Below are 57,671 nucleotides of genomic sequence, written 5' to 3'. Positions count from 1 at the left end.
CCTCAACAGTCCACCCCCGACGGCGGTAGTGACGCCGAGCAGTACTGCCGCGACCGGATTCCATCCGGTGTTGATGGCCTTCAGGGCCCCGACAATGCAGAAGAGCGCCAATCCGCCGGCGTCGAAGAGCATCAGAAGGCTGGTCACCTTCTCGAAGCGTGAGTAGAGAAAATGAACCAGAAAGGTGGCCAGGAGAGGCGGCGCCAGATACAGCGGGTTCGTGAATGCCACGGGATCGACACCGATTATTACGTCCCGGGCCACGCCGCCGCCGAGCGCGGCGAGGGAAGCCAGCAGGAGCGAGCCGATGAGGTCGAAGCCTTTCCGCGCCGCCAGCAAAGACCCGGACACAGCGAAAAAGAAAACGCCGAACAGGTCAAGGATCAGCGGGGCGTTCATGGGGTCAATTCGTTACGGGACACAACTGTCAATAGTCGCAGGCGGGTGCTTCAATGGCCAACATGCCTTCGTCTAACCAACCCGTCCTGATCGCGTGTTCACACGGCACCAGCAGCGCCGAGGGGCAGGCTGCCGTCAACCGGTTGCGTGACGAGATGCGTGCGCTTCGCCCGGAACTCGACATCCGGGAAGCTTACGTCGATGTCCAGCAGCCGGACCTCCCTGAGGTGGTCGCCGCGCTCCCGGAGGGGTCGGCCGTAATCGTGCCGCTGCTCCTGTCTGTGGGTTACCACGTGAAGGTGGACATTGCCGAGGCGGTGCAGAGCCGGCCCGGCACGTACGCCGCCGCTCCGCTGGGACCTGACCCGAGGCTGGCCGAGTTGCTGCAGCAACGGCTGGAAGAAGCCCGGGTGGAGCCGGATGACGCCGTCGTACTTGCTGCGGCAGGGTCCTCGGACGCGTGCGCCGGCGTGGATGTCGCGGAGCTCGCGGCGCAACTCGCGGAGGTGCGCCCCGGCCGGATCGTCGTTGGGTACGGCGCAAGCGCACGTCCCTCCGTGCCGGAAGCGGTTGCAGATGCGCAGGAAGGGGCCACCAATCCGGCCATCGCTTCCTACCTGCTGGCCCCGGGCTACTTCCATGACCAGCTGGCCAAGGCAGGGGCAAGCGTAGTGAGTGCTCCGCTGCTCCCATCCAGGACCGTCGCTGAGATTGCGCTCGCCCGTTACGACGACGCCGTCAGCCGTCTTGAGGCGCCGGACCCCGGCAGGGACTGCGGCAGGCCCTGCAGGCAGCTCGTGAAGGTGTGCGCCCGCCCGTGATCGGGCAGATTCCGGGAACACCGCCAGTCCTGTCAATACCCTGACGCCTTTGTGACGTGCTGTGTCGTCACGTGAACGGGTGTTGCCAAACCTTTGAAGGGCCTCTCGCCCCGGTCCTACTGTCTTTACATGACGAGTTCAGTCGCGACCACAGACACCACAGACACTGCGCGGAAGCCCCGCGCAAGCAGGCCTGCCGCCAAGCCGCACGGCCAGTGGAAGGTTGACGGCACCACGCCCCTCAACGCCAACGAAACGTGGAAGCAGGAGGACAACGGGCTCAACGTCCGCGAGCGGATCGAGACGATCTACGCGAAAAACGGTTTCGACTCCATCGACGGCACGGACCTCCACGGACGCTTCCGCTGGTGGGGCCTCTACACGCAGCGTCGGCAGGGTATCGACGGCGGCAAGACGGCCACGCTTGAACCGCACGAACTCGAAGACAAGTACTTCATGCTCCGGGTGCGCATCGACGGCGGTGCTTTGACCACCGAGCAGCTGCGGGTCATCGGCAACATTTCCACCGAGTTTGCCCGTGACTCCGCTGACATCACAGACCGTCAGAACATCCAGCTGCACTGGATCCGGGTCGAGGACGTTCCGGAAATCTGGAACCGCCTCGAGGCAGTCGGTCTCTCCACAACGGAGGCATGCGGTGACGTTCCCCGCGTCATCCTCGGTTCGCCCGTGGCCGGCATCGCCAAGGACGAAATCCTCGACCCCACCCCGCTGATTCATGAACTGAGCGAGCGGTTCATCGGCGATCCTGAACTGGCCAACCTCCCGCGCAAGTACAAAACCGCGATCACAGGCCACCCGAGCCAGGACGTCGTACACGAGATCAACGACTTCGCCCTGGTGGGCGTGGTCCACCCCGAGCTGGGCGCCGGCTACGACCTCTGGGTCGGGGGAGGGCTTTCGACCAACCCCCGGCTCGCCGAGCGGCTGGGTGTCTTCGTTTCACCCGATGTCGCCGCCGAAGTGTGGCTGGGTGTCACCAGCATCTTCCGTGACTACGGCTACCGCCGCATGCGTACCAAGGCCCGCCTGAAGTTCCTCCTGAACGACTGGGGAACCGAGAAATTCCGCCAGGTCCTCCAGGACGAGTACCTCGGCTTTGAGCTCCCTGACGGCCCCGCCGCACCCAAGCCCGACACCCCGGGCGACCACGTAGGCATTCATGAGCAGAAGGACGGCAAGTTCTTCATCGGTGTCGCACCGACCGTGGGCAGGGTTTCCGGGACAATCCTCACCTCCCTCGCTGACACCCTCGAGGCACACGGCTCCACCCGCCTGCGCACCACGCCCCACCAGAAGCTTGTTGTCCTTGACGTCGAGAAGGACCAGGTGGAACCACTCGTTACGGAACTCGATGCGCTTGGGCTGTCCGCCCGTCCGTCGCTGTTCCGCCGGTCAACCATCGCGTGCACCGGCATCGAGTACTGCAAGCTCGCGATCGTTGAAACCAAGGTCACCGCGGCCACGGCCATCGCGGAACTCGAGCGACGCCTCGCAGACCTCGTCGACGACGGTACGCTCACCCAGCCGATCGCGATGCACATCAACGGCTGCCCCAACTCCTGCGCCCGTATCCAGACGGCGGACATCGGGCTGAAGGGCATGATGCTTCCCACGCCCGACGGCGACCCCACGCCGGGCTTCCAGGTTCACCTCGGTGGTGGGCTGGCTGCCGTGGACCGGGGCGAAGCGGGTCTTGGCCGCACCATCCGCGGGCTCAAGGTGACCGTCGACAACCTGCCCGACTACGTTGAGCGCGTGGTACGCCGATACGCGGCGGACCGGCATGAGAACGAGACCTTCGCCCAGTGGTCACACCGCGTCGACGAAGGAGTACTGCAGTGAGTCTGTCACCGGAGAACGTTGACGTTGACGCCGCTAAGCGGTCCCGGCGTTCGGACGAAGAACTGAAGGCGCTCGCCGCCAAGGGCGCCGAAGAGCTCGGCTGGGATTCGTCCGCCGATCAGATAATCGCCTGGGTGGCCCGCAACTTCAACCTGTCCCAGGCCGCCGTGGCGTGCTCCATGGCCGACGCCGTCCTTCCGCACCTGGTCTCGCAGCAGTTCCCCGGCGTGGACGTACTCTTCCTTGAGACCGGCTACCACTTCACCGAAACGCATATCACCCGCGACGAGGTAGCCGACCAGCTCAACATCACGATCGTCGACGTCATGCCTGAACTGACCGTCGCTGAACAGGATGCAACCTACGGGAAGGACCTGTTCAACAGGGATCCCGCCCAGTGCTGCGCCCTGCGCAAGATGGACCCCCTCAAGAAGGCGCTCTCCGGCTACGAGGTGTGGTTCACCGGAGTACGTCGCGACGAAGCACCCACGAGGACCAACACGCCCCTGGTCACCTGGGACCGGGTGCACAACCTGGTCAAGATCAACCCGCTGGCAGCGTGGAGCTTCGATGAACTCCTCGACTACGCCGGTGAGCACCAGGTCCCGGTGAACATGCTCCTGTCCAACGGGTACCCCTCGATCGGTTGCATGCCGTGCACCCGTCCGGTAGCACCAGGAGAAGACCCGAGAGCCGGCCGCTGGGCTGGCCTAGCGAAGACAGAGTGCGGAATCCACCAATGAGCCATTCAACTCAGATCATTGAGGACGCGAGCGTGAAGACTGTGAATAGTGAAGCCGTAGCTTCGGAAGCAGCGCATCGCGGCGCCGAGGAACGAGGCGACGTGTCTAAGCTGCGTGAAGCTACGGCGAAGCGACTCTCAAGCCTCGACGCCCTCGAATCCGAAGCCATCCACATCATCCGCGAGGTGGTTGCCGAGTTCGAACGTCCCGCCCTGCTGTTCTCCGGCGGCAAGGACTCCGTGGTCATGCTGCACCTGGCGACGAAGGCTTTCTGGCCCGGTAAGGTGCCGTTCCCGGTGCTGCACGTCGATACGGGCCACAACTTCCCCGAGGTCATCGAGTTCCGCGACCGCACCGTTGAGCGGCTCGGTGTCCGCCTGGTGGTCGGTTCCGTTCAGGAGTACATCGACCGCGGCGAGCTGAGCGACCGCGCTGACGGCACACGCAACCCGCTGCAGACTGTCCCGTTGCTGGACACCATCAACACGAACCGGTTCGACGCTGTCTTCGGCGGAGGCCGCCGTGACGAGGACAAGGCGCGGGCCAAGGAGCGGATCCTGAGCCTGCGGGACGAATTCGGGCAGTGGGATCCGCGCAACCAGCGGCCCGAGCTGTGGAACCTGTACAACGGGCGGCACACTGTGGGCCAGCACGTGCGGGCCTTCCCGATCAGCAACTGGACCGAGCTGGACGTCTGGCGCTACATCGAGCGGGAGAACATTGAGCTCCCGGGCCTGTATTACGCCCACGAGCGCGAGGTTTTTCGTCGTGACGGCATGTGGCGTGCGGTCGGCGAGGTTTCCCAGCCGACCGAGAAGGAGGCCGTGGAAACGCGTACGGTCCGCTACCGCACCGTCGGTGACATGTCCTGCACCGGGGCAGTCGAATCAGACGCAGCGACCGTCGCGGAAGTTGTACGCGAAGTCGCCCTCAGCACACTCACCGAACGCGGCGCCACCCGCGCGGACGACCGGATCTCGGAAGCCGCGATGGAAGACCGCAAGAAGGACGGCTACTTCTAATGGCTACCCCCACCGCTGTTGAGACAGCACTTGAGCACTCCACCCTGTTTCGGTTCGCTACGGCGGGCTCCGTCGATGACGGCAAGTCCACCCTCGTGGGTCGCCTCCTGCATGACAGCAAGTCGGTCCTCGCAGACCAGCTCGACGCCGTTGCCCGCACCTCCGCTGAGCGCGGTTTCGGCGGGGAGCGCGGTGGACTGGACCTGGCGCTGCTGACCGACGGTCTCCGGGCTGAGCGCGAGCAGGGCATCACCATCGACGTCGCCTACCGCTACTTCGCCACCGCGAACCGCACCTTCATCCTCGCGGACACTCCGGGTCACGTGCAATACACGAAGAACACGGTGACGGGCGCTTCCACGGCCGACGCCGTCGTCGTGCTCATTGACGCACGCAAGGGCGTGCTGGAGCAGACCCGCCGTCACCTCGCGGTGGCGCGGCTGCTCCGCGTGGCGCACATCATCGTGGCGGTGAACAAGATCGACCTCGTGGACTACAGCGAGGCCGTTTTCCGTGACGTCGAAGCGCAACTCAAGCAGGCTGCCCACGAGCTGAAGGTCGATGAGCCGGCCATCATTCCGGTGTCCGCCCTCGAGGGCGACAACGTGGTGGACCGCTCGGAGAAGACACCCTGGTACGGCGGGCCGTCGCTGCTGGAGACCCTTGAGCAGCTTCCGGCGCTGGCCGATCTCGAGACGGACATCGAAGCGTTCCGGTTCCCGGTCCAGACCGTCATCCGGCCGCAGGGCGCGGTGGCTCCCGGGCTCGACGCTGAAACCTACCGGGACTACCGGGGGTACGCCGGACAGGTGGCGGCCGGGTCCATCCGGGTTGGCGACGCCGTGACGGTGCAGCCGTCCGGACGCGAAACGACCGTAACCGGCATTGACTTCGCCGGACAGGAACTGGTGGAAGCTTTCGCTCCACAGTCCGTGGTGCTGCGGCTCGCCGATGACATCGACATTGCCCGCGGCGACCTCCTTGCGGAAGCCGGTTCGCCTGATTCGATCTCCCAACTCCCGCAACCCACCCAGGACCTGTATGCAGCACTCTGCTGGCTGTCGCCGAAGCCGCTGAAAGAGGGTTCGCGGCTCCTCATCAAGCACGGCAGCAAGACGGTCCAGGGACTGGTTCGACAGGTCATCAACAAGCTGGATCTGTCGACGTTCGCCGATCAGCCGGCGTCGGGTCTGGAGCTCAACGACATCGGGACCGTCCACATCAGGCTCGCGGCGGCGCTGCCCGTGGACAACTACGTGAACTTCCGCCGCACCGGAGCTTTCCTGGTCATCGATCCCTCGGACGGCAACACCCTGGCCGCAGGCCTGGTGGAATCCGACCATCTTGAACTGGCGGCCCGCGAGGACGAACGCTATGACATCTAGCACGCCCGGTGCGCCGTGAACGGCGAACCGACCGTCGAAATTGCGAACCTCACGAAGAACTTCGGGAACACGCCGGTCTTCGAGGGGCTCAACCTGTCCATCTCCAAGGGCGAGTTCCTTTGCCTGGTCGGCGGATCAGGCTCCGGCAAGTCCACCCTGCTCAACATCGTTGCCGGCCTGGACCACGCCGACGGCGGTACCGTCCTGGCCCCGCCTGCGGCGGTCATGTTCCAGGAGTCGGCGCTGCTGCCTTGGCTCAGCGCAGCGGGCAACATCTCGCTCGCGCTGAAGTTCGCCGGCGTTTCGCGGAACCAACGTTCCGAGCGGACACAGGAACTGCTGAACATCGTCCGTCTTCCCGACGCCGGCAACCGTCTAGTCCACCAGCTCTCAGGCGGAATGCAGCAGCGGGTAGCTCTTGCCCGCGCGCTTGCGCAGAACCGCAGCCTGCTCCTCATGGACGAGCCGTTCAGCGCACTGGACTCCATCACGCGCGATTTCCTGCACGATGAGCTGGAAGACATCTGGCACGCCACGGGCCGGACCATCGTCCTCGTTACCCACAACGTGCGCGAGGCTATCCGGTTGGGCCAGCGCGTCATTCTCCTGGCCTCGGACGAAGGAGCCATCGCCGGGGAGTGGCAGGTCTCCGATACCCAGCGCCATGATGCCGTCGCGGGGGCAGCCCTGGCCGAAACCATCAAGAACGTACTCCATCGGGAGGTGCACGGTCTTGCCGCAGTTAGCTGAACCACTCAAGCTTGCCCGTCCCGCCCGGGTAGTGTCGGCGGGCCCTGGCGCCTCCCGTTCCCGCGGCGTCCTGCTGACGCTGGCACCCGTAGCCACTCTCGTGGTGGTGCTCGGCCTGTGGGCCGCAGCCTCCTCGGCCAGCGGTGGAACAGGTCCGGCGGAGCTCTTTGCCGCTCTGGGGCGACTCTGGGCAACCGGTGAGCTTGTCCAGGGTGTCGCCACAAGCCTGGGCCGGGGCGTGCCAGGATTCCTCCTGTCCGTCATTGTAGGCACCGTGCTGGCGCTCGTGCTGTCCGCCTCGGTGTGGCTGCGCGCCGCCGTCGCGCCCTACATGACGTTCCTGCTCACGCTGCCCACCGTGGCCTGGGTTCCGGTGGCAATCCTCTTCTTCGGGGTTACCGACGCCACGGTGTACTTCGTGGTTCTTACCGGCGCAGTTCCGGCCATCGTCAACGGCTTGCTCGCCGGCGTGGACCAGATCCAGCCGCTGCACCGCAAGGTGGGGCGCGTACTTGGGGCGGGGACCTGGGACACCGCGCTGCACATTGTTCTCCCGGCCGCCCTCCCGTCCTACATTTCGGGCCTTCGACAGGGCTGGGCATTCTGCTGGCGCGCACTGATGGCGTCGGAAATCATCGCCGGCGGGCAGGAGCTCGGCCTGGGTCTGGGCACCTTGCTGCAGCGCGGACGCGAAATCGATGACATCGGCGGCGTGATGGCGACCATCCTGCTGATCCTGGTAGTCGGCGTGGTGATCGAGGTGCTGGTCTTCGGCCCGCTCGAACGACGACTGCTGCGCCGCCGCGGCCTGCTCACCGGAGGTTCACGATGACTTACCCCCTCGGACTGCAATTGCGCGGCCGCCGCGTGCTCGTGGTCGGCGGCGGGCCCGTGGCCGCGCGTCGGCTGCAGGCGCTGCTCGACGACGGCGCCCTGGTCACGGTCGTAGCGCCCTACGCCTGTGAGGACATCGCTGATGCCGCTACTGCCGGCCGGGTGGACTGGCAGCAGCGCGAATACCGCACTGCTGATCTCGACGGCGCCTGGCTGGTCCTCGCCCACTCCGGTTCCGCCGAGGTGCAGGACCGGATCGCTGCCGAGGCGGACGCTGTCCGCATCTGGTGCGTCAAGGGCGGTGACTCCGGAGCCTCTGCAGCCTGGGTTCCCGCCGTCGCACGCATTGATGACGTGACGGTGGCCGTCAACACCCACGGTGACCCGAAGCGTGCCGCAGCCCTGCGCGACGGCGTCGCTGCCGCCCTCGAATCCGGTGAGCTGCCGTTGAGGCGGCACCGCCGCGAGGACGGGTTGGGTTCGGTTGCCCTGGTGGGTGGAGGACCCGCTGATGCGGGTCTGCTGACCACCCGCGGCCGGAGGCTCCTGGCGCAGGCCGACGTCGTGGTCGCTGACAGACTTGGGCCGCGCTCGCTGCTCGCCGGCCTATCGCCGGACGTTCAGGTGATTGAGGTGGGCAAGCTCCCCGGCCACCATCCTGTGCCGCAGGACGAGATCAACCGGATTCTGGTGGAGCAGGCGCTGCTCGGCCATCGTGTGGTCCGGCTGAAGGGCGGAGACCCGTACGTGCTGGGACGCGGTGGTGAGGAGGGAGCCTACTGCCGTGAGCACGGTATCCCCGTCGAGGTTGTTCCGGGTGTCACGTCCGCCATCTCGGTGCCGGCCGCCGCGGGAATCCCTGTCACCCACAGGGGAGTGGCGAAGGGCTTCAGCGTCATCACGGGGCACGAAGACATCCGCCAGCAGACCGGGCTCATCCCGCAGGGAAGCGACCACACCCTGATCCTCCTGATGGGGGTATCGCTGCTGCGGTCCTCCGCGGCATCGCTTATCAGCGGTGGTCGGGCGGCATCCACACCCGTCGCTATCATCGAGGACGGGTGGATGGAATCGCAGCGCGTGACCACCGGCACCCTCGCCACGATCGCCGACCTCGCCGAAGAGCGCGGGGTGAAGTCTCCCGCTGTGATCGTGGTGGGTGACGTCGTCGCGCTCTCTCCACACTGGCAACCCACGAACTTCCCGCTGGGTGCGCAGATAACAAGCCAATAGCGCTCCCATAACGTCCTTATCTGCGCACCCAGCGCATCGAATCACTAGCCCGAAGCAACCCAGCAAAGGAACACAGCCGTGTCGCAACCCACAACTTTCTCCCACGGTGCCTCCCAGCGTCCACTGCGCGTCGCCGTCGTCGGATCCGGTCCGGCCGGCGTCTACGCTGCGGACATCCTGACGAAGTCTGCACCGGTCGCCTCCGGGGAACTTACGGTCAGCATTGACCTTTACGACCGCTACCCAGCGCCGTACGGCCTCATTCGCTACGGTGTTGCACCCGACCATCCCCGCATCAAGGGCATCGTCAACGCACTGCACAAGGTCCTTGACCGCGGCGACATCCGTTTCTTCGGCAACGTTGAGTACGGCACGGACCTCACCATGGAGGACCTGCAGACCCATTACGACGCCGTCATCTTCGCCACCGGCGCGATCAAGGACGCCGACCTCAACATCCCCGGCATCGAGCTCGAGGGGTCCTTCGGCGGAGCGGACTTTGTCTCCTGGTACGACGGCCACCCGGACGTCCCGCGCGACTGGCCGCTTGAGGCCAAAGAGGTTGCCGTCATCGGGAACGGCAACGTGGCACTCGACGTGGCGCGTGTGCTTTCCAAACACGCCGAAGACCTGCTGGTCACCGAGATCCCCGACAACGTCTACCAGGGGCTGAAGAACTCGCCCGTGACGGACGTCCACGTGTTCGGCCGGCGCGGTCCTGCGCAGGTGAAGTTCACGCCGCTGGAACTGCGTGAACTCTCGCACTCACGTGACGTCGACATCGTGCTCTACCCCGAGGACTTCGAGTTCGACGCGGAGTCCGACCGCCAGATCCAGACCAACAACCAGACCAAGACCATGGTTGGAACGCTCACCAACTGGATCGCCGAGCAGCCGGAGGATCCCGCCGAGTTCACGGCGTCCCGGCGGCTCCACCTGCACTTCCTCCACAACCCCGTGGAAGTTATCGGCGAGGACGGGAAGGTCACCGGCATCAAGTTCGAGCGCACCGCCCTGGACGGCACGGGCAACGCCGTGGGCACGGGCGAGTACATCGACTACCCGGTTCAGGCCGTCTACCGCGCGGTCGGCTACTTCGGGTCCGCCCTGCCGGAGGTGGAATTCGATCACCGCCGCGGCGTCATCCCGAACGACGGCGGCCGCGTGCTCGATGCCGCCGGCACCCACGTGCCGGGCATTTACGCGACCGGCTGGATCAAGCGCGGACCGGTGGGCCTCATCGGACACACCAAGGGCGATGCACTCGAGACCGTCACCTACCTGCTGGAGGATCTTGAGAACCTTCCGGCGGCAGGCGCGCCCGACGACGGCGCCGTCGTCGAGCTCCTGACCTCCCGCGGCGTACAGTTCACCACCTGGGAGGGCTGGCTGGCGCTGGATGCGCACGAGCGCGCGCTGGGCGACGCCGCAACAGAGATCGACGGCGTCGTTCGTGAGCGGATCAAGGTTGTGCCCCGGGAAGACATGGTGTCCGTGTCCCGCAGCGTCCACATCGAGGCTCAGGCCGACGCATAACCGTCTCCCGCAGGACCAGCACCGCGCCCCGGCAGATTTACTGCCGGGGCGCGGATTCTTTCGGGCGCTGCAGCGCGGCCCGGCTCTATAGAGTGGGCACTGTCGGAACCGCACGGGAGCGTTAGGAGCAGCAGACACCATGGACAATGCTCTGTCCTACCTGACGTTGAACACCCGGCAGTTCCACGAGCTGTCGATGCGGACCCGGGTGCTTCTCAGCCAGGCACCGCTGTCCATCACCACGGCACTTCTGGCAATCGGCAGCATCTTCTTCCACCCGGTGGTGTGGTCCAGCGCTTCCTTCCAGTGGGGGATCGCCGTGAGCGCCATCATCCTCCTGGGCTGTGCGGTTACGCCGTGGGACCGCGTGCCCTATGGCGTCTTCCTCATCATCCCGGTGCTCGACTTCATCCCGGTGGGTCTGCTTCGTTTCGGCGCAGGCACGGACGTTCTGGGAGTGGGGCTACTGGCGGTATTTCCGGTGGTCTGGCTGTGTGCCTCCGGTCTGTATCCGAAGGTCTGCCTTGCGCTCAGCCTGCTGGGGCCTCTCGCGATGATCTGGGTGCCGCTCTTCATCACTGACGCTGAGGTGACCGCCGCCAGCCTGACCCAATCGGCTCTGCTGCCCGTCATCATTTTCGGAATTGCCGTCTCGGTCCGCGTGATGACCGCCAGCATGATGGACCAGCAACTGGCCATGGAGGAGAAGGACCACGCACTGCAACAGTTGCTTCAACGCAGCGCCCAGCGTGAACGGCTGCTGAACGCAACGGTCAACACGGTCGACGTCGGATTGCTCGCCGTAGACGGGGACGGCCACGACATCCTGTTCAACCGGCGTCAGCACGAGATACACCGCGCAGGATTGCCGGAGGGAGTTGACGACGCATCCGAGAGAGACCTCCTGCTGTTCAAGGCCGACGGCGTCACTCTCATCCCGATGGAGCAGCGCCCGGCGTACCGGGCGGTTGCCGGGGAGACGTTCTCCGACTACCTCATCCGGGTGGGCGCCGGTGACAAACAACGTGTCCTGTCTGCCTCTGCCCGCATGCTGCTGGACGAGGGCGGGAAGCGGGAGGGCGCCGTCGTGGCCTTCAACGATGTCACCGACCTCGTGAACGCGCTGAACGCCAAGGAGGAGTTCGTCGCGATGGTCTCGCACGAGCTGCGCACACCGCTGACGGTGATCGTCGGCTACCTGGAGCTCATACTCGATGACGACCTGCCGCCGGAGACCGAGGCCGGGCTCAAGGTCGTCGGCCGGAACGTGGTGCGTCTTCGCAGGCTTGTTGACGATCTGCTCACCGCAGCCTCAGGACCGCCGGACGTGTCCCCGGTGCGTACAGACCTCGCCGAGATCGCGAAGGAATCAGTGGCCGCCATTTCTGCACGCGGCAAAGAGGCAGGCGTCGAAATCCTCAACGAGGTCCCCGACGGCACGATTGCGCGGAGCGATCCCGCCCGGATTGGTCAGGTGCTCGACAACCTGCTGTCCAACGCCGTCAAGTACTCGCCCGCGGGAGGCACGGTCACGGTGCGGGCGCAGAAGATGCCCGGGTCCGTGGTCTGCGAAGTCGAGGACCACGGCATGGGCATGAGCCCGGAGGACAGCGCCGAAGTCTTCTCGAAATTCTTCCGGACCTCGGCTGTGCGCCAGGCGGCGATTCCCGGAGTAGGGCTCGGCCTCGCCATCGTCCGGTCAATTGTTGAAGAACACGGCGGCCGGATCCACTGCCGCAGTGAGCTGGGCCGGGGCACCACCTTCACATTCGAGCTGCCCGACAATCCGCGGGGGAGTGAATCCGACAGCGGCCGACCGTGAGGGAGGTTGCCCGAACTTACCGAATTCGGGTGGCCAGACCGGGATAGTCCACCACAATGCCTTCACGGTCGATCTGCAGTTCAGCGGTGAACCCGTGATTGTCCGAGCTGTAAAGCACCACGCCGTTGCGGTCTTCGTTCGCAGCGCGCAGCTGGCTGTACATCTGGCTGCTGCGCATCACGCGGAGGCTCGGCACGTCCACCCACGCCATGACCATCGAGGTCTCGTCCACGGGAGCAAGTTCCGCTGAATGAAGGTTCAGCCGCAGGATCGGCATGGTGTTGGTGACCGGGCACAGGCCAAGGTCGCAATCCAGGGCACCCGTCAGCAGGGACGGGTCGTCGATACCGGGAGCGGGAAGGCTGCACTCGCCGGCGCTGGAAGCGGTACTTGACCACACGCCGTCGTCATCGCGTTCCAGCTCAAGGTGGCGGCTCCAGCCGTAACCGTGAACCGTTGCGGTCAGCCGGCGCGTTACCCAGCCGTCCGTGGTGGTAAGCGCCCAGCTCAAGGCATACGAGTCCGTTCGGGAAGTGCCGTGTGCGCTCAACCGACCCGGCTCGAGGTTGATGGTGGCGGAATCCAGGCGGGCCGGATCCTCAATGCCCTGCCAGGTGTGCAGCAGGCTCGTATGCAGTTCATTTCCCATTCGTTCACCTTATGGATCGGCGGGGCCGCCACGCTAGAGGGTGCCGCGAGTAGGATCCTTGCAAGACTGACGTCGGGGAGGCCACATGAGCGATGAAAAGCGGTTTCGGACCCTGCTTCAGCGCGAGCTTGCCGCATCGCGTAAGACACAAGCGGCCCTGAACGGGGACATCGTGTCCACCAGCGACCTGCGTCGCGATTCCAATGTGGACGATGAACATGATCCCGAGGGCTCCACCATTGCTTTTGAACTCTCGCAGTCTGCGACGCTGCTGCGTGATGCCGACGCCCGCATCGCCGAAGTGGAGGCGGCACTGCGTCGATTGGACGAGGGACGTTACGGGACCTGCGAGGTGTGCGGTTGCCGCATCGCTGAAGGCCGGCTGGAGGCGCGTCCCTGGACGCGGTTCTGCATCGACCACGCAGGAGGCCGGTGAGGCTACCGCAGGCCGCGAACGTTCAACGCGAGGTACAGGTGCACCCGGTCAGCCGTAACAGCCGGGTCATAGCCCGTCAGGTCAACGATCTGCTGCAGCCGGTACCGCACCGTATTGCGGTGCAGCTGCAGGACGTCCGCGACCGCGGCCACCGACCCGTTGTGGGCGAGGTACTTCTCGAGCGTGAGCATCAGCTCGGCGCCGTGCCGTTCGTCGAACGCCACCACGGGGTCGAGCGCTTCAGCAGCCAGGTCCGCCAGAGGCACATCCTCGCTCGCCATCAGGAGCGAGGTGAGGCTGAGCCGGTCGGGGCGGTTGACCGGCTCCCCCCGGGTCAGCGACTCCCTTGCTTCAAAGTAGCTCCAGCGCAGCCCGCTCACCTGCGCATAGCCGCCGCCGAAGCCCACCCTCGCGGTGAAGCCGGCGCCGTGCAGGTAGGTGCTCAGCGCCCTGCCGACGGATTCGCCGTCGCTTTCCGGCACCGCGATGACCAGGCGATCATCCAGGACCGCGGTCACGACGTCGTCGTACTTTCCGGGTAAGGGAAGCGTCCGCAAGGCGCGGCGCTGACCGGTTGCCACATCTGCGAGCACAATGCACTGCCGGCGGACAGTGTCGATTCCTGCGCTGCCCAGGCGGGCCGCGGCGTCGCTTCCCGCCAGCGTGCCGCGCACCACGTCCTGCAGCAGCTGCCCGACGACGGCGCGGTCACTCGCCCTGCGCCTCGCCTGGTTGCTCAGCTCGACGCTGATCAGGCTCTGGGCGTAGTCGGTGATGGCGTCACGTTCGTAGGGTTCAGCGATGGCCAGGGTACAGCGGTCCTTCAGCCCGGTTGCCACAGGGACCCGGTGCCATGCACGGTCTCTCTCGCCGAGTGAGGATACCGCAGCGCTTCCGCCGGTCGCGAAGAGCTGCGTTCCGTATTGGGAAAGTGCGACGTCGGTGCGCAGCATCGCGGCCAGCTCGCGCAGGAGTTGGGGCAGGCCGCCACCGCTCAGCAGAGCCGCGGCCAACACCTGGTGGCCCTTCAGCAGGTTCTCGAGACGCGCGTAATGCTCCGCGGACAGGGAATCGGCAACCATCTTCCCGATTGCGATGAAGGGCGTCTCATACGGGACCCGGAACACCGGGAGGCCGAGCTCGTCGGCCTGGTCCAGAAAGGCAGCGGGCACCTTCTCGTGGCTGAGGCCGGTGGCGAAACCGATGGCGAGCGCACCCGTTGCGTGGACGTGCCGGACGAAGTTTCGTTGCGACGTCGCTGACTTCTGCCGCAGGCCGGTGGTGAGCACGATCTCGCCCCCGCTGAGGAACGGTTGAGGGTCCTCAAGTTCGGTCACGGCGACCCACTGAACGGGAACGTCGGTGACTTCGCTGGTGCCAACCTGCTGCAGCTTCAGCGCGGGCGTCGCCAAGAGCGCCGACAATGTGATCGCCATAACTCCACTATAGGCGGGGGAGCTTGTGCGGATGCATGACGGTTCTTGTGAAGCGTTGTGCGGATAAACCTAGGCGGAGTGGCGTGGACCACGTAGGGTCGGCAATGAATTTGGGCAGTACTGTCCCGGAACGAAAGGAAAAATGCCGTGGTAACCACCCTGCAGAACTTCATCAACGGGCAATTCGTCACCCCGAGCGGCACCGAGATGATCGACATCGTCAACCCCACCAACGGGGAAGTTGTCGCGAAAGCTCCGGTTTCCGTGCAGGCTGACATTGACGCCGCCATGGGCGCAGCCAAAACGGCCTTCGCCTCCTGGAAGAAGGTCACGCCCGGCCAGCGCCAGCTCATGCTGCTCAAGCTCGCCGACGCGATCGAAGCCAACAGCGACGAACTCGTCGAGGCCCAGCACCGTAACACCGGCCAGGTCCGCGCCATGATCGCTTCGGAGGAAATCGCTGCGGGCGCCGACCAGCTGCGATTCTTCGCGGGCGCCGCACGCCTGCTCGAAGGAAAGTCCGCCGGTGAGTACTTCGAGGGTCATACCTCGTACGTCCGCCGCGAGCCGGTGGGCGTCGTCGCGCAGGTTGCTCCATGGAACTACCCGTTCCTGATGGCCATCTGGAAGATCGGGCCGGCGCTCGCCGCCGGCAACTCGATTGTGCTGAAGCCCAGCGACACCACTCCCGAGTCCACACTCGTCCTTGCCCGGCTGACCCAGGGGATCCTGCCCGACGGCGTCCTCAACGTGCTGCTCGGCACCGGTGAAACAGGCGCGGCCATGGTTGAGCACAAGACACCGGCCATGGTATCGATCACCGGTTCGGTGCGCGCCGGCATCGCTGTCGCCACCGGCGCCGCCAAGGGCCTGAAGCGTGCCCACCTGGAGCTGGGAGGCAAGGCTCCCGCCATCGTCTTCGCCGATGCTGACGTGAAGAAGACGGCAGCTGCCCTCGCCGAGTTCGCATTCTTCAATGCAGGCCAGGACTGCACCGCCATCACCCGAGTGCTGGTGCAGGATTCGGCTCACGACGATCTCGTGGCCGCCATGGTTGACCACACCAAGACCCTCACCACGGGTGACGCCGACGACTCAAAGAACTACTTCGGGCCCCTGAACAACATCAACCACTTCAACGCCGTCAACGCGGTCATGGATGCGCTGCCCTCGCACTGCTCCGTGGCGACCGGCGGCAAGCGCTCCGGTGACCAGGGCTACTTCTTCGAAGCAACCATCATCACCGGTGCCCAGCAAACCGACGACATTGTGCAGAAGGAAACCTTCGGCCCGATCATCACCGTGCAAAAGTTCTCCACCGAGGATGAAGCGATCGAAATGGCCAACGACGTCGACTACGCCCTCGCCTCCAGCGTATGGACCACCGACCACGGCACCGCCATGCGCCTCTCCCGCGACCTGGACTTCGGCGCAGTCTGGATCAACACCCACATCCTCCTCACCGCCGAAATGCCCCACGGCGGGTTCAAGAGCTCCGGCTACGGCAAGGACCTCTCCATGTACGGCGTTGAGGACTACACCCGTATCAAGCACGTCATGAGCGCGCTGGACGCCTAAGCAAGCGCTACACGGCCCAGAAAGGACCTTCCTATGACCACCCAGGCACTCCAGCCACAATTCCGGCTCGAGCAGAAGCGCCGCATCATCGGTGATTTCCCCGGCCCCAAGTCCACCGCGCTCAACGCACGCCGCTCCGCCGTCGTCGCCAAGGGTGTTGCCTCCGGCGTCCCCGTGTACGTTGCGGACGCTGACGGCGGCATCGTGCACGACGTCGACGGCAACTCCTTCATCGACTTCGGCTCCGGCATCGCGGTGACGAGCGTCGGCGCGTCGGATCCCGCCGTCGTCGGAGCCGTGAAGGAGCAGGTTGAGCACTTCACGCACACCTGTTTCATGGTGACCCCCTATGAGGGGTACATCGCGGTGGCGGAGAAGCTGGCGGAGTTGACCCCCGGTGACTTCGAGAAGCGCACCGTACTCTTCAACTCGGGCGCGGAAGCGGTGGAGAACGCCGTCAAGGTCGCACGCCTGGCCACGGGCCGGTCGGCTGTCGCCGCATTCGATCACGCCTACCACGGGCGCACCAACCTGACCATGGCGCTGACCGCGAAGTCGCTGCCCTACAAGGCCGGACCGGACGGCACTTTCGGCCCATTTGCGCCCGAGGTGTACCGCCTGCCCATGAGCTACCCGTTCCGTGAGGAGAACCCGGCCATCACCGGCGAGGAGGCTGCGAAGCGCGCCATCACCATGATGGAGAAGCAGATCGGCGCCGAATCCCTGGCCGCGATCATCATCGAACCGGTCCAGGGCGAGGGCGGCTTCATTGTCCCTGCCGACGGATTCCTGCCGACCCTCGCCGCATGGGCAAAGGAAAAGGGGGTCGTGTTCATCGCCGACGAGGTCCAGTCGGGCTTCTGCCGCACCGGCGAGTGGTTCGCGGTGAACCATGAGGGCGTTGTGCCGGACATCATCACCATGGCCAAAGGTATTGCCGGCGGCATGCCGCTGTCGGCTGTGACCGGTCGGGCCGACCTGCTCGACGCCGTCCACCCGGGCGGCCTCGGCGGCACCTACGGCGGCAACCCCGTTGCGTGTGCTGCGGCGCTCGCAGCGATCGACACCATGACGGATTTGGACCTGTCAGCGCGTGCGCGGCGGATCGAGGAAATCGTGGTGCCCCGTCTGAAGGCACTGCAGGAGGAGACGGGCATCATCGGCGAGGTGCGCGGCCGCGGGGCGATGCTCGCCGTCGAGTTCGTGATGCCCGGCTCCAGGGAGCCAAACCCCGTTGCAACGAAGGCCATTGCAGCCGCATGCCTCGAGGAAGGCGTCATCATCCTTACCTGCGGCACCTACGGCAACATCATCCGCCTGCTGCCTCCGCTGGTCATCGGCGAGGAGCTTCTCAAGGACGGCCTTGACGTCCTGGAGGCGGCGATCCGCTCGGTGAAGTAGCGCCCTTCCGCAAGGGAATACGACGGCGGTCGGCTGGACAGTTCTTCGGGGCTGAACCGGCCGGCCGCCGTTGTTGTGACCGGACAGCAACAATGTGTCCTTGCGCACAGGAGCATCAACCGGCATACTAAACGAACGTAATTCGTTTATGGAATCTCCGGTGACAGTGGATACCCCGCTTCCCACACGGCGGTCCTCACACCATTTCCTAACAAAGAGGTAAGGAACCCATGAGCACTACGCAAGTGCGCACCGGCGCTCCAGACAACACGCCCAAATTCTCCAGCAAGGGACTCAAGACGGGGCAGCTCGGCCTGCTCGCCGTCGTCGTCATCGGTATCTCCACGATCGCCCCGGCCTACGTCCTGACCAGCACGCTCGGCCCCACCGTGCAGAGCATCGGTGAGCACCTCCCGGCGATCTTCATTGTCGGGTTCATCCCGATGTTCCTGGTGGCGCTCGGCTACCGCGAACTGAACGCGGACACCCCCGACAGCGGAACCACGTTCACCTGGGTGACCAAAGCCTTCGGCCCCTACATCGGCTGGATCGGCGGGTGGGGTCTGCTGGCTGCGAACATCATCGTGCTCTCCAACCTGGCCGGCGTCGCCGTGGATTTCTTCTACCTGTTCCTCTCCCAGCTCACCGGCCAGGAGGCGATCGCCGACCTCGCCGGCATCCGGTGGCTGAACATCCTGACCTGCCTGGGGTTCGTCGCGGCGGCGGTATGGGTTTCCTGCCGCGGCGTGAAGACCACGAAGGCCGTCCAGTACGCGCTCGTCGGACTTCAGGTGGGAGTGCTTGCCTGGTTCGTCATCGCTGCGTTCAGCCGCATCCAGCAGGGCGCGGCGGTCGGCGCCATCTCGTTCAGCTGGGACTGGTTCAATCCGTTCGCCATCGAGAGCTTCTCCGCCTTCGCGCTGGGTCTCTCCCTGTCCATCTTCGCGTTCTGGGGCTGGGACGTCTGCCTCACGGTGAGCGAGGAATCCCGGAACGGCAAGCGGACCGCAGGTCTGGCAGCGGCGGTGACAGCCGTCGTCGTACTGGGAATCTACCTGCTCGGCGCTATTGCAACCGTGATGTTCGCCGGCGTCGGTACCGAGGGGCTCGGCCTCAACAACGCCGACATCTCGGAGAACGTCTTCGCTGCGCTGGCCGCTCCGATCATGGGCCCGTTCGCGATCCTGCTTTCCCTCGCGGTCCTGTCGAGCTGCGCTGCGTCCCTCCAGTCGACATTCCTTTCGCCGGCCCGCAGCCTGCTCGCCATGGGGTACTACAAGGCCCTTCCGGAGAAGTTCGCCACAGTTCACCCGACCTACCGCTCACCCGTGTTTGCGACAGTGGTTGCCGGCGTCATCTCCGCAGGGTTCTACTCGCTCATGCGGGTGATCAGCGACAACGTCCTGAACGACACCATTATGGCCCTCGGCCTCATGATCTGCTTCTACTACGGACTCACCGCGCTGGCCTGCGTCTGGTACTTCCGCCAGAGCGCATTCATCTCGGCACGGCACTTCGTCTTCCGTTTCCTCGCCCCGCTGCTCGGAGGACTCGGTCTGGTGGTTGTGTTCCTGCAGACCGCAGTGGACAGCTGGGACCCCGCATTCGGCAGCGGCTCGGAGATCTTCGGAGTGGGCCTGGTGTTCGTCATCGGCGTGGGGATCATCGCGCTAGGCGTGCTCGTAATGTTCGCCGTCCGGCGCACCCACCCCGGGTTCTTCCGCGGCGAAACACTGCGGCAGGACACCCCGGCGCTTGAGGTGGCCGAGTAGCCCCCTGCTAGGCGCCCGCGGGCTGCTCCAGCGGTGCGCTATCGCGGGGCCTCGCGCTCTTCCGGACCGTACGGATCATGTCCACGGTGAGGAGCGCGAGGCCCACCCACACCAGTCCAAAGCCGATCCACCGCTCCAGCGGCATTTCTTCACCGAAGACCGTCAAGGCCAGAATGAACTGCAGCACAGGTGCAAGGTACTGCAGCAGACCGATGGTGGTCAGGGGGAGTCGGCGGGCGGCAGCTCCGAAGAAGATCAACGGCACCGCTGTGATGACCCCGGACGCCGCCATAATCCAGAAGTGCCCCGGTCCTTCCGTGGTGAGCGTCGCTCCGCCGGAAAGCGTCAGCCAGATCATCACTGCCGCGGCAATCGGCGTCAGCACCGCCGTCTCGACGCTGAGGCTGGTCACGGCGTCGACACTCGGTCCCACGCGCTTCTTCACGAACCCGTAGAAGCCGAAGGAAAACGCGAGCGCCAGCGCGATCCAGGGCACGTTGCCGTAGCCCACCGCCAGAACGACGACGGCGACAACCCCCATTCCCACGGCTGTCCACTGCAACCGCCGGAGTTTCTCCCGGAGCACCAGGACGCCCAGGAGCACCGACACGATCGGGTTGATGAAGTAGCCCAGTGACGCTTCGATGGCGTGACCGTTGGTGACGCCGTAGGTGTAAACGAGCCAGTTGACGGCGATGAGAAACCCTGCAACGGCGAGGGTCCCGAGTACCTTCGGGTTGCTGACAGCCACACGGAGGGTACCCCATGACCGGAGGATGGTGAGCAGCAGGGCGCAGAAAATGAGTGACCACAGCACCCGGTTCGCAACGATTTCCACGGCGGTGGCCGGCAGCAGGATGAGGAAGTACAGGGGAAGAAGCCCCCACAGCCCGTATGCGCCGATGCCGAAAAGGATGCCCGTCGCGTTGTCGCTGCGGGCGGGGCGCTCGGTGGTGCGGGTGCGGCTCACATGGGTGCCAACCGCCGTCGTGCCGTTCCTATTCCGGCTATACGCAGGTGAGCCTCGCCACTGGTTTCGACGCCGACTGAATTGGGGATTTAGAATAGGGAATTGTGCGCTAATGCGCGCGGTCGTCCCTTCGGGAAGCCCAGGTAATCCACCAGGAAGAAGGCATCAGTGTCCAGCACGACGTCGGCCCGTCCGCTTCGGGTCGCCATCATCGGCGCAGGCCCGGCCGGTGTCTATGCCGCAGATATCCTGACGAAATCGCAGGAGGTCAAGGGCGGAGACTTTGCAGTTTCCATTGACCTCTTCGACCAGTACCCGGCGCCGTATGGCCTCATCCGCTACGGTGTGGCACCCGATCACCCGCGCATCAAGGGCATTGTCAACGCCCTCCATAAGGTTCTTGACCGCGGGGACATCCGCTTCCTCGGCAACGTCAACTACGGCCGCGACCTTACGCTCTCTGACTTCCGCACCTTCTACGATGCCGTCATCTTCGCCACGGGCGCAGTGAAGGACGCAGACCTCAACGTTTCCGGCGTGGAACTTGAGGGATCCTTCGGCGGGGCCGACTTCGTGTCCTGGTATGACGGGCACCCGGACGTCGACCGGGACTGGACGCTCGATGCCAGGGAGGTCGCCGTCATCGGCAACGGCAACGTGGCTCTCGACATTGCCCGCGTCCTGTCCAAGCACGCTGATGACCTGCTGGTCACCGAAATCCCCTCAAACGTGTATGCCGCGCTGAAGAAGTCGCAGGTAACGGATGTGCATGTGTTCGGCCGACGCGGTCCGGCGCAGGTGAAGTTCACGCCGCTGGAACTGCGCGAGCTTTCCCACTCGCGCGACGTCGACATTGTGCTCTACCCCGAGGATTTCGACTTCGATGAAGCCTCCGAACAGCAGATTGCCGGCAACAACCAGACCAAGACCATGGTCAAGACGCTGACCAACTGGCTGGTCGAGCAGCCCGATGACCTGGCCGAACTCACCGCATCACGCCGGCTGCACCTCCACTTCCTGCACAGCCCCGTCGAAATCTCCGATTCCCCCGAGACCCCGGGGAAGGTAGCCAACATCCGCTTCGAGCGCACGCGTCTCAATGGCTCCGGCTCGGTCGAGGGCACCGGTGAATACATCGACTACCCGGTGCAGGCCGTCTACCGCGCCATCGGTTACTTCGGATCGGAGTTGCCGGAGGTCGGCTACGACGAGCAGAACGGGGTCATCCCCAACGAGGGCGGCAGGGTTATCGACGAATCCGGCAACCCGGTTCCGGGCATCTACTGCACCGGCTGGATCAAGCGTGGGCCGGTCGGCCTGATCGGCCACACCAAGGGCGATGCCCTCGAGACCATCGGCTTCCTCCTGGAGGACCGACTGAACCTGCCGCCGGCCGAGCATCCGTCTGAGGACGCCATCATCAACCTCCTTGAGGAGCGCGGCGTCCGTTACACCACGTGGGAAGGCTGGTTGCGGCTCGATGCCCACGAGATGAAGCTGGGCGCCAACTACCTGCACGACGACGCGGGCCTCGCCGAGCTCGTCCGGGAGCGCGTAAAGCTGGTTCCCCGTGAGGACATGATCGCAATCTCCCGCGGGGAGTAGTCTCTGCACTGTTGGGCGTGCCGGATTCCCCACCTCTCGGCGGCGGCTCGGTTAGATGAGCGGCGTGTCGTAGGGCGACACGCCCTTCCGCGCCCAGCAGTTGGGGGAACCGGTACGCGCTCACAGGAAGGACCGACCGTGAAGGCGATCATCATCGGTGCGGGAATTGCCGGTCTCGCCACGGCGAAGAACCTTGCGGACATCGGCTGGCAGGTGGAGATTCTTGAGATTTCCCGTGGCCCGAGAACCGAGGGCTACATGATGGATTTCTTCGGTCCAGGCTACGACGCTGCCGAGAAGATGGGCGTCCTGCCCGCTCTGAAGGCCCGCGCATACGCAGTTGAAGAGTTGTCCTATTTCGACGCGAAGGGGCGCATAACCGGGCGGCTCAGCTTCAAGCGCTTCGCGGACGCGGTCAACGGTCGGCTGCTGAGCATCATGCGGCCGGATCTGGAGGAGGCGCTGCGGGAAAGCCTCCCCGAGCCCGTCCGGCTCCGCTACGGCGTAACGTTCGCTCGAATCGAGAACAACGACGACGGCGTGCGCGTCCATACCTCCGACGGTGGGGTTGTCGAGGGCGATCTGCTGGTGGGTGCTGACGGGATCCACTCGGCCGTGCGGGAAGCCGTCTTCGGTCCGGAAGACCGGTTCATCAAGTACCTCGGATTCCACACCGCAGCCTTCATCTTCGACGATGACGAGGTCAACGAACAGGTCAGCGGCAAGTTTGCCCTCAGCGATACGAGGAACAGGCAAATCGGGTTGTATGGGCTGCGGGGCACCAGGGTAGCGGCCTTCCTGATCCACCGGGATGCTTCACCTTCCCTGCCGGCGAATCGGAGGGAAGCGCTGCGCTGCGAATTCGCCGGCGCCGGTTGGCTCGCGCCGCATGCCCTCGGTCAGACGCCCGCTGACCCCTATTACGACGTCGTCGCGCAGATCCACATGGACCGCTGGCACTACGGCCGGGTGGTCCTGGTGGGCGATGCGTGCCAGGCAGTGTCGCTGCTCGCCGGCCAGGGATCCTCACTGGCGATTGCGGGAGCCCGTGTGCTGGTGAATCATCTGGCCGAGTCCGCGTCGATCGCAGACGGTCTCGCCGCCTATCAGAACCACTGGATGTCCGTTGCGCGGGAGAGGCAGGAAACGGGCAGGCGTGCAGCGCGCTGGTTCCTGCCGTCATCGGGCGCGGAACTGGTGCTGCGCCGCCTGATGCTGAGGCTTTCCGGTCTTCCGTTCATCAGCCGGTTCATCGGCAATTCACTGGCGGGTAAGTCCGTGTCTGTGCGCTAACGTGTTACGCCCCCTTCAAAACTTGCACGGTGTGCAAACTTGCACCTAGTGTAAGTATGTGACAGAACAGCAGATCAGCCGCCGCGAGCAGAACAAGCTTGAGACCCGGCGGGCTATCGCCCATGCGGCCCTCGACCTGGCGCGAACGCACGGCATGGGCGGCTTCACGGCAGAGCAGATCGCCGACCAGGCAAATGTCTCCCGCCGGACCTTCTTCAACTACTTCCACAGCCCCGAAGAGGCGCTGATCGTATCCACGGAGTCCTTCCTGGACCGTGCGGAAGCCGAGTTGGCGGCACGCCCCAAGGATGAGCCCATCCTGGACGCCATGATCGCCGCTCTCGCCGCCACCACGAAGGTGGAAAACCTGAAGGACTGCGGTGACCTCTTCCGCATGTCCGCCGGTAGCCCGGACCTCCTCGGCACCCATCTGCTCGCCTGGGAGCGCGCCGAAGCCCGCATCATCAGCGCGGTGGAGCACCGGCTGCAGGGCCAGGCCTCGACCCTCTATATCCACGCGCTCGTCGGTTCACTGCTGTCCTGCGCCAAGGCGGCAATGCGCGAGTGGGCATCGGGTGAAGATCCGGATTTCGACGCCGCGCAAACCCTCGAAAACTTCATCGTCGCAACGCTGAACATGCTGCGCGACGGCTTCTCCCACCCAACGCTCTAATCCAGGACGCACAATCATGGCATTCCTCCTGTACCGACTCGGTTCCTTCGCCTATCGCCGCCGCTGGTGGGTGGTTTCCGCCTGGCTGGCCATCATGGTCGCTGTGGGCGGCTCCGCCGTCGCCTTCTCCGGCACCCTGAGCAACAACTTCACCATCCCCGGCACTGAATCCCAGCGCGTCCTCAACCAGCTCAAACAGGAGATGCCCGAGGCCGTCGGCGGCATGGGAACCATCGTTTTCCAGAGCCCGGACGACGAGTTCACCGGCGAACAGAAGGAGGCAGTCAGCACGGCCCTCACCGATGTTGCCGACGTCGAGGGCGTCGAAGCGGTCATCGATCCGTTCGTGACCGCCCAGCAGCTTGCCGACAGCCGCGACGAGATCGAGAACGGCCGGGCGAAACTCGAGACCGGAGCGCAGCAGCTGGCCGACGGCGCCGCCCAACTCGACGCCGGACAGGCGCAGCTTGATGAGCAGCGTGCGCAGTTCGAGGCCGGGAAATCTTTCCTTCCCGCTGAGCAGATCGACGCGACCGTGGCGCAACTCGACGCGGCCCAGGCCGAGATCGACGCCCAGCGCGGGCAGCTCGACGAGGGCCAGGCAGAGCTCGACGCCGCGCGCGTTGAGCTCGAGCGCGGTGAGCGCCTCCTCGAGGCCTCCTCCGGTGTGCAGTTCGTGTCCGACGACGAAACCACAGCGGTTGCGAGCGTCCAGTTCACTACGGCGGTCGACGCCGTCACGCCGAAGACCCGCGAAGCGGTGCAGGAAGCTGCAGACGCCGCCGCCGACGCAGGTGTGAATGTCGAGTACAGCAAGGAGATCGTCCAGGACATCTCTGAAATCTTCGGGCCGGCGGAGGTCATCGGCCTCCTCGTCGCCGCCGTCGTCCTGATTGTCATGCTCGGAACGCTGGTAGCTGCCGGGCTGCCGCTCCTCATGGCGATTGTCGGCGTCGGTGTCGGCGTCGGAGTCACCTTCGCCCTCACCGGGGTCATCCAAATGAGCTCGATTTCACCCGTGCTCGCGCTGATGCTGGGCCTCGCCGTCGGAATCGACTACTCACTTTTCATTGTCAACCGCCACCGCACCCAACTGCTCCGTGGCATGCCGCTGCAGGAGTCCATCGCCCGCGCCACCGGTACCGCCGGAAACGCCGTCCTGTTCGCGGGCATCACGGTCATCATCGCGCTGGCTGCGCTCGCGGTCCCCGGCCTGCCGTTCCTGACGATCCTCGGTCTCTCCGCTGCCGGAACTGTTGCCGTTGCCGTGCTCGTTGCCCTGACCCTGACCCCCGCGCTGCTCGGCTTCATGGGCCGCAAGGTGATCTCCAGTCGCCGCTGGAAGACGGCGCACCCAGCGAGCGAAGCGGAGGCGGACGAACACTCCGTGGATGATTCATATGCCGCCGGTCGGGGTTGGGGCGGCATCGTCACCCGCAAGCCGATCCTGACGGTGCTGGCCGGCGTCGTCGCGCTCGGTGTTCTGGCGCTCCCGGCGCTTGAACTGCGTGTAGGGCTGCCCGACGGCGGATCCGAGCCCGCCGATTCCACCGCTTACCAGGCCTACACACTGGTGGGGGAGAAGTTCGGTGAGGGCACCAACGGTCCGTTGCTGGTTGTCGGTGAGCTGCCGGCGATCGAGGAAGAAGGCGAACGCACGGACCTTCGGCTCGACGTCGCCGACCGCCTCGCTGGAATCGACGACATCGTGGCCGCCGTCCCGGCCGGCATCAGCGACGACGGGCGGACCGCCATTTACCAGGTCATCCCCGAGGCAGGCCCCGCGAGTGAAAGCACCGAGCAACTGGTCCGCGACCTGCGCGCCGAGGCCGACAGCATCGAGGACGCTACCGGCGTGACCGTATCCGTCACCGGGCAGACCGCCGCGAACATCGACGTGTCCGCCAAGCTCATGGAAGCGATGCCGCTGTATCTGGGCATCGTCGTCGGGCTGTCACTGATCCTGCTGCTCCTGGTATTCCGCTCCATCCTGGTGCCGCTCATTGCCACGGCAGGGTTCCTGCTCTCACTGATGGCAAGCTTCGGCGCAACGGTCGCAATCTACCAGTGGGGCTGGCTGGGGGACATTTTCGGCGTGACCAACCCCGGTCCGATCCTGAGCTTCCTGCCCATCATCCTCATCGGCGTGCTCTTCGGGCTAGCCATGGACTACCAGATGTTCCTCGTGTCCGGCATGCGCGAGTCCTTCGTGCACGGCCGGCCCGCTAGGGAAGCCGTCCGGGTCGGGTTCAGCCACGGTGCGCGGGTGGTGACAGCCGCCGCGATCATCATGGTGGCGGTGTTTGCGGGCTTCGTGTTCTCGCACCTGACAATGGTCCGGCCGATCGGTTTCGGGCTGGCGTTCGGCGTGCTGCTCGACGCGTTCATTGTCCGTATGACGCTGATTCCGGCGGCCATGCACCTGCTTGGCCGTTCGGCTTGGTGGCTGCCCCGGTGGCTGGACCGCATCCTTCCGGATGTCGATGTCGAGGGCGCGCGCCTGGTGGAGAAAACGGACGACGACGGCGCACGCCGGCTCCCGGCGTCGGAGCCGGTTCCGACGAGACACTGACAATTAGGTGCGTCCATAACGGAATCACTACGATTGTCCGGTCACATTTCCCCAGCAAGGACATACAGCCGTGAATCTTCTCCGTACCAAGTCGGTCGAACAATCGATCGCAGACTCAGGTGAGAAGGGCCGCACACTCAAGCGGTCGCTGAACACCTGGGACCTCATGATCATGGGAGTCGCCGTTGCGGTCGGCGCAGGCATCTTTTCGGTCGGCGCTCAGGCAGCGGCCTTCAACGCCGGCCCGGCAGTGACCCTCTCGTTTGTCCTGGCCGCCGTCACCTGTGCTCTGGCCATCATGTGCTACGCCGAGTTCGCCACGGCCATCCCCGTGGCAGGCAGCGCCTACGTCTTCACGTACGCCACGATGGGAGAGATGCTTGCCTGGATCATCGGCTGGAACCTGATCCTTGAGCTGCTCATGGCCGGTGCTGTCATCGCGAAGTTCTGGGGCGTGTATCTCAGTGACCTGTTCGCGGTGCTCAACCTCGATGTGCCGTCACAGATCAGCTTCCTGGGTGTCCCGATGTACTGGGGGCCGCTGATCATCGTCGCGGTCTTCACGGTGATTCTGGTGCTCGGAACGAAGCTTTCCGCCCGGGTGAACAACATCTTCACGATCATCAAGATCGCCATCGTCCTGTTCGTCATTGTGGTCGGCTTCTTCTATGTCAACGGCGAGAACTACACACCGTTTGTCCCGGCAGCGGAACCGCCGGCTGAGGTAGAGGGCAGCTGGACAACGCAGCCGTTTCTTTCCTTCCTCAGCGGCGCGACGCCCGCGATGTACGGCTTCACCGGCATCATTTCCGGTGCGGCGCTGGTGTTCTTCGCGTTCATCGGATTCGACGTCGTCGCCACGTCCGCTGAGGAAGTGAAGGATCCGCAGAAGACCCTCCCGCGCGGAATCTTCGGCGGCCTTGCGCTGGTGACCGTGCTCTACATCCTCGTCACCCTCGCGGTGACCGGCATGGTCTCCTACCGCGACCTTGCAGCAACGGAATCGCCGTCATTGGCCACCGCATTCCAGCTCGTGGGCGCGGACTGGGCCGCCGGAATCATCTCCGTAGGAAGCCTCATCGGGCTGACTACGGTGATCATGGTCCTGCTCATGGGCCTGGCACGTGTGATTTTTGCGATGAGCCGCGACGGACTGATGCCGCGTGCACTGAGCCGAACCTCGGAGAAGCGCAGCACTCCCGCTCGTACGCAGATCCTCTGCGGCGTCGTTGTGGCCCTCCTGGCCGGCTTCACCGAGGTTGAGCTGCTCGCCGAGATGATCAACATCGGGACTCTCTCAGCGTTCGTCACCGTCAGCCTGGGCATCCTGATTCTCCGGAAGAAGCGCCCGGACCTCAAGCCGTCCTTCCGTGTGCCGTTCGGCAAGGTCATCCCGATCATGTCAGCGCTGCTCTGCTTCTACCTCATGCTGAATCTGGCCACCGTAACCTGGGTGTTCTTCGGTATCTGGCTCGTTGTCGGGTTCGCGATCTACTTCGCCTACGGGCAGCGCCATTCAAGGCTGGCAACGGAAGCTGCGGGCCACCCGGAACGGGACGAAGTGCGCACCGGCGCCTAGGAAGCGGCCAGCGGGGGCGGGCCCTGCGCCTGTACTATGCAGCCATGGCCCGCCCCCCGAACCCGGAACGCAAGAACGAGCTCCTCGATCAGATTGTCGAGTACCTTCTCGACAAGACCTTCGCGAGCCTGAGCTTCCGCACCCTGGCCGATGGCCTCGGCATCAGCAGCTACGTGCTTGTGTACCATTTCGGCAACCGCGAGGAACTCGTCAACGAGATCGTCCGGCACATTGAAGGCCGTCACGATGTCCTTAAACAGGAAAAGTCCGAGGACCTGACCCCGGACGGCTTCCGCAAGTGGCTGGTGGGCGGCTGGAATTCCCTGCTGATGGAGCGCAACCGCCACCTGCAGCGGCTGGAAATCGAGGCCGCCGTGCAGGATCCGGTGAGCCCGGCTCCGCGGGGTAGCGCGACGGAAAAGTTCGCGTACTGGCACTCGTTCATTACGGACTGGCTGATCGCCCAGGGACTTCCCCGCGAGCGGGCCAATCCCGCGGCTCGTGTCTTCACCTCGGGCCTGTACGGGCTCCAGTATGACTACGTCCTGAACAACGACCGGCCGGCTGTGGAGGAAGCACTCAATGTTCTGCTTGATCAGTTGATTCAAACCCTCGACACAGTGCTGGGCGGCGAGGTCAATGCTTCAAGCGGATAAAAATGAGCGGGTGGGCCATCCGGCCCACCCGCTCATTTCTGGTTCTGCCTAGAACTTGTTGGCGGCCTCAGCCTCGGAGTTCTGAGCTGCACCTGATCCGTTGCCGAGGTTGGCGCGGAGCTTCGCGCCGAGGTCAGCATCGACATTGGTCCAGTACTGGATAGCGCGCTCGCGGATGTGTGCGATGGTCACGCCGCCAACCGCTCCGGTGATGGTCTCCAGGAAGCGGGCCTTCTCGCCGTCGTCGAACACCTCCCGGTAAAGGGTGCCTGCCTGGCCGAAGTCATCATCCTCGGCGTGGAGGCTATGCGCAGTGCGTACCAGGTCGCCGTCGTTCTCCCAGCCGCCGTGCGCACCGTACTGTGCCGGGTCGGCCGCGGGGCCGCCCACCGAGTTGGGAGCGTAGACGGGAGTCTGCGGGGAGTTGAAGGCGTAGCGGGCAGCGCCGTCCTTCGAGTAGTTGCGTACCTCGTTCTTCGGTGCGTTCACCGGCAGCTGCGCGTGGTTGGTGCCCACGCGGTAACGGTGCGCATCTGCGTAGGAGAAGATGCGGGCCTGCAGCATGCGGTCCGGAGAAGCGGCGATACCCGGCACGAAGTTCGACGGCGCGAAGGTTGCCTGCTCGATCTGCGCAAAGTAGTTCTCGGGGTTGCGGTTCAGGGTCAGCTTGCCGACCGGGATCAGCGGGTAGTCAGCGTGCGGCCACACCTTGGTGAGGTCGAACGGGTTGAACCGGTAGTCCTTGGCGTCACTGTAGGGCATGACCTGGACCTTGAGGTCCCAGCTGGGGAAGTTGCCCTCCTGGATGTTCTCGTAAAGGTCGCGGATGTGGTGGTCGGCGTCCGAGCCGGCCAGTGCCTCAGCCTCGTCGGTGGTGAGGACCTCGTGGCCCTGGTTGGACTTGAAGTGGTACTTGACCCAGAACTTCTCGCCGCCCTCGTTGATCCACTGGTAGGTGTGCGAACCGTAGCCGTTCATGGTGCGCCAGGAGGCGGGAAGGCCGCGGTCGCCCATCAGCCAGGTCACCTGGTGTGCAGACTCGGGAGAGAGGGTCCAGAAGTCCCACTGCATGTCTGCATCGCGCAGGTTGGAGCCGGGGAGGCGCTTCTGGGAGTGGATGAAGTCCGGGAACTTGATGCCGTCGCGGATGAAGAACACCGGAGTGTTGTTACCGACGAGGTCGTAGTTGCCTTCGGAGGTGTAGAACTTCAGGGCGAAGCCACGGGGGTCGCGCCAGGTGTCAGGGGAGCCCTGCTCGCCTGCAACGGAGGAGAAGCGCAGCAGAGTCTCGGTCTTCGCGCCCGGCTGGAAGAGTGCGGCCTTGGTGTACTTGCTCACGTCTTCGGTGGCTTCGAAGACACCGAACGCGCCGCCGCCCTTGGCGTGCACTACGCGCTCGGGAACGCGCTCGCGGTTGAACTGAGCGAGCTTCTCGATCAGGTAGTGGTCAGTCAGCGGGATGGCGCCGTCGCGGCCCAGTGCTGAGGAATTGCTGTCGTCAACAACCGGGGCACCCGATTGGGTCGTGCTGAAGTTGGCAGTCATGGATTCTCCTTCTTTCAATGATTAATTACTAGTTCGGGAAGTTCGAGATTCTTTTCACGGCAGTCAGCGCAGAGGCCCTGATAGACCACGTCGGCGATCTGGATAGTCATCTGACTGGATCCGGGAGACCAGTGCGGCGTGAGGCAGGGTGCGTGTCCAACGGCGCAGTCCACGTCCTCGATCCGGCCGCACCCCGTGCACACGGCGTGGTGGTGGTTGTCGTTGACCCTTGTCTCATAGCGCGCGGGGGAGTGTGGCGGTTCAATCCTCCGCAGCAGCCCGCTCGTAGTGAGGTCGGAGAGCACGACGTATACCGACTGCACGGTGATGTCGGCGAGTTCGGCGCGGGCCGCTGTGACGACGTCGTCGGCGGTTGAATGCGGCGACCGCTCGACGGCGGTAAGGACCGCCAGACGCTGCTTGGTTACCCTGCGTCCCACTGAACGCAGGGACGCAGCCCAGGTGTCAGCGGAGACGGTTTGCTCGGTCATGGGAACAGTCAACCACTTATTTTGACCAATTCATAATAGGGCGCGCACGTACCGTAGTCTGGGGGAAGACATCACTATGAAGGGTTGTGGAATGGGCCGTACGCCCTGGGAAGAAGTGCGCCAGGAGCGCATTGGAGACTGCGTTGTGACCGTGCGAAGCGTTGGGCACGGGGAGGCGGTTGTTCTCGTTCACGGAATCGGTGTTTCCGCCCGCTACTTCCAGAGACTCGCCACCGAGCTTGCAGTCACCAATACTGTGTACGCGATCGAGTTGCCTGGGTTCGGCGCGTCTCCCGGGCCTGGGCGGCCCTTGTCCGTGCCCGAGCTCGGCGACATCGTGCTAGCGGCGCTACGCAGGCTGGACCTCAGCAGCGTCGTGCTCGTGGGCCACTCGATGGGCTGCCAGGTGGCGACGGAAACCGCTGCCCGCGCGCCGGAACTGGTCCACAAGCTGGTGCTGCTCGGTCCCACCGTGAACGATCGCGAGCGCTCGATCCGCATGCAGGCGCTGCGTCTGGCACAGGACACGCTGCGTGAATCACCCGCGGCGAACTGGATTGTGTTCACCGACTACCTGCGCGCGATCGTCCCCTATATGCGGACGCTTCCCGCAATGGTGAACCACAGGCTCGAGGAGGCGCTTCCGCAGGTTGCCTGCCCGATAGTTCTGGTACGCGGGGAGCGTGACCCTATTGTGCCCTCTGACTGGCTGGAGCGCCTGGCCGCTGTGAACCCGAACAGCACAATCGTGGAGGTCCCCGGGGTGCCCCACGTCCTGATGCACAGCCGACCTGAAGAGACCGCCCGCGGGGTCCTCACTGGAGACCCGCGTGCTGCTGCTTAGGCGCGGGTGGGCCTGGGCGCTCGATTATGCCTACGTCGCCTTCTGGCAGGTCCGCGGTTTCATCTTCAGGGGTGATGCCCGCCGTCAGTTGTCCGGAGACGCGGCGCCTGTTGTCCTGCTCCCCGGCATCTATGAGCCCTGGCAGTTCATGCATCCCGTGGCCTCCCACCTTCACGGCAACGGGCACCCTGTCCATGCGGTCACGGCGCTGGGATACAACCGCGGAAGCGTTCCTGCGATGGCGGAGCTGGTGGCGCAGTATCTTCGTGAACGTGACCTCAACGACGTCGTTCTCGTGGCCCACAGCAAGGGCGGGCTGATCGGCAAATACGTCATGACCCTTCCCGACTCGGCGCCGCGCATCCGTCAGCTGGTTGCCGTGAACTCGCCGTTCTCAGGCTCGGTCTATGCCATGTTCGCGCTGTTGCCCAGCCTGCGCGCCTTTTCCCCGCGGAACCGGACATTGAACGCCCTGCGGGCCAACCTGGACGTCAATTCACACATCACGTCCATCTATGGGACGTTCGATCCGCACATTCCGGGCGGCAGCGAACTGGTGGGCGCTGCGAACGTGCAACTGGATGTGATGGGGCATTTCCGGATACTGGGGAACAAGCGGCTGCTGGAAGCCGTCGACGCCGCGATCGCGGCACATGCGCCGGATCCGGCGGTGTAGTGCTCTAGGAAGGGCCGATGCGCTTGGCGATTGCGACGGCGTCGGCCGGGCTTGAAAGCCACGGCTCACCGTGTCCGGTGAGCACCTTGTCAGCAGGCAGCGCCGCAAGCCGGTCGAGCGAGTCAAGCGCCAGCGGCGAGTTGGCAGTTGCTGCTCCGGAAACGATCTGCGGTCCCTTCACCCCGGTGTAGGGGTTCAGCGTGACGAAGGCATCCCCGCAGATGAGTACCCGCCGGTCGGGGAAGTGGAGGGCGATGTGACCGTCGGTATGCCCGGGTACGTGGAGCACCTCCGGTGTTCCGGGCAGGTTGTTCGCTATTCCGGGCGTCAGGGGGAGGGTGTCGGTAACGCCGCGAACGTTCACTGCTCCGGCAAGTGTCATCCGCCCAAGGATGGGCAGGCTGCCGGGGTTGTGCAGCGGGACTGTCAAACGGTTCAGCTCGTGCTTGTAGCGGTAGGGGTGAGCGGCGATATAGGCGTCGTCCGGATGGACGAGAATCGGCAGCCGGTACGTGCTCCGCAGTTTGGCGGCGACCCCCACGTGGTCGAAGTGCCCGTGCGTGAGGACCAGCGCCACCACGGCGTCCTCAAATCCCAGTTCACGCAGCGCTGCGCGGATACGCGGCCAGATCCCGGGCAGGCCGGCGTCGACAATCATGACGCGTCCGTCCTGCTCGATGAAGTAGACATTCACGTGGGCGTGTTCGAGCCAGTGGATGCCTTCGGCGACCTCGCTGGTGAGCATGGCGATTCCCTCCCGTTATCAATCCCGCTGTGGGAGCAACCATAGCCATCGGAGCAGGGAAAGTCAGCAGGCTGATGAACCGTTCGGGCGTACGCGAGTCGTTGCTGGAGGTAACCGCTTTGCCGGTAGACTTGCCCGGTGCCCAGACTCCTCGCCGACATTACGCCGCTGAGGGAAAGTCCGGCCTTCCGCCGGATGTATTTCGGAACCGCACTCTCTGCGATCGGCACCAACCTCACCCTTGTGGCGGTCAGCCTGCAGGTTTACGACATCACCGGCTCCAGTCTCAACGTGGGCCTGATCGGGTTGTTTGCCCTGGTGCCGCTCATTTTCGCCGGGTTGTATGGCGGCGCCGTCGCGGATGCCCACGACCGCCGCAAGGTGGCGCTGCTGTCCGGATTCGGATTGTGGGGCTCGACAATCGGCATCGCGGTGCAGGCATGGAGCGGTGCCGACAATGTCTGGCTGCTGTACATTCTGATCGCCGTGCACAGCGGGTTTGCCGGTATCAACCAGCCGACGCGGACCGCCATCATTCCAAGATTGGTGCGCCCGGAACTGCTGCCGGCCGCCAATGCCCTTTCGATGATCACCTTCGGGCTCGCCTTCACAGTGGGTCCCATGCTTGCCGGACTGCTCATCGCGCAGGTGGGCTACGGCTGGACCTACACGATCGACGTCGTTACCTTCACTGCCGCGCTGTGGGCGCTGTTTCGGCTCCCCGCGATGCCGCCGGAGGGCCCGGTGCGCCGCGCCGGTCTCAGCACCGTCATCGAAGGCTTCCAGTATCTCGGCACGCGTCCCAACATCCGGATGACTTTCCTCATCGACCTCGCCGCAATGGTCATGGCGCAGCCACGGGTTCTCCTGCCGGCGGTGGGTGCTGTGTTTATCGGGGGCGGCGAGCTGACGGTCGGAATCCTACTCGCGGCGACCGCATTCGGGGCAGTTCTCTCGGGCCTGTTTTCCGGCCCACTGGGACTGGTCCACCGCCAGGGCCGGGCTGTCCAGTGGGCAGTGGTCGGCTGGGGTGCATCAATCAGCGGGTTCGGACTCGTGGTCATTCTGGCCGGACGCTCTCCCGACGGCGGGATGACGCCGTGGATCATTCCCGCCGCCGTCTGCCTCCTACTGGCCGGTGTCTCTGATTCGGTCAGCGGCGTGTTCCGGAGCACCATCCTGCAGTCAGCCACTCCTGATGCGATGCGCGGGCGGCTGCAGGGCGTGTTCATCGTCGTCGTTGCAGGCGGCCCCAGGCTGGGCGAGCTGGTCGGCGGAGGGTTCGCCGAGTGGATCGGCGAGGGCTGGACAGCCCTGTGGGGCGGGATCGTCTGCATGCTGCTCGTGCTGCTGCTGGCCCGTCTTCAGCCGCGCTTCGGCCAGTACGATTCGCGCAACCCCGAGCCCTGACCTGTTACCGGCCCAGCCGGTCGTTCAGATCCTGCGCCCGCCGGTAGTAGTCGGTGAGCTGCAGCTCAGAGGCGGCCTCCGCATCAAGAATGACGACGGCGCGCGGATGCAGCTGGAGGACTGATGCGGGGCAGAAAGCACTCAACGGGCCCTCTATCATCGCCCGGACGGCGGAAGCCTTTCTGGCACCGAGTGCCACGAGCACAGCCTGCCTCGCCTCACCGATTGTGCCGAGCCCCTGGGTCAGGCAAAGCTGTGGGACTTCACCTCCGGGGAAGAACCGCGCGTTATCCTTCAGGGTGGCACGGGCCAGCGTTTTGACCCTTGTGCGCGAGTTCAGGGAAGAGGTCGGCTCATTGAATCCGATGTGTCCGTTCGCGCCGATGCCCAGGATCTGGACATCGACCCCTCCGTTATCGCGAATCGCCGCGTCGTACCGGGCGGCTTCAGCAACCAGGTCTTCGGCATCCCCATGTGGACTGAGCAGCCGGGAGAGCGGAAGATCCACGTGGTCGACGAATTCCCGCCGGATAGTGGAGTGGTACGACTGCTCATGGTCCAGGGGTAACCCCGCATACTCATCGAGAGTGAACGCAGTGGTGTCCCGGAAGCTCAGCTCTTCTTGACGGTGGCGCCGGATGAGTTCCCGGTAGGTTCCTGCGGGTGAACTGCCGGTTGCCAGTCCCAGCACCGCCGGTCCGCGCCGCACACGCGCTTCGATGATGTCCGCGGCTCGCGAGCCAACCCGCTCCGGTGAGTCACAGATGATGACCTGCACGGTTACGTCCTTCCACTTGTCGGCTGCTTCAGGAGGGCGCCGGCGCGGTACACGTGCTGAACCTCGAGCTCGTTCGAGGTGACCAGCACGTCCGCCCTGCGTCCCGGCGCGAGGGTGCCGACGTCGTCGTAGCCGATCAGGCGCGCCGGAGTGGAGGACGCGGCGGCGACCGCGTCTACGAGCGGGATGCCCCAGTCGCGGCACCGGCGGACGTTCTCCAGCAACCGGCTTGTGCTGCCGGCGATCGCGCCTTGACCCTCAGGGGAGGCAAGTCGCGCCGTGCCGCCTTGCACCTCGACGTCCAATCCGCCGAGAGTGTACGTTCCGTCCGTCATTCCGGCGGCGGCCATGGCGTCCGTGATGAGCGCGATGCCGTCCGGGCCGACCAGCCCGAAGACCATCCGGACAGTGTCCGGGTCCAGGTGAGCGCCGTCGGCGATGAGTTCGAGCACCATGGATCCCGGCGCACGCCGGGCGGTCTCCAACAGCACGGCAATAGGGCCCGGGTGGCGATGATCAAGCGGCGGCATCCGGTTGAAGAGATGGGTGGCTGACCACGGTCCCTGTGGGCCGGACTCGAGGGCCCCGCGCACCCGGGTGGATGTCGCGGCGGTATGCCCGATCGACGGTACGACGCCGTGCTCCCGGCACAGCGCGACGAGCTCGTCGAAGGAGGCTGTCTCGGGGGCGAGCGTGATGGACCGGATGGTCCCCCGCCCGGCCTCCAGCCACGAACGGAGCAGGTCCGGGTCACCGTCGATGATCGCTGCCGGGTTCTGCGCCCCGCACATCTCGGCGGCGATGAACGGACCCTCCAGATGGAGGCCGGCCAGCGTGCCGTCGTCTACGAGGTCACGCAGCGCCCCGATCTGTTCCAGCAGCTCGTCAGCCGGGGCGGAGACCAGTGAGGCAAGTAGCGATGTCGTTCCGCTGGCCGCATGGTGGGCGGCAACCGCGCGGGCTGCTTCCTGGTCTGCGGAGAAGGTGTGCCCTCCACCGCCGTGACAGTGGAGGTCCACGAACCCCGGCAGGATCAGCGGAACCCGGTCGACCCGGTCCGGGCTGCCGGGCGGAAGGGCCGACGCCGGACCGCACCATTCGATGCGGTCCCCGGCGAGCCAGACGGCGCCGTCGTCAATTTCTTCCGCACCCGGCCGGCCGGTAATCAGCCCGCCGCGGAGTACCCGGTGCTGACCGGTGCGCACCTCTTCCCGCATGCGGTGCACCTTCCCTTGATTACGTCTGGACAGGGCTCACTGTCGTGGCGGCGTCCACTCTTGTCAACTTACTCATGCCCTCACACGGCCGAGACCTGACGTTAGCGCCAGCCCTCAACGAATAGCCCGTTACACCGTTCCCATACCGCGACATACTGGGGTCATGGACAAGCTCACCAGCACGCAGATTCTCGAAGCAGGGCTCGATGACTGGCGCCAGCTCGCGCAGGGCATCCACGCCCGGTTCCGTACGGGCAGCTTCACCGCGGGCCTGCGGTTCCTCACGGCCATCACCGAGGCCGCCGAAGCGGCAAACCACCACCCGGACGTCACCCTCACCTACCCGTACGTTGACCTGAAACTGATCAGTCACGACGTCGGAGCGCTGACAAATCGCGATGTAAACCTCGCCCGGACCATCAGCTCCATTGCGAGTGACCAGGGCCTTAAGCCACAACCGGTGGCGCTCGCTGAGGTGGAACTGGCGCTTGATACAGCCGCGCTCGCCGCCGCCGGACCGTTTTGGGCCGCCCTGCTCACCGGCGACGCCGGCAACGTGGACGGTGACGACGTCGTCGACCCCGCCGGCCGCGTCCCCCTGCTCTGGTTCCAGGACACCGAAGCGCACGAGACTCCGCGCCAACGGTTCCATCTGGACGTCTGGGTGCCTCATGACATGGCCGAGGCCCGTATCGCCGCGGCTGTCGCGGCCGGAGGCGCCGTCGTCGACGATTCGCAGGCGCCGTCCTTCACGGTGCTGGCCGACGGCGAGGGTAACCGCGCGTGCGTCTGTACGGTCCTCGAACGCTGAGGGGCCGCGCAGCGGGCTGTGGAACAGCTGACATCACAAGGCCGTTGTACCGGTAGGTAACCCAACAAGGAGAACAGGTGCACAACCACTTCAACGGGGCCAAGACGGCCCTGCTCTTCGGATCCCTCATGGGGATTTTTCTGCTGTTCGGCGCCGTCATTGCCTCGGCCACGCGCAGTTCGGCGTTCCTGTGGATCTTCGCGCTGATTGGTGTCGGGTCGATCGCGTACAGCTACTGGAACAGCGACAAGCTCGCCATCCGCAGCATGAAAGCCGTGCCGGTGACGGAGCAGCAGGCACCGGCGATGTACCGCATCGTCCGTGAACTCAGCGCCAAAGCGGGCAAGCCGATGCCCCGCCTGTACGTCTCGCCGACCATGGCGCCGAATGCCTTCGCCACCGGCCGAAACCCGGAGAACGCGGCGGTCTGCTGCACCCAGGGCATCCTGCAGATCCTCAACGAGCGGGAACTGCGCGGGGTGCTCGGGCACGAACTCATGCACGTCTATAACCGCGACATCCTGACCGGATCGGTCGCAGCCGCGGTCGCTGGCGTCATCACCTCCGTGGCGCAGATGTTTGCCTTCACCGGCATGATGGGCGGACACCGCGGCCAGGGTGGAAACCCGATTGCGGCGTTGCTGCTCGCTTTTCTCGCCCCGCTCGCAGCAGGGTTGATCCAGATGGCGATCGGCCGTACCCGCGAATATGACGCCGACGAGGACGGCGCCCGTCTCACCGGCGACCCGCTGGCCCTCGCCTCCGCACTGCGAAAGCTGGAGCGCGGAACCCAGCAGGCACCGCTGCCCCAGAGTCAGCAGTTGGTCAACACGTCCCATCTCATGATCGCCAACCCGTTCCGCGGCGGCGGGGTGCAGAAGCTGTTCGCCTCGCACCCGCCGATGGAGCAGCGCATTTCCCGACTCGAAGGTATGGCGGGCCGGGCCCTCCAGTAGCCCCGGCACGGAGTCCGGTACGACGACGGCGACGCCCCCTGGCAAGGGAGCGTCGCCGTCGTCGTTGGTTGGTGGTCCGCCTAGCGGAAGTTAACGAACTGGAGGTCAGCCTCGTCGAAGTTCTTGAGCAGAGCCATGGTGGCCTGCAGATCATCGCGGGACTTGGAGCTGACGCGAAGCTCGTCGCCCTGGATCTGAGACTTGACACCCTTGGGAGCCTCGTCGCGGATGAGCTTGTTGATCTTCTTGGCGACGTCCTGGGCGATGCCCTCCTTGATGGAGGTTTCGAGCCGGAATTCCTTGCCCGAGGGGTACGGCTCGCCCGTGTCGAGCGACTTGAGCGAAATGCCGCGCTTGATCATCTTGGACTGCAGGACGTCCAGCACCGCGAGGACGCGCTCTTCGGAGTTGGCTTTCATGAGGATCTTCTCGCCGCTGAAATCCACCTCGGCGCCGACGCCCTTGAAGTCGTAGCGCTGGGCGAGTTCCTTCTGTGCCTGGTTCAGCGCGTTGGCGACTTCCTGCTTGTCTACCTTGCTCACAACATCAAATGTGGATTCGCTGGCCACCGTTGCCTCCTTCTAAGGTTGGTTTTTTCCTGCTTCTACCCTAAATCACGCCGTCGAAACGGGCGGCTCTCATCCGGGGCTGAAACGGTGGCGGGCGGCCTCCGAGCCCTTAATTTTCAGCCTCCGACGCCCGATTCGATTATGGGCGGGATGTTCTGTAAAGTTGTTTTGCCTGCGGACGGCGATCCGCAGGTGGTCTTCTTCGAAGACGTTCGGCAGATTACCCGAGCGGCCAAAGGGGGCTGACTGTAAATCAGCTGGCACAGCCTACGGGGGTTCGAATCCCTCATCTGCCACTCGCCACGAAGGCCCGTACTACCCCGGAAACACAGGGGAGTGCGGGCCTTTCGCTTTGCCTGGTTCAGGCCAGTGGCAACATTCTGGCAACACCTGCGGTTGAAACCGCTTGATCGAGGGCGTCGGCAACGGCGTCAAGATCGGCATCGAAGAGATCCGCGTAGATGTCCAACGTCATAGCTGCCGAGCTATGCCCGAGCATCCGCTGCACCGCCTTCACGTTCGCGCCTGCGGACACGGCGAAGCTCGCCGCGGTGTGCCGTAAGTCGTGTGGGGTTATGCGGGGAAGTCCGGCCCGTTGGACGGCGCCGGTGAACCAGCCGCCTCGATCGGCTTGCACGCGAGTCGATCGCAGATAACCGGTTCCATCCTCGCCAGGGAACACCAGATCGTCCCGCCCCTTGCCCTCGCACATCCTAGCCAGTGGCTCGGAGAGGAACCGGGGAAACGGCACGGTCCGCCGCTTGTGGTTCTTCGGCGTGCCAACCTCGACGCGCCCGCCGACCTCGACCGCGTTCTCCTCGATGTGGATTCGCCGTTTGAGCATGTCCAGGTTGCGCACCCGCAGCCCTACTGCCTCGCCCCAGCGCAGCCCGCAGTAAGCGAGCACGAGGACGAGCGTCTCGTGCTTTGATTCCTCCGCCAGCCGGTGAATTTGCTCGTGGCTGAGGTAGACGTGGGCTTTCCTGCCCTTCCGCGGGAGGATCACTCCGCGGGCGGGATTCGAAAGCACGCGACGATCATCGACCGCGCCGTCCAGGATCGACGCGAGAATCCCGTAAGCACGGATCACCACGGTCGCCGATTTCGGCTTACCCCCGCTTTCCTCGCCTGTCGTCAGAGCTGAAACCCACTGCTGCACGGCAGTCTTGCGAACTTCGGACACCGGGACCGGACCCCATTCGGGCATGACGTGATTCCGCCAGGCTGCTTCAACGGGTCGGTATGAGGATGGTTTCAGATGAGATTGCCGCTTCAACCAGGAAGGGCCGAGCTCGGCGATCGTCACGCGGGCCGCGCCAGGGTCGATGAACTCCCCGCGGGCCTTTGACACTTCCACGGAGGCTAGGAAGAGCTCGGCGTCACGCTTGGTACGGAAACCCCGCTTCGATGTTTGTTTCCGCTCCGGCGTCCGGTAGATCACGCGGTAACGGCGACCCGTTGCAGTGGAGTAGGGCTCAATCGTTGCCATTGCTGTCCGCCCGTAGCTCGTCGATAAGTGTGCGCGTGATTTGTCCGCGATGCTGTGGGCTGGCATCGGCTCCGGCCCTCTTGTCGCGCTCCACGGAGAGGTTGTGACCCCAGAGCCCGAGAGCACGATCGATCATCTCGTGCTTGCTGAGTCCGAGTTTCCGTGCGGCCCGCTCGTCACCTAACGAGTACCTTTCGATATTGAACTGATGACGGAACGTTGCTTGCGGATACTCAGCCAGAGTATTAGCGACAGCCTTAGCTGTGGCGTCGTCCGTCTTGCTCCAGAGGAGCACGGGATCGCCCTTCACAGCGCCCTGCAGCTCCGAGCCCAGCGGGGAGAGTTTATCGGTGACTGTGACCGGCCCGTCATAGGCCAGCAGGTCGGACAGGTGCACGTCATTCAAAGTTGTGCGGGCAAGCGCCAGGCTGAGCACGAGCAGCATGGGCAGGGTCGGATTGAGTTTGCCCCGTTCCAGGTCGACGACGCGCGCGGTCGACCACTTCAGTCCGAGCTGCCGGGCTTCAGATGCGAGCGCATCGAGGGTGACGCCGTGATCGGTTCTGATCTTTCGGGCGTTCTGGCCGATGACGGCGGGCAGGCTTATGGGCTTCTTCACACGACACAGACTAGCCGAAATAGTGTCTACTTGACAGTCGTTGACTACAGTGCTGCTATATAAGTAGCCGAAAGATCGGCTACTTGAACACCTGAAAGGTAGTCATGGAAGACAAGCTGCTCACTCCCGCAGAGTTGGGCCACCTACTCGACAAGACGCCGGCATCGCTCGCCCAATGGCGTTACCTCGGGTACGGCCCTAGGTTCGTCAAGCTCGGTCGCACCGTCCGCTACCGAGAGTCGGACCTCAATGCCTGGCTGGATGCCAACACCACGCAGCGCACCGGTGAACCGGCCGACATCGCCGGCCGGTAAACCCGCCCCCCACATACGGCAGAGGTTCAACCCCCGGGGCAAGGGCCTCAACAACAACCGACACACGAGGCCTACCGCGCCATCGCCGGGCCGGGCACAGGAGCAAAATCATGACCGTCATGGCGCCCGGCGTCACCCCCACCCTCGAAGTAGCCCGCTTCCTCGCCGAGCACGGCGTCAACGTAAATCCGATGCGTACCGACGGCAGCGAAGAACCCGCCCTCAAAACGTGGAAAAAATACCAGACACGGCAACGAATCTCCGCCGCAATACACCCCCGATTGGCATCCGGCGGTGCTACAGGATGAGGGCAGAGAAGCTGCGCCCAGCCAACGAAACCGGGCACCCACAAACTCAGTACACGACAACTTCACCTAGCGTTACAGCCGCGCCCGCTCAGGCGAACCACCAGGCCGCCGCCAGCCGACTCATCGGAGCGCTCAAAGACAAGGGACTCAAACAGGTTGGCGCCGACAGGTGGATGGCGCGCTGCCCAGCACATGACGACACAAACCCGTCACTCAGCATCCAGGGCGTACCAGGCCGTGTGCTCGTCCACTGCTTCGCCGGCTGCCCCGCTCAGGCAGTCGTCTCGGCCCTGGACTTGAAAATGGTGGACCTGTTCGACAGCCCGCGCGAGCGCGAATACAAGTACGACAACGGGCGCACAGTCCTACGCCAGTACGAGACCGGAGGCAAGAAACGCTTCACCCAGTCGAACACATCCAACCCTCCCGAGCTCTACGGGCGCGCGAAGGTCACGGCAGCCGTCGCGAAGCGTGAGGACATTTACGTTGCCGAAGGGGAAGAAGACGTGCGCGCACTCGGAATATACGGGGTCACCGCCACAACGGCTCCTCAAGGGGCGGGCAACTGGGACAAGGTCGATTACACGATCCTTATCGGTTCGCGTGTGCATATCGTCGCCGATCTCGACAAGCCAGGGAAGATTCGCGCGGCCGGACTCAGACGTCACCTGAAGGCTATCGGCGTTCAAGACGTTGACGTACTTGTCCCAGCGACAGGAAAAGATGCCGCAGACCATGTGGCCGCGGGCCGGACGCTCACCGAACTGATTGAACTGCCCGAAGCGGACTTACCGGGGAGCGAAGCTACCGAATTTCAGCGAAGCAGGGGCGAAGACTACGCGGCCCGCCTTAACTCGCAATGCCTCTCCACACCGGAACCCGTGAAGGGTGAAGTCGATGAGACGACACTCGCCGCAGCCGAAGCCGCCGCCTTCCGTGCCCAAGCGGACGGCAGTGGCGGGGGAACTGCAGCACGGATGGTGCCAGCCACCACGGCGACGGATGAGCCGCCCGAGCCGCTCGTGGATCCCGTGGAAATCCTTGACCGCGTGCACGCATTCCTTGGCAGGTTCATCGCCTACCCCTCAGTGGAAGCGCACGCAGCCCACACCCTATGGATCACCCACGCACACCTTGTCAGAGCCTTCGAAAACACCCCCCGGCTCGCCTTCCTGTCACCCGAACCAGGATCAGGGAAAAGCCGCTGCCTGGAACTAACCGAAGCGCTCGTGCCGAACCCGGTCCTCTCCGTGAACGCTTCCCCCGCCTACATATTCCGCAAAATCAGCGACAAGGAAGGCCTCCCGACCCTACTCATGGACGAAATCGACGCCGTGTTCAGCATGGGGAAAACCGACGGTAACGAGGACCTCCGCGCCCTCCTCAATTCCGGTTACCGTAAAGGCGCTGTAGCGGGGCGGGCAGCGATCCGCGGGAAAGAAGTCGTAACCGAGGAATGGCCGTCCTACTGCGCGGTCGCCGTCGCCGGGCTTAACCAACTACCCGACACGCTCATGACCCGGTCCATCGTGATTTCGATGAAACGCAGGCGCCCGGACCAGAAAGTCGCCCCCTACCGACGTCGCGTTAACGCCGCTGAGACAGTCGCCCTCACCCGGCAGCTCGCCCGGTTCGCCGAAAGTGTCCGCGGGCACATCGGCGACGCCTGGCCCGACATGCCCGAAGGAATTGAAGACCGCGACGCCGACCTATGGGAGCCCATCCTCGCTATCGCCGACGCCGTAGGAGGACACTGGGCCGAAACGGCACGTGCGGCGGCCACCGCTATGGTCGCCGCCGCAAAGGAGAAGCCGGCAACACTCGGCATCCGCCTCCTGGCCGATATACGCGCCGTCCTTGACGGCAGGGAACGCATAAGCACCGGCGACCTCCTAAAAGGGCTCCACGCATTGGAAACGGCACCGTGGAAAAACCTCAAGGGCGAACCGATCGACGCACGGTTCCTCGCCAACATGCTCAAGCGCTACGAAGTGCCGACAAACAACACCCTAAGGTTCGGATACGGCACCGGAAAGGGATACCAGCCCTCACACTTCGCGGACGCCTTCGCACGCTACCTGCCACCCGTAACCGACGTTACCGACGTTACCGACGCTGGAAACCCCGCAGGCGAGGAACAGGGTGCCGGTTACCCAACAGGCAAAAGTGACAGGGAGGGGGATCAAGTCATTCTCAATAAGGAGCGGCATATTCGCAGTATGGACCCGGAAGCACCGCCCTCCTCTCTTACTCCTCAGCTCGGTAACAGCGGTAACACGCCCTTTACGAGTGGCGATCCCGGCGCCGAGCGCTGCTACCTCCACCGCGCCAGCCCGAAGCCCGACGCCTGCTACACCTGCGCCGAGAATGCACGAACGCAAGCAACCAGCAAGGACAAAAAATCATGATCAACAACCACACCCCCGCCGCCACCCAGGAACCCTCGATTTATCAGAAACACGTCCGCGCGTACGGCAGCCATGAGGAAGCCGCCGCCGTATTCCTTGAAAGGAGCCACGGCGCCGTCGGTGAGTACGAAGCTCACGCCTTCAAGCAATCCCTCCTCAATGCGTCGGTGCTCGCCCAGCAGGCGCAGGTCCATGCCACGCTCGCCCAGGCTGAGGCCACCCAAGCGGTCGCCGACGCTATCCGGGCGACGCTCACCACATGACCCGCCCTACACGGGCCGAGCGGGCCGCCAGGGCATCCGCCCGCCTCGAAGCCGACCTCGCCGCCTTCCTAGGACTCGACGCCCTCCCCGACAGGGTGCCGGCACCACACAGGCCCCCACCGACACCACCCAACCCCCGCTGCGCGTTGGCAGATACCCTCACCATCCGAGACACCATCCTCGAACTACTGCCCGACCACGAGCGCACCAGCCACGAGTGGAGGGTATTCACCGACTTGGCAGCCACGATCGCCGCCGAGCGCATCCACGCCCACAACCAGCGCCAAGCCAGAGACGAGCGACAAGACGCCCTCGCTCGAGAGGCAGTCGCAGGGCTCTACGGACTCAGACCGCCCGACAGGAGCGACCAGTGAGCCAGCAAGTAACAAGAGGCGAAGCGACAACGCTTCCATAGCGGCACCGAATGGTCCAGCGCCAACCCCCCAAGAGCAGGCACGAGCAGCACGACTATGTGCCTCGTGCGCGGTCCTCAGCCCTTGCAGGAGCTACGCAATCGCAGCCGGCGAGAACGACGGCGTGGGGGGCCCACCCCGCTCGACCTGGATACACACCGCCAACGCTCCCGAGCCGCCTGACCGGCGCCAGGCGCCGCACACGGGCACCCACCACCCGATAGGGGGTCTCGGTTTATAGAAATCGCCGCCTGGCCCCCGCCGCGGTAGAAGCGCGTATGACGTCCCAAAATGCAAGTACCCCTTGTTGTGGATAAGTCCTGTAAATCTCAGAATTGTAAGGGTGCCGGGCGAGCATGGATGCAATGAAGCAGGAGCTCGCCTCCTCCGCGCCGGTTCGTGTTGATATAACGCGCGTGCCCTCAGGGGAGCTTCGATGAAGGCAGTTTGCAGGGGTTGTCAGCGGGGAACGGTTGACAGCCTGCAAGGCACCGAGACTTGCACCAACCTCCCGAGTTCGACGAGATATCGGCTACCGTTCAGGATGAGGGGAACGGCAATTCCTAGATGGCGGGGAACGATGGTTGCAACGTGGATGGTACGGCTCGGAACTGGTGGATCAAACGCCGAGGAGCTGATTGAGACGGGTTACCTCGGGGTGGACTACATCGGTGACTACGACATCCGCCCGCACCTAGGCCAAGGGTCTGAGGCCTTTCGTAAGGCGATGAGTCCCGTGTTTCTGGGCATGTACCCCGACAAGACGAAGGTCGCCGCTGGTCGCGCTATGGGCAACTTGCACGCGGCAACCCAAACAATGCAGGTCGGTGACCTCGTCCTTGCTCCGACCGGCACTTCGAACATCCAGTACAACTACGGGGTTGTGTCATCGGATTATGAATTTCACCTTGGTAAAGTCCAGCCCCACCGCCGGCGCGTCGAATGGAAAGGCTCTTTCAGTCGCGAACTGATGAGTCCAAACCTGCGCGCAGCCGCCGCCAACCCTCAGACCGTCTCGAAGTTCGCCCCAGCACATGCCGGCGAACTTGCCGAGCTCACCGGCGTAACCGACGTGGCAAACCTCCAGGCCTTAGTTCCTGAGGAGGTCCCAGCGGAGGTACAGGACCCGCTGGCGTTCCAGATGGAGAAGCAACTCGAGGATTTCCTGGTGCATAACTGGCGCAGCACCGTGCTGGGACGCGACTACAACATCTACGCCACCGAGGAAGAGGGCGTGATTGGTCAGCAGTACCGAACTGATACTGGCCCCATGGACATCCTCGCCATCAGCAAGGACAAGTCCCGGCTGTTGGTCGTCGAGCTCAAACGGGGGCGAGCCAGCGACGTCGTCGTCGGACAAATACAGCGTTACATGGGGTTCGCTCAGGCGGAACTCGCTGAGCCCGGACAAACCGTCGAGGGCGTCATCATCGCTCAAGATGACGACGCCAGAATACGCCGCGCCCTGCTTGTGGCACCGCGGATCCGCTTTATGAGATACCGCGTCGAGTTCCATCTCGAGCTTTAGGCTGCGAGGAGGCTGCGGGACTTGAGCTGGCGGAGGGCAGCGGCCTCTGAAGCGGGAAATTCGACGCTCACGGCGACGGCAAGACTGGGCCCTTTCGGCTACTCGTCCGGAGAGAGACGACACTGTTGAACTCCGACCGTTAGTAGCGGCAGCCTCCTGAACAGTCCATAAAATGAGCGGGCTGAGACCTGCCAACGCCTCTCACACCGGGAGGAACTCGCTACCCTGATTACGGACGGCGTAGCGGGCGGAAGCCTCACCCTGACAGACCCTATTACCCTCGCCGGACCAGAAGAAGGAACTGCATAATGCCCCCGAAGTTGAAGGTGGACCTCGCCCCGTCCACCATGAAGGAACTCAAGGACACCCTCTGGAAGGCGGCGGACAAACTCCGCGGCTCGATGGATGCCTCGCAGTACAAGGATGTAATCCTGGGGCTGGTGTTCCTGAAGTATGTATCGGACGCGTTCGAGGAGCGGCGGGGCCAGATCCAGGCCGAGCTGGAGGCAGAAGGGCTCAACAAGGAGCAGCTCGCCCAGCTGATCGACGACGTGGACGAGTACACCGGCCGCGGCGTGTTCTGGGTATCGCCCCGGGCGCGCTGGACCTACCTGGCGGAGCACGCCAAAGGCCTGGACGCGGTGGACGGTGCAGCGCCCAAATCTATCGGGCTGCTGATCGATGAAGCCATGGAGCTCATCATGCAGGACAACAAGAGCCTGGCCGCCACGCTCCCCAAGATCTACAACCGGGACAACGTGGACCAGCGCCGCCTCGGTGAACTGCTCGACCTGTTCAACTCTGCTCGCTTCACCGGCCAGGGCGCCAGCAAGGCGCGCGACCTACTGGGCGAGGTGTATGAATACTTCCTGGAGAAGTTCGCCAAGGCCGAGGGTAAGCGCGGTGGCGAGTTCTACACCCCAGCAGGCGTAGTCCGCGTGCTGGTTGAGGTGCTGGAGCCACACCGCGGCCGGGTTTACGATCCCTGCTGCGGTTCTGGCGGCATGTTCGTCCAGGCCGAAAAGTTCCTGGCCGCGCACCACCTCGAGGGCTCAGACATTTCCGTTTATGGCCAGGAGCTCAACGAGCGCACCTGGCGTATGGCCAAGATGAACCTGGCCATCCACGGCCTGAACGCCAACTTGGCCTCCCGCTGGGGCGACACATTCGCCCGCGACCAGCACCCGGAACTGACCGGGAACAACGGCGCAGACTTCATCATGGCCAACCCGCCGTTCAACATCAAGGACTGGGCCCGCTCCGAGTCCGACCCCCGCTGGAAATACGGCGTTCCGCCAGCCGGCAACGCCAACTACGCCTGGATCCAGCACATCATCTCCAAGCTGGCACCCGGCGGCAGCGCCGGCGTGGTTATGGCCAACGGCTCCATGTCCTCCAACTCCGGCGGCGAGGGCGAAATCCGCGCCCAACTGGTGGAAGCCGACCTCGTGTCCTGCATGGTGGCGCTGCCCACGCAGCTGTTCCGCAGCACGGGTATCCCGGTGTGCACTTGGTTCTTCGCGAAGGACAAGACAGCAGGCCCCCGCGGCTCCGTGGACCGGACAGGAAAGGTGCTTTTCATCGACGCGCGGAACCTGGGCTACATGGTGGACCGCGCCGAGCGTGCCCTGTCCGACGACGCATCGCCAAGATCGCCAACACCTACCACGCCTGGCGCGGCACCGCCTCTGCAGGTGAGGCGGGGCTGATGTATAACGACGAGGCCGGCTTCTGCTATTCGGCCAGCCTCGCGGAGGTCAAGGCTGTGGACTACGCGCTGACACCTGGGCGGTACGTCGGGGCGGCTGACGTGGATGACGACGGCGAGCCGATCAAGGAGAAGATCGCCCGGCTATCAAAGGAGCTGTTTGAGCAGTTCGAGGAGTCCGAGCGACTGGCGGCTGTTGTGCGCGAGCAGCTGGGGAGGGTCCTGTGAGCACCGATTTTCAGACAAAGATTTCAGACGTATGCCAATTAGGTGACGGCGCTCACGCCAGCGTCACTCGCGTTTTGGCAGGCGTCCCGTATCTCACTTCGAAGAACATCGGTAAGGGGGAACTCAAGCCGGACCAGATGGACTTCATTTCAGAGGAGGATTACGACCGGCTCTTTCCTCCCGCCTCGAAGGCCATTACCAGGCTTCATGCGGGCGATGTACTCACCGGGATAATTGGTACGTTCAGTAACTCATACGTGTACAAGGCCTCGGACTTGTTTGGAATATCAAGTGCGATAGCGATTCTGCGGCCCGACCAATCTCGCCTGCACCCGCAATACTTGTACTACCACCTGAATACGCCACACATTCAGTCACTGAAAGAGTCTGTAGCTTCAGGTTCGGTACAGGGCTACACAAACTTGACGGTTCTGGGAAGCTTGCCAATTCGCTTGCCCCCGCTACCAGATCAGCAAGCGATCGCGGAAGTACTGGGCGCCCTCGACGACAAGATCGTCGCCAACACCAAGCTCGTCGCACTTGCAGACGAACTAGCTGCTTCACTGACTCGGTTTGCTCTCGACATGACCGAATCCGTTGCGTTATCCGAAATTGCCGACATAGTCATGGGTTCCTCGCCCTCGGGCGCAAGTTTCAACGAGACGGGTGAGGGCACCGTCTTCTATCAGGGAGTCCGAGACTTCGGGGTTCGATTCCCAAGCAACCGAGTTTGGACCACTGCCCCTGTCCGGCTGGCTATGCCTGGCGACACACTTCTGAGTGTCCGAGCCCCCGTTGGCCGTGTCAATCTTGCAACGGAAGAGACATGCATAGGACGTGGTGTGGCCTCAGTGCGTTCATCTCATCACCAACCCTTCACCGTCTTTCATCTCCTCAAGGACTCACACGAGGCTTGGGCACCGTTCGAGGCTGAAGGCACCGTGTTCGGATCCATCAACAAGGGCCAACTGGCTTCTCTCCAGGTGCCGCGGCTGAAGCCTGAGCACGGATTGCTACTGGAGACAAAGCTGGCACCACTTGAGCGCACCATTGCCTCGGCGCTGTCAGAGAACTCGAATCTCGCCGCTTCCCGCGACGCGCTCCTCCCTCAGCTCATGTCCGGAAAGCTTCGGCTAAAGGAGGCGGAGAAGGCGTTGGAGGCCGCGGGGGTGTAGACGCAATGCGAAATTTGTAGGCACCTGGGGATAGTCCCTCGAAGCCTGAGTAAGCTGAACTGCAAATCGATTGTGGGGGAATCACCTTGACAGCACCAGCAGTAGCCTTTTCGGAAGCAGACTGGGAAGGCGTGGCGAAGGAGCGACTCGGCGAACTGGGCTGGAAGCCCCTGGAGGGCCAGGCAATTGCGCCAGGCACCGGGGAACGCGAGTCCTGGTCCGAGCTTCTGATCCGGCCGCGCCTCCTTGCCGCCCTCCAACGCCTCAACCCGGCGGTCCCCGCCCAGTACCTCCAACAGGCCCTGGCGGAAATAGCATCGCCCACGTCGAATGACGCCCTGGCCGAGAACCACCGCATCCACAACTGCCTCGTCGACGGCTACCGGCTGACCTACATCGACTCCGACGGCAACGAAGCCAACCCCACCATCCGGCTGCTCACCCAGGCGCCTGATCAAAACGACTGGCTCGCCGTCAACCAGGTCACGCTAATTCAGGGCGATCACAAGCGGCGCTTCGACATCGTTCTCTACTGCAACGGCATGCCCGTCAGCATCATCGAACTCAAGAAAGCCGGCAGCGCCCACGCCGACCTCCCCGGCGCCCACGCCCAGCTCCAGACCTACCTCCGCGATTTCCCCACGGCGTTCCGCTTCTGCGTCTTCACGCTCGCCAGCGACGGAATCCAGGCCAAGTACGGAACGCCGTTCACACCCTTCAACCACTTCTCACCGTGGAACGTAGACGACGACGGCGTCCCCGTCCCCTCGGGTTACATGGTTGACGGCGATGCCGTCACCGCCCTGGACACCGCACTGGACGGCCTCTACAACCAGGAACGTTTCCTCCAGCTCGTCCGCAACTTCACGGCCTTCGACCAAGGCTCCGCCGGGTTGGCAAAACGTATCGCCAAACCCCACCAGTACTACGCCGTCACCAAAGCCGTGGCTAGCACTATCCAAGCGGTGGAAAGCAACGGCAAGGCCGGAGTTGTCTGGCATACCCAGGGGTCCGGCAAGTCCATGGAAATGGAGCTGTATGCCAACATGGTCGCCCGCCAGCCGAAACTGAAGAACCCGACCGTCGTGGTCATCACCGACCGGAACGAACTCGACGGGCAGCTGTTCGAGAGCTTCGACCACAGCCTGCTCCTGGCAGAATCGCCGAAGCAGGTCAGGAAGCGGTTCGAGCTGCGGGACGAGCTGAGCAACAGGACCACGGGCGGCATCTACTTCACTACGCTCCAAAAATTCGGCCGCAGCAAGTCAGAGAAGGACGCCGGCGCAGACCACCCACTGCTGTCCGACCGTCGCAACATCATCGTGGTAGTGGACGAGGCACACCGCTCCCACTACGACGACCTGGACGGCTACGCGCGGCACCTCCGCGACGCGCTTCCCTATGCCACCCTCATCGCCTTTACGGGTACACCGATTTCCTTCGATGACAGGAACACCCAGGACGTCTTCGGCGACTACATCGACATCTACGACCTCTCCCGGGCGGTGGAAGACGGTGCGACCGTGCCCGTGTACTTCGAGCCGCGCCTCATCAAGGTAGGACTTTCCGAAAGTGTCACGGAAGAGGACTTGGACAAGTCCGCCGACGAACTGACCCTCGGCCTGGACGATACGGAACGTGCGCGCATCGAGGCCAGCGTCGCCGTCGTCAACGCTGTCTATGGTGCGCCGCAGCGCATCGCAGCGCTGGCCGAGGACTTGGTGGCGCACTGGGAGAACCGGCGCGAGCGGATGGGCAAGTTCATCGAGGCGCCGGGCAAGGCGATGATCGTGGGCGGGACGCGGGATATCTGCGCCAAGCTGTACTCCGCAATTGTGGAGCTGCGCCCGGACTGGCATTCGGAGGACCTATCCAAGGGCAAGATCAAGGTGGTCTATTCAGGTGACGCGACTGACGTGCCGCCGGTGTCCGACCATGTGCGCCGGGACTCGCTGAACGCGCAGGTCAAGGAGCGCCTCAAGAATGTCGACGACGAGCTGGAGCTGGTGATCGTCAAGGACATGATGCTTACCGGCTACGACTCTCCTCCGCTGCACACCCTGTACCTGGACCGCCCGCTCAAGGGCGCGCTGCTGATGCAGACACTGGCCCGCGTGAACCGCACGTTCCGCGGCAAGGAGGACGGCCTGCTGGTGGCGTACGCACCGCTGGCGGAGAACCTGGCAAAGGCGCTGGGTGAATACACGCAGTCGGACCGGGCAAACAAGCCGGTCGGCAAAAACGTCGACGAGGCCGTTCACTTGACCGTCTCCCTGGTTGAAAATCTTCGGTCCCTGCTTGCCGGTTATGACTGGAAGACCGAGCTGATGAAGGGCGGACCAAAGTCCTTCCTAAACGCCGTGACGGGCGCCGTCAGTCACCTGCGGAATCCTGCTACGCCAGGCAACCAGCCCGCGGACGGTGAAGAGTCACTCGCAGCGAAGTACCGCAAGTTCACCAGCCAGCTGTCCCGCGCGTGGGCACTGTGCTCCGGCTCAGAGACGCTTTCCGAACTGCGTCCGGAAATTCAGGTCTACGAGGAAATTCGTGTCTGGATGGCGAAGTACGACGCCGCAGACCGTCAGGCGAGCGGGGAACCTGTACCCGAGGAAATCCAGCGATTGCTCGGGAATCTGATTGCCTCGGCAACGTCCTCCGGGGAGGTGTTGGACATCTACGACGCCGCCGGCATGCCGAAACCCTCTTTAGATGACCTCACGCCCGAGTTCATCGCCAAGACCCAGCAGGCCCGAAACCCGCAGCTCGCCATCGAGGCGCTGCGGAAACTGATTGCCGATGAGTCAGCATCTTCCACCCGGAACAACATAATCCGGCAACGGGCATTCTCTGAGCGGATCACCGAGCTGATGAAAAGATACACGAACCAGCAGCTGACGTCAGCTGAAGTAATTGCTGAGCTCGTGGAACTGGCCCGCGAGGTGGCCGCGGAAGGTAAACGCGGGGAGCACTTCACTCCGCCGCTGAACTCGGACGAACTCGCCTTCTATGACGCCGTTGCCCAGAACGAGTCCGCAGTGGAAATCCAGGGCGAAGGAGTGCTGGCCGATATTGCCCGGGAACTGGTCTCAGTGATGCGCCGGGACGTTAGAACCGACTGGACCGTGCGCGACGACGTTCGAGCGAAGCTAAGGTCCTCAATCAAACGCCTGCTGGTGCGTTTCGGTTATCCACCGGACAAGCAACCCGAGGCTATTAAGCTAGTCATGGAACAGATGGAGTCCATGGCGCCGCGGTTCACGGAGGCCCGGAAGTGACTGCGGAATCCGTAATAGGAAGCAAGCGTAAACTACTGGTTGCCCGCAATTTCCGAGCTTCTGACGGTGCCAAACTAAAGCGCCTCATGCTGGCGTCCCAGACGTGGATCAATCGCAGGGTGGATACGCTCAAACTGGGCGCGGAAGGTCCTACTCGAAGAACGGTGTCGTTGGATGTAACGGTGCCGAAAGGATTGGCCATCTCTGGTTCCAAGGGGCATATCCTGATCCCGCTGGCTCTTATCGCAAAGGATCGCCTGCGGGATGTAGACACCGCCGACCAGAACGGGAAGACACTCCCCATTCTGGGTACAAAGGACAACAGCTCGTTAGCGCGGGAGCTTCTTTTGAACGTCGTTCCTGATTGGATGCGCATAGATCGGAAGCTAAGAGCCGAGTGTCAAACACACATCGACAGGCTCGTGAGCGCCAGCTCACGCAAGAGTCCTGAACTCGCTTCATTCGATTCATGGATTTCCGATGTGTCTCTCCGCCAAGGAAGGGAACAAGACGCCGATCTCGCCGTCTTCGCGGCCTTAGCGCGGCAGCTTTCTGAAAATTTCTTGCTGATTGTAGAGGTGGATGAGGCCGTCCTGGGAAGTAGAACAATTCTGAAGTATTCCCACGACTTAGACACCCCCGCAGTGAACGGAGGAGCAGAAACCGCAGGCTTCGGCCTCCGGATTGCTGATTTCGGTTTCGCAGCGAGTCAGCACGTTGAGGTGCAAGTCCCCGCAGGGCTTGCTATCGAGTCAATGTACGTAGTTGAACTTGATCCTGCCGGCGAACCTGTGGACTTTGACTTCGATGTAGCGGACGTAGAACGCACGATTAGCCATGTTGCCCTTACTCCGGGCTCTAGGTTTAGCACCGGTGAATTGAGGGTGGACGTAGTTCCAGCACGACGGGGCATCTACTGGTTCGCGAGTGTGGCCGTTCCCATGGTGTTTGTCGTAGTGCTGTTTGCTTGGATCGAGAAACTCGATATCCTCCATATCGTTGCGAACGATTTCGATATACCCTCCCCATCCGTATCGCTGTTCCTGACCGGTCCGGCCATCCTTCTGTCGTGGATGGCAAGAACTCCTGAGCACACGCTGACTGGGACTCTTCTTAGCCCACTGCGGTACATGTTCATACTCTCGTCACTGTCACTGATCCTGATGGCTGCTGCAGCCGCAATTCCTCTCGTCCCGATTGCATGGGAGATCTTGTGGATCACCGCCGGTGTGCTACAAGTGAGTGCATTCTTGTGGTTGATTGCTTTCAAGCTGAATTTTCCAATCAGCAATTTGTTCAGGCTCCGCCGCACCGTCGCGGCAGATTGAAGCTACGATGTATACCACAGGAGACAGGGAACATGGCTAATTTCAAACGCGTACGTAAGCTCCGTGACCTTCCGGAGAACGACCTGAAGGTCATGCTTGAGCGGGTCCGAGAAGCGGAGTTCACTATTGATACTGGCGCGAGTTCGGTCGGGCGTCCCAATACGCTGAAGAGTACGGAGTCAGCTCGGGGGGTTGTAGATCGGGTACTGCAAAACAAGAAGATGCCGTCCCACCGTCACGCGTGAAATCGAGCTCGAAAAGACCTGAGAGTTAATCCAACGGTTGCAGGGCCGATAAGTGTTCACCGGCCCTGCTGTCCAACTGCCCAGGATCCGGAGGCGCCAATCTCCAAGTTTTTCGGCTCCCAGGAGACCTTACCCCTGTCGCTTGCCGGGATCGTCCGAGTGGCGTCTTCATTGAGGTTGAGCAGGCGCGAACTGGTTCGGAGGCGGCCACCTAAGATACGAGCGTTGACAAGCATCGGACCTCCTTTGTCTAGAGCTACTACTTAGTCAATCCATTGGAAGTAGGCAGAATGAGCGGTGCGTTTCCTGAGATTCCACTCCCACTGGTGCGGTTACTAACCTCCCCGCACGTTGCTCAACGCGCGTTCTCTTGGCCCAAAGGGCGCTGGACTACTTGGCTGTCCAGCATCGAGGGCGCCGGAGAACTCCTCGATGCTCTTCCAGATGCGGTCGACCGACAAGTCACCGCCACCGCGGTAGAGGCACGTGTACGCCGAGGCGCTTTCTCTGAAGCGTTCATTTCATGCATGGTCTGGGGCCATGGTTACTCCGGGTATGGCCCCTACCGTACCGCCTGTATCCTCAGCGGAAGCGCGAAGCCGGCAGGCAAACCGGTCGACGCCACTGTCGTCAATCGGCTGGAAACGTCCATTGAACGCTTCAACGCTGACGGCCCCGTTGAAGCCTACCGCTACCTCAACAACAAAGGACACATCCGCGGATTGGGGCCTGCGTTCTTTACCAAGTGGCTCTACTTCATCTCGGCAGGCAACACCCCATACGGAGCACAAGCAGCTCCAGTGCTCGATGAACTGATCACTGCCTGGCTCAGAAACAATGTGTCGGTCTCCCTGAGGTATGCCAAGACAAACGACTATGCCAGGTACGTTGAGCTGCTTGAACACTGGGGCAAGACTCACGGGCGCTCACGTGTGCATGTCGAAGAAGCGATATTCCGCCTCATCCGCAACGACGGCGTCTAGCGACTACATTCACGACGATGCTCAAAAGGATCCCGTGCTGGGAAGAGGCTATTCAGCAAACCAACCTCATCGGACGTACAACCTCAGCCTGCAGAGCCCTGGGGACAAGGCAGAAATGCATGCGTTGCTCAGCATGTTGAGCGAACTGGTCTAAGAAGAATTGCCGACCGAACCTTTCCGCCGAGCGATCAGAATGGAGGTGTATTTGGGTCAATGGGGATCAGAGTGTGATCAGGATGAGTAATCGATCCCATTCGCCTCGTCGTAAACCGTGCCCTGCATCGCTCCAGCGCGTAGTCCCACAACCTCTCGCTAATCCACTCAGGCCTTTCGGGTGGTTTCACTGTCGAGCTCCTCGTCATGAGGTCAACCTGCCGCGGGAACTCCGCACGTGGGAGTACATAGTCCCGTTCAGGGCATTCAAGCCCTTGATCAGTAAGGAATAAACCGTCGTCGATCACTGCAGCGAGCCTGCCTTGGAGACCAAAGACCGCGTCGGAATCCTCCCTCTGAGCCTTCATGGCCAGATTCAGTGCGTTGACGAGCTTCTCTAGGGCACTACTCCACGGAGCTTCCTTGCCGAACCCCCAAGCCTTTTTAGTCGTGAGCTTCTCCATCAGTGCGATGGCGACATCGTTGAACGGAGCAGAAGCGGGCCAGGTCATGAACGCCCGATCCTCCTCTGTCTCGACCATAACGCGCAATATCCCTTCTTCGGGCTGGGAGGTGACTTGAGGATGGAGAGCCAATGACACCGTGAACTCGCCGGGTATACATGTACCCTCCACGGTGATTTGGTCATGGTCTAAAGCCCGCATACTTCTGGCGCTCTTCATGCCAGCTAGAACCGACTCGTACGTGAACTCTGAGAGGGCATCCAGGATGTGATCCTGTTCTCTGATCCGCGCCTGAACTCCTCTATTAATCTGCCCTTGCAGTTCCTCGAACCGAGTCTCGAACTTCTCAGAAACATTGGCCGTTGCGTCCTTGGTTGCCTGCTCCGCGACGTCATCTCTGACTTCCCGCACGGCTTTTCGAACTTGCGGCTCAAAGGTGAGCAGAATGCCGGCTGAGAAGAAACCCGTGCCGAAGTTGGTGCATATGGACTGCAGAACTGCCAGATCATCCGACACCATGATGCTCCAAGGGAAGATATCTTTGGTGCCGTGGAGCCCCACGAGCAAGCGCAAAAAAAAGCTTCCCAGAGTTAGCCCGCATCCGACTACTAACAGGGTTATGATCCACTTCCAATGCGGTCGTTGAAGTTCTGGTTCCTTCGACGTTCCACCTTCTGTCTGAACAGCCACAGAGGAAACCCTATAGCTAATATTCCCGCACAAAGGTTGGCAAACGCTGCTTCGCGAGCGCTGCGCGGTCGTCCGTTTCTGGGATACGGTGCGTAGGATCTGGATTGGGTGCAAGAGTTGGGTCGATGTGCCTCCCGCCCACTTGAGCACGGCACGATCTTCCGCTTCGCGGCTGTCCCGTGCTCAAGGTTGAGTGATCAGAGCAAACGAGACAGTAGCCTTCGTAAGGCGACTGAAAACCATTGTTTGCTCATAGCTGCACCGGCTGGTTCGGTAGATCTAGCAAAACCGGTCATCCGAAGGATGTCGGATGCACCGAGCGGATCGGCGGACTCAGTGGGACGATTCAGCACGGATGCGATTCTGGCTGTGTTCTCCGCCAGCTTCTTAATCGATTCATCAATCGACTTGATGCGTCCCTTAGTTGACGTGGACGACACCGAAACGGTCGTTAGCTTCAGGGAATCCATCGTTAGCGGAAAGGAATCCTTCAACCTTCTACTACCACGACCTCGATAACTGACATGGACTGTGAAGTCGTCCGGTAGAGGTTCACGGTTCACAAGCATTTCAGCCCCGACGTTCCTCCCCAACCACCAAACGTTTGACAGCTCTTGGCCCGGATTGAGAACGGGTGTCGGCCTGCTGTATCGGCGGATGATGAACTGAGCGAACCGTTGATCCACGTGCTCGGGCAGGTCAAGTTCCGGTTCAAAACGAACGGTGACATCTCTAGCCGGGGTCGAACCCAGATTAGTGAGCACTAGGTCAGCTGCTTGATCGTTATCAATAGCGGGCCGAAGCTCTGCGGTCACCATAGGTTGAGACCTGGCTCGACTGTCGAAAGCCGCTGAAACGAGAGCCACCATAGCGACGAGGGCCTGTCAGCGATGGTCGAAAAGTGAGCCGTTTTGTGGGTTGAAAAGTGAGCCACTTTGACCCTGGTTATTCTGCCGTATTTTCCGGTCTTGTCGAGGGTAGGGACTCTGCCTGGGTGTGTTTGAGGC

General features: G+C 63.5%; 50 protein-coding genes, 1 tRNA gene and 1 pseudogene (1 of these 52 running past the window's edge). 38 read left to right on the top strand and 14 right to left on the bottom strand.

Annotated elements, in window-relative coordinates; translation table 11 throughout:
- Window positions 1-399: the 5' portion of a trimeric intracellular cation channel family protein gene (locus AC4D1W_RS08975; RefSeq protein WP_490898542.1), read on the bottom strand. 240 nt of this gene lie to the left of the window's left edge; only the first 399 of its 639 coding nucleotides appear in the window; it begins with the start codon at window positions 397-399; its stop codon lies beyond the left edge, outside the window.
- 62 nt (window positions 400-461) lie between these two features.
- On the opposite strand from AC4D1W_RS08975, the gene AC4D1W_RS08970 reads away from it, so the two are divergent.
- The 10 genes from AC4D1W_RS08970 (at window position 462) to AC4D1W_RS08925 (ending at window position 12,411) form a co-directional block, all read left to right on the top strand.
- Window positions 462-1,220 (top strand): sirohydrochlorin chelatase, encoded by a 759-nt coding sequence (locus AC4D1W_RS08970; protein WP_490898541.1) that lies wholly within the window; start codon window positions 462-464, stop codon window positions 1,218-1,220.
- Window positions 1,221-1,349: 129 nt separating this feature from the next.
- Complete coding sequence (locus tag AC4D1W_RS08965; RefSeq protein ID WP_490898540.1) at window positions 1,350-3,086, top strand: nitrite/sulfite reductase; 1,737 nt, start codon at window positions 1,350-1,352, stop codon at window positions 3,084-3,086.
- Window positions 3,087-3,088: 2 nt separating this feature from the next.
- Window positions 3,089-3,829: a phosphoadenylyl-sulfate reductase gene (locus AC4D1W_RS08960; RefSeq protein WP_490898681.1), complete on the top strand. Its 741-nt coding sequence runs from the start codon at window positions 3,089-3,091 to the stop codon at window positions 3,827-3,829.
- Window positions 3,826-4,851 carry a sulfate adenylyltransferase subunit CysD gene (gene cysD / locus AC4D1W_RS08955; RefSeq protein WP_490898539.1) on the top strand — a complete coding sequence of 342 codons (1,026 nt, stop codon included), beginning with the start codon at window positions 3,826-3,828 and terminating at the stop codon, window positions 4,849-4,851. Before AC4D1W_RS08960 ends, cysD begins: the two co-directional genes overlap by 4 nt.
- Entirely contained in the window at window positions 4,851-6,236 is a 1,386-nt protein-coding gene (locus AC4D1W_RS08950; RefSeq protein ID WP_490898538.1) for a sulfate adenylyltransferase subunit 1, read from the top strand. The genes cysD and AC4D1W_RS08950 overlap by 1 nt, the downstream gene beginning before the upstream one ends.
- Before the next feature lie 15 nt (window positions 6,237-6,251).
- A complete protein-coding gene (locus AC4D1W_RS08945) occupies window positions 6,252-6,986 on the top strand; it encodes an ABC transporter ATP-binding protein (RefSeq protein WP_490898537.1) in 735 nt (244 codons plus the stop codon).
- Window positions 6,970-7,818, top strand: a complete 849-nt coding sequence (locus AC4D1W_RS08940) for an ABC transporter permease (RefSeq protein WP_490898536.1) — start codon at window positions 6,970-6,972, stop codon at window positions 7,816-7,818. Before AC4D1W_RS08945 ends, AC4D1W_RS08940 begins: the two co-directional genes overlap by 17 nt.
- Window positions 7,815-9,053: a uroporphyrinogen-III C-methyltransferase gene (cobA, locus tag AC4D1W_RS08935; RefSeq protein WP_490898535.1), complete on the top strand. Its 1,239-nt coding sequence runs from the start codon at window positions 7,815-7,817 to the stop codon at window positions 9,051-9,053. Before AC4D1W_RS08940 ends, cobA begins: the two co-directional genes overlap by 4 nt.
- A 78-nt stretch (window positions 9,054-9,131) precedes the next feature.
- Window positions 9,132-10,589 carry an FAD-dependent oxidoreductase gene (locus AC4D1W_RS08930; protein WP_490898534.1) on the top strand — a complete coding sequence of 486 codons (1,458 nt, stop codon included), beginning with the start codon at window positions 9,132-9,134 and terminating at the stop codon, window positions 10,587-10,589.
- A gap of 139 nt (window positions 10,590-10,728) precedes the next feature.
- Window positions 10,729-12,411, top strand: coding sequence for a sensor histidine kinase (locus tag AC4D1W_RS08925; protein WP_490898533.1), 1,683 nt, complete (start codon window positions 10,729-10,731; stop codon window positions 12,409-12,411).
- A gap of 16 nt (window positions 12,412-12,427) precedes the next feature.
- On the opposite strand, the gene AC4D1W_RS08920 is transcribed toward AC4D1W_RS08925, so the two are convergent.
- Complete coding sequence (locus AC4D1W_RS08920) at window positions 12,428-13,060, bottom strand: putative glycolipid-binding domain-containing protein (RefSeq protein ID WP_490889830.1); 633 nt, start codon at window positions 13,058-13,060, stop codon at window positions 12,428-12,430.
- A gap of 85 nt (window positions 13,061-13,145) precedes the next feature.
- Between AC4D1W_RS08920 and AC4D1W_RS08915 the strand changes: the two genes are divergently transcribed.
- Window positions 13,146-13,496, top strand: coding sequence for a TraR/DksA family transcriptional regulator (locus AC4D1W_RS08915; protein ID WP_490889828.1), 351 nt, complete (start codon window positions 13,146-13,148; stop codon window positions 13,494-13,496).
- A gap of 2 nt (window positions 13,497-13,498) precedes the next feature.
- Here AC4D1W_RS08915 and AC4D1W_RS08910 read toward each other — a convergent pair whose 3' ends face one another.
- A complete protein-coding gene (locus AC4D1W_RS08910; RefSeq protein WP_490898532.1) occupies window positions 13,499-14,932 on the bottom strand; it encodes a PucR family transcriptional regulator in 1,434 nt (477 codons plus the stop codon).
- Window positions 14,933-15,079: 147 nt separating this feature from the next.
- Here AC4D1W_RS08910 and AC4D1W_RS08905 point away from each other — a divergent pair, with 147 nt between their 5' ends.
- The 3 genes from AC4D1W_RS08905 to AC4D1W_RS08895 all read left to right on the top strand — a co-directional run bounded on the left by AC4D1W_RS08905 (window position 15,080) and on the right by AC4D1W_RS08895 (window position 19,683).
- Window positions 15,080-16,510 (top strand): gamma-aminobutyraldehyde dehydrogenase, encoded by a 1,431-nt coding sequence (locus AC4D1W_RS08905; RefSeq protein ID WP_490898531.1) that lies wholly within the window; start codon window positions 15,080-15,082, stop codon window positions 16,508-16,510.
- 33 nt (window positions 16,511-16,543) lie between these two features.
- Window positions 16,544-17,911: a 4-aminobutyrate--2-oxoglutarate transaminase gene (gene gabT, locus AC4D1W_RS08900; RefSeq protein ID WP_490889823.1), complete on the top strand. Its 1,368-nt coding sequence runs from the start codon at window positions 16,544-16,546 to the stop codon at window positions 17,909-17,911.
- A gap of 230 nt (window positions 17,912-18,141) precedes the next feature.
- On the top strand, window positions 18,142-19,683 hold the full coding sequence (locus AC4D1W_RS08895) for an APC family permease (RefSeq protein ID WP_490898530.1): 1,542 nt from the start codon (window positions 18,142-18,144) through the stop codon (window positions 19,681-19,683).
- Window positions 19,684-19,690: 7 nt separating this feature from the next.
- On the opposite strand, the gene rarD is transcribed toward AC4D1W_RS08895, so the two are convergent.
- Window positions 19,691-20,653 carry an EamA family transporter RarD gene (gene rarD / locus AC4D1W_RS08890; RefSeq protein WP_490898529.1) on the bottom strand — a complete coding sequence of 321 codons (963 nt, stop codon included), beginning with the start codon at window positions 20,651-20,653 and terminating at the stop codon, window positions 19,691-19,693.
- Between the two features lie 168 nt (window positions 20,654-20,821).
- Between rarD and AC4D1W_RS08885 the strand changes: the two genes are divergently transcribed.
- The 6 genes from AC4D1W_RS08885 to AC4D1W_RS08860 all read left to right on the top strand — a co-directional run bounded on the left by AC4D1W_RS08885 (window position 20,822) and on the right by AC4D1W_RS08860 (window position 29,031).
- Window positions 20,822-22,258 (top strand): FAD-dependent oxidoreductase, encoded by a 1,437-nt coding sequence (locus AC4D1W_RS08885; protein WP_490898528.1) that lies wholly within the window; start codon window positions 20,822-20,824, stop codon window positions 22,256-22,258.
- Window positions 22,259-22,396: 138 nt separating this feature from the next.
- Window positions 22,397-23,551: an FAD-dependent monooxygenase gene (locus AC4D1W_RS08880; RefSeq protein WP_490898527.1), complete on the top strand. Its 1,155-nt coding sequence runs from the start codon at window positions 22,397-22,399 to the stop codon at window positions 23,549-23,551.
- Window positions 23,552-23,609: 58 nt separating this feature from the next.
- Window positions 23,610-24,224 carry a TetR/AcrR family transcriptional regulator gene (locus AC4D1W_RS08875; RefSeq protein WP_490898526.1) on the top strand — a complete coding sequence of 205 codons (615 nt, stop codon included), beginning with the start codon at window positions 23,610-23,612 and terminating at the stop codon, window positions 24,222-24,224.
- Between the two features lie 16 nt (window positions 24,225-24,240).
- Complete coding sequence (locus AC4D1W_RS08870; protein WP_490898525.1) at window positions 24,241-26,796, top strand: MMPL family transporter; 2,556 nt, start codon at window positions 24,241-24,243, stop codon at window positions 26,794-26,796.
- Between the two features lie 70 nt (window positions 26,797-26,866).
- Entirely contained in the window at window positions 26,867-28,375 is a 1,509-nt protein-coding gene (locus tag AC4D1W_RS08865; RefSeq protein ID WP_490898524.1) for an amino acid permease, read from the top strand.
- Window positions 28,376-28,419: 44 nt separating this feature from the next.
- Window positions 28,420-29,031 carry a TetR/AcrR family transcriptional regulator gene (locus AC4D1W_RS08860; protein ID WP_490889808.1) on the top strand — a complete coding sequence of 204 codons (612 nt, stop codon included), beginning with the start codon at window positions 28,420-28,422 and terminating at the stop codon, window positions 29,029-29,031.
- A gap of 48 nt (window positions 29,032-29,079) precedes the next feature.
- Here AC4D1W_RS08860 and AC4D1W_RS08855 read toward each other — a convergent pair whose 3' ends face one another.
- Together AC4D1W_RS08855 and AC4D1W_RS08850 are read right to left on the bottom strand one after the other, a co-directional pair.
- Entirely contained in the window at window positions 29,080-30,576 is a 1,497-nt protein-coding gene (locus AC4D1W_RS08855; RefSeq protein ID WP_490889807.1) for a catalase, read from the bottom strand.
- Window positions 30,577-30,590: 14 nt separating this feature from the next.
- Window positions 30,591-31,067, bottom strand: a complete 477-nt coding sequence (locus AC4D1W_RS08850; RefSeq protein ID WP_490889805.1) for a Fur family transcriptional regulator — start codon at window positions 31,065-31,067, stop codon at window positions 30,591-30,593.
- 91 nt (window positions 31,068-31,158) lie between these two features.
- Between AC4D1W_RS08850 and AC4D1W_RS08845 the strand changes: the two genes are divergently transcribed.
- Together AC4D1W_RS08845 and AC4D1W_RS08840 are read left to right on the top strand one after the other, a co-directional pair.
- Entirely contained in the window at window positions 31,159-31,911 is a 753-nt protein-coding gene (locus AC4D1W_RS08845; protein ID WP_490898523.1) for an alpha/beta fold hydrolase, read from the top strand.
- Window positions 31,898-32,587 carry an esterase/lipase family protein gene (locus AC4D1W_RS08840; RefSeq protein ID WP_490898522.1) on the top strand — a complete coding sequence of 230 codons (690 nt, stop codon included), beginning with the start codon at window positions 31,898-31,900 and terminating at the stop codon, window positions 32,585-32,587. Before AC4D1W_RS08845 ends, AC4D1W_RS08840 begins: the two co-directional genes overlap by 14 nt.
- 4 nt (window positions 32,588-32,591) lie before the next feature.
- Here the strand turns inward: AC4D1W_RS08840 and AC4D1W_RS08835 are convergent, their stop codons facing one another.
- Complete coding sequence (locus AC4D1W_RS08835) at window positions 32,592-33,332, bottom strand: MBL fold metallo-hydrolase (protein WP_490898521.1); 741 nt, start codon at window positions 33,330-33,332, stop codon at window positions 32,592-32,594.
- 138 nt (window positions 33,333-33,470) lie between these two features.
- Here AC4D1W_RS08835 and AC4D1W_RS08830 point away from each other — a divergent pair, with 138 nt between their 5' ends.
- Complete coding sequence (locus AC4D1W_RS08830) at window positions 33,471-34,742, top strand: MFS transporter (RefSeq protein WP_490898520.1); 1,272 nt, start codon at window positions 33,471-33,473, stop codon at window positions 34,740-34,742.
- A gap of 4 nt (window positions 34,743-34,746) precedes the next feature.
- Here AC4D1W_RS08830 and nagB read toward each other — a convergent pair whose 3' ends face one another.
- Window positions 34,747-35,520, bottom strand: coding sequence for a glucosamine-6-phosphate deaminase (gene nagB, locus AC4D1W_RS08825; protein WP_490898519.1), 774 nt, complete (start codon window positions 35,518-35,520; stop codon window positions 34,747-34,749).
- Window positions 35,521-35,522: 2 nt separating this feature from the next.
- The gene (gene nagA / locus AC4D1W_RS08820) at window positions 35,523-36,737 is read right to left on the bottom strand and encodes an N-acetylglucosamine-6-phosphate deacetylase (protein WP_490898518.1); all 1,215 of its coding nucleotides are present in this window, start codon (window positions 36,735-36,737) and stop codon (window positions 35,523-35,525) included.
- Between the two features lie 163 nt (window positions 36,738-36,900).
- Here nagA and AC4D1W_RS08815 point away from each other — a divergent pair, with 163 nt between their 5' ends.
- Together AC4D1W_RS08815 and htpX are read left to right on the top strand one after the other, a co-directional pair.
- On the top strand, window positions 36,901-37,548 hold the full coding sequence (locus AC4D1W_RS08815) for a 4a-hydroxytetrahydrobiopterin dehydratase (protein WP_490898517.1): 648 nt from the start codon (window positions 36,901-36,903) through the stop codon (window positions 37,546-37,548).
- A gap of 77 nt (window positions 37,549-37,625) precedes the next feature.
- Window positions 37,626-38,504, top strand: coding sequence for a zinc metalloprotease HtpX (gene htpX, locus AC4D1W_RS08810; protein WP_490898516.1), 879 nt, complete (start codon window positions 37,626-37,628; stop codon window positions 38,502-38,504).
- A gap of 80 nt (window positions 38,505-38,584) precedes the next feature.
- Here the strand turns inward: htpX and AC4D1W_RS08805 are convergent, their stop codons facing one another.
- Complete coding sequence (locus tag AC4D1W_RS08805; RefSeq protein WP_309071229.1) at window positions 38,585-39,073, bottom strand: YajQ family cyclic di-GMP-binding protein; 489 nt, start codon at window positions 39,071-39,073, stop codon at window positions 38,585-38,587.
- Window positions 39,074-39,287: 214 nt separating this feature from the next.
- On the opposite strand from AC4D1W_RS08805, the gene AC4D1W_RS08800 reads away from it, so the two are divergent.
- Window positions 39,288-39,369: transfer RNA gene (locus AC4D1W_RS08800), tRNA-Tyr, on the top strand.
- Between the two features lie 65 nt (window positions 39,370-39,434).
- On the opposite strand, the gene AC4D1W_RS08795 is transcribed toward AC4D1W_RS08800, so the two are convergent.
- Together AC4D1W_RS08795 and AC4D1W_RS08790 are read right to left on the bottom strand one after the other, a co-directional pair.
- On the bottom strand, window positions 39,435-40,562 hold the full coding sequence (locus AC4D1W_RS08795; RefSeq protein WP_490898515.1) for a site-specific integrase: 1,128 nt from the start codon (window positions 40,560-40,562) through the stop codon (window positions 39,435-39,437).
- Entirely contained in the window at window positions 40,549-41,181 is a 633-nt protein-coding gene (locus AC4D1W_RS08790; RefSeq protein ID WP_490898514.1) for a helix-turn-helix domain-containing protein, read from the bottom strand. Before AC4D1W_RS08790 ends, AC4D1W_RS08795 begins: the two co-directional genes overlap by 14 nt.
- A 104-nt stretch (window positions 41,182-41,285) precedes the next feature.
- Between AC4D1W_RS08790 and AC4D1W_RS08785 the strand changes: the two genes are divergently transcribed.
- From AC4D1W_RS08785 to AC4D1W_RS08730, 12 genes and pseudogenes are all read left to right on the top strand, one after another.
- Entirely contained in the window at window positions 41,286-41,495 is a 210-nt protein-coding gene (locus tag AC4D1W_RS08785; protein WP_490898512.1) for a helix-turn-helix transcriptional regulator, read from the top strand.
- A 110-nt stretch (window positions 41,496-41,605) separates the two neighbouring features.
- The gene (locus tag AC4D1W_RS08780; RefSeq protein WP_490898511.1) at window positions 41,606-41,803 is read left to right on the top strand and encodes a hypothetical protein; all 198 of its coding nucleotides are present in this window, start codon (window positions 41,606-41,608) and stop codon (window positions 41,801-41,803) included.
- A gap of 173 nt (window positions 41,804-41,976) precedes the next feature.
- Window positions 41,977-44,211, top strand: a complete 2,235-nt coding sequence (locus AC4D1W_RS08775) for a DUF3631 domain-containing protein (RefSeq protein WP_490898510.1) — start codon at window positions 41,977-41,979, stop codon at window positions 44,209-44,211.
- Window positions 44,208-44,474, top strand: coding sequence for a hypothetical protein (locus tag AC4D1W_RS08770; RefSeq protein WP_490898509.1), 267 nt, complete (start codon window positions 44,208-44,210; stop codon window positions 44,472-44,474). The genes AC4D1W_RS08775 and AC4D1W_RS08770 overlap by 4 nt, the downstream gene beginning before the upstream one ends.
- Window positions 44,471-44,848, top strand: coding sequence for a hypothetical protein (locus tag AC4D1W_RS08765; protein ID WP_490898508.1), 378 nt, complete (start codon window positions 44,471-44,473; stop codon window positions 44,846-44,848). Before AC4D1W_RS08770 ends, AC4D1W_RS08765 begins: the two co-directional genes overlap by 4 nt.
- Before the next feature lie 37 nt (window positions 44,849-44,885).
- A complete protein-coding gene (locus AC4D1W_RS08760; RefSeq protein ID WP_490898680.1) occupies window positions 44,886-45,128 on the top strand; it encodes a WhiB family transcriptional regulator in 243 nt (80 codons plus the stop codon).
- A 339-nt stretch (window positions 45,129-45,467) separates the two neighbouring features.
- On the top strand, window positions 45,468-46,415 hold the full coding sequence (locus AC4D1W_RS08755) for an endonuclease NucS domain-containing protein (RefSeq protein WP_490898507.1): 948 nt from the start codon (window positions 45,468-45,470) through the stop codon (window positions 46,413-46,415).
- A gap of 308 nt (window positions 46,416-46,723) precedes the next feature.
- Window positions 46,724-48,351: pseudogene (locus tag AC4D1W_RS08750) on the top strand (class I SAM-dependent DNA methyltransferase).
- Window positions 48,348-49,526 (top strand): restriction endonuclease subunit S, encoded by a 1,179-nt coding sequence (locus AC4D1W_RS08745; protein WP_490898506.1) that lies wholly within the window; start codon window positions 48,348-48,350, stop codon window positions 49,524-49,526. The pseudogene AC4D1W_RS08750 and the gene AC4D1W_RS08745 overlap by 4 nt, the downstream one beginning before the upstream one ends.
- An 86-nt stretch (window positions 49,527-49,612) precedes the next feature.
- Window positions 49,613-52,801, top strand: coding sequence for a type I restriction endonuclease subunit R (locus tag AC4D1W_RS08740; RefSeq protein WP_490898505.1), 3,189 nt, complete (start codon window positions 49,613-49,615; stop codon window positions 52,799-52,801).
- Window positions 52,798-54,129 carry a hypothetical protein gene (locus AC4D1W_RS08735; RefSeq protein WP_490898504.1) on the top strand — a complete coding sequence of 444 codons (1,332 nt, stop codon included), beginning with the start codon at window positions 52,798-52,800 and terminating at the stop codon, window positions 54,127-54,129. The genes AC4D1W_RS08740 and AC4D1W_RS08735 overlap by 4 nt, the downstream gene beginning before the upstream one ends.
- A 535-nt stretch (window positions 54,130-54,664) precedes the next feature.
- On the top strand, window positions 54,665-55,357 hold the full coding sequence (locus AC4D1W_RS08730) for an 8-oxoguanine DNA glycosylase OGG fold protein (protein WP_490898503.1): 693 nt from the start codon (window positions 54,665-54,667) through the stop codon (window positions 55,355-55,357).
- A gap of 188 nt (window positions 55,358-55,545) precedes the next feature.
- Here the strand turns inward: AC4D1W_RS08730 and AC4D1W_RS08725 are convergent, their stop codons facing one another.
- A complete protein-coding gene (locus AC4D1W_RS08725; RefSeq protein ID WP_490898502.1) occupies window positions 55,546-56,664 on the bottom strand; it encodes a hypothetical protein in 1,119 nt (372 codons plus the stop codon).
- Window positions 56,665-56,861: 197 nt separating this feature from the next.
- Window positions 56,862-57,533, bottom strand: a complete 672-nt coding sequence (locus AC4D1W_RS08720) for a DUF8453 domain-containing protein (RefSeq protein ID WP_490898501.1) — start codon at window positions 57,531-57,533, stop codon at window positions 56,862-56,864.
- Window positions 57,534-57,671: the final 138 nt, after the last annotated feature.

This window comes from Arthrobacter sp. TJ-170, assembly GCF_058269305.1.
The sequence above is the reverse complement of the archived record's forward strand: the minus strand, read 5'-3'. Positions and strand labels throughout refer to the sequence as shown.

Coding starts and splice junctions, on each gene's coding strand:
- AC4D1W_RS08970 (WP_490898541.1), top strand. CDS start 462: ATGCCTTCGTCTAACCAACCCGTCCTGATCGCGTGTTCACACGGCACC.
- AC4D1W_RS08965 (WP_490898540.1), top strand. CDS start 1,350: ATGACGAGTTCAGTCGCGACCACAGACACCACAGACACTGCGCGGAAG.
- cysD (WP_490898539.1), top strand. CDS start 3,826: ATGAGCCATTCAACTCAGATCATTGAGGACGCGAGCGTGAAGACTGTG.
- AC4D1W_RS08950 (WP_490898538.1), top strand. CDS start 4,851: ATGGCTACCCCCACCGCTGTTGAGACAGCACTTGAGCACTCCACCCTG.
- cobA (WP_490898535.1), top strand. CDS start 7,815: ATGACTTACCCCCTCGGACTGCAATTGCGCGGCCGCCGCGTGCTCGTG.
- AC4D1W_RS08925 (WP_490898533.1), top strand. CDS start 10,729: ATGGACAATGCTCTGTCCTACCTGACGTTGAACACCCGGCAGTTCCAC.
- AC4D1W_RS08920 (WP_490889830.1), bottom strand. CDS start 13,060: ATGGGAAATGAACTGCATACGAGCCTGCTGCACACCTGGCAGGGCATT.
- AC4D1W_RS08915 (WP_490889828.1), top strand. CDS start 13,146: ATGAGCGATGAAAAGCGGTTTCGGACCCTGCTTCAGCGCGAGCTTGCC.
- AC4D1W_RS08910 (WP_490898532.1), bottom strand. CDS start 14,932: ATGGCGATCACATTGTCGGCGCTCTTGGCGACGCCCGCGCTGAAGCTG.
- gabT (WP_490889823.1), top strand. CDS start 16,544: ATGACCACCCAGGCACTCCAGCCACAATTCCGGCTCGAGCAGAAGCGC.
- AC4D1W_RS08895 (WP_490898530.1), top strand. CDS start 18,142: ATGAGCACTACGCAAGTGCGCACCGGCGCTCCAGACAACACGCCCAAA.
- AC4D1W_RS08870 (WP_490898525.1), top strand. CDS start 24,241: ATGGCATTCCTCCTGTACCGACTCGGTTCCTTCGCCTATCGCCGCCGC.
- AC4D1W_RS08860 (WP_490889808.1), top strand. CDS start 28,420: ATGGCCCGCCCCCCGAACCCGGAACGCAAGAACGAGCTCCTCGATCAG.
- AC4D1W_RS08855 (WP_490889807.1), bottom strand. CDS start 30,576: ATGACTGCCAACTTCAGCACGACCCAATCGGGTGCCCCGGTTGTTGAC.
- AC4D1W_RS08850 (WP_490889805.1), bottom strand. CDS start 31,067: ATGACCGAGCAAACCGTCTCCGCTGACACCTGGGCTGCGTCCCTGCGT.
- AC4D1W_RS08845 (WP_490898523.1), top strand. CDS start 31,159: ATGGGCCGTACGCCCTGGGAAGAAGTGCGCCAGGAGCGCATTGGAGAC.
- AC4D1W_RS08835 (WP_490898521.1), bottom strand. CDS start 33,332: ATGCTCACCAGCGAGGTCGCCGAAGGCATCCACTGGCTCGAACACGCC.
- nagA (WP_490898518.1), bottom strand. CDS start 36,737: ATGCGGGAAGAGGTGCGCACCGGTCAGCACCGGGTACTCCGCGGCGGG.
- AC4D1W_RS08815 (WP_490898517.1), top strand. CDS start 36,901: ATGGACAAGCTCACCAGCACGCAGATTCTCGAAGCAGGGCTCGATGAC.
- AC4D1W_RS08795 (WP_490898515.1), bottom strand. CDS start 40,562: ATGGCAACGATTGAGCCCTACTCCACTGCAACGGGTCGCCGTTACCGC.
- AC4D1W_RS08785 (WP_490898512.1), top strand. CDS start 41,286: ATGGAAGACAAGCTGCTCACTCCCGCAGAGTTGGGCCACCTACTCGAC.
- AC4D1W_RS08780 (WP_490898511.1), top strand. CDS start 41,606: ATGACCGTCATGGCGCCCGGCGTCACCCCCACCCTCGAAGTAGCCCGC.
- AC4D1W_RS08775 (WP_490898510.1), top strand. CDS start 41,977: ATGGCGCGCTGCCCAGCACATGACGACACAAACCCGTCACTCAGCATC.
- AC4D1W_RS08770 (WP_490898509.1), top strand. CDS start 44,208: ATGATCAACAACCACACCCCCGCCGCCACCCAGGAACCCTCGATTTAT.
- AC4D1W_RS08765 (WP_490898508.1), top strand. CDS start 44,471: ATGACCCGCCCTACACGGGCCGAGCGGGCCGCCAGGGCATCCGCCCGC.
- AC4D1W_RS08755 (WP_490898507.1), top strand. CDS start 45,468: ATGGTTGCAACGTGGATGGTACGGCTCGGAACTGGTGGATCAAACGCC.
- AC4D1W_RS08730 (WP_490898503.1), top strand. CDS start 54,665: ATGAGCGGTGCGTTTCCTGAGATTCCACTCCCACTGGTGCGGTTACTA.
- AC4D1W_RS08720 (WP_490898501.1), bottom strand. CDS start 57,533: ATGGTGGCTCTCGTTTCAGCGGCTTTCGACAGTCGAGCCAGGTCTCAA.